Source organism: Pseudoalteromonas sp. S1650, assembly GCF_005887195.1.
Taxonomy (GTDB): domain Bacteria; phylum Pseudomonadota; class Gammaproteobacteria; order Enterobacterales; family Alteromonadaceae; genus Pseudoalteromonas; species Pseudoalteromonas simplex.
On the sequence record NZ_PNDF01000028.1, the window covers coordinates 57,672 to 115,342 of the forward strand.

At 41.3% G+C, this 57,671-nt stretch carries 51 protein-coding genes and 1 pseudogene (2 of these 52 cut by a window edge); 10 read left to right on the forward strand and 42 right to left on the reverse strand.

Annotated elements, in window-relative coordinates; all coding sequences use genetic code 11:
- Together CWB80_RS10355 and CWB80_RS10360 are read right to left on the reverse strand one after the other, a co-directional pair.
- On the reverse strand, nt 1-6,139 hold the 5' portion of the coding sequence (locus CWB80_RS10355; RefSeq protein ID WP_138599454.1) for an Ig-like domain-containing protein. It extends 3,173 nt beyond the left edge of the window; the window shows 6,139 of its 9,312 coding nt (coding positions 1-6,139); it begins with the start codon at nt 6,137-6,139; its stop codon lies beyond the left edge, outside the window.
- Between the two features lie 124 nt (nt 6,140-6,263).
- Entirely contained in the window at nt 6,264-6,938 is a 675-nt protein-coding gene (locus CWB80_RS10360; protein ID WP_171041516.1) for an outer membrane beta-barrel protein, read from the reverse strand.
- Between the two features lie 296 nt (nt 6,939-7,234).
- Here CWB80_RS10360 and CWB80_RS10365 point away from each other — a divergent pair, with 296 nt between their 5' ends.
- The 3 genes from CWB80_RS10365 (at nt 7,235) to CWB80_RS10375 (ending at nt 10,559) form a co-directional block, all read left to right on the forward strand.
- Nucleotides 7,235-8,212: a Solitary outer membrane autotransporter beta-barrel domain gene (locus CWB80_RS10365; protein ID WP_171041517.1), complete on the forward strand. Its 978-nt coding sequence runs from the start codon at nt 7,235-7,237 to the stop codon at nt 8,210-8,212.
- Nucleotides 8,213-8,284: 72 nt separating this feature from the next.
- Nucleotides 8,285-10,021: an amidohydrolase gene (locus CWB80_RS10370; protein WP_138599451.1), complete on the forward strand. Its 1,737-nt coding sequence runs from the start codon at nt 8,285-8,287 to the stop codon at nt 10,019-10,021.
- 19 nt (nt 10,022-10,040) lie between these two features.
- Nucleotides 10,041-10,559 (forward strand): protein tyrosine phosphatase family protein, encoded by a 519-nt coding sequence (locus CWB80_RS10375; RefSeq protein WP_138599450.1) that lies wholly within the window; start codon nt 10,041-10,043, stop codon nt 10,557-10,559.
- 18 nt (nt 10,560-10,577) lie between these two features.
- On the opposite strand, the gene CWB80_RS10380 is transcribed toward CWB80_RS10375, so the two are convergent.
- From CWB80_RS10380 to dapA, 25 genes are all read right to left on the reverse strand, one after another.
- The gene (locus CWB80_RS10380) at nt 10,578-11,084 is read right to left on the reverse strand and encodes an Sbal_3080 family lipoprotein (protein WP_138599449.1); all 507 of its coding nucleotides are present in this window, start codon (nt 11,082-11,084) and stop codon (nt 10,578-10,580) included.
- Between the two features lie 25 nt (nt 11,085-11,109).
- Complete coding sequence (locus CWB80_RS10385) at nt 11,110-13,356, reverse strand: carbohydrate binding family 9 domain-containing protein (RefSeq protein WP_138599448.1); 2,247 nt, start codon at nt 13,354-13,356, stop codon at nt 11,110-11,112.
- Nucleotides 13,357-13,576: 220 nt separating this feature from the next.
- Nucleotides 13,577-14,878: a DEAD/DEAH box helicase gene (locus CWB80_RS10390; RefSeq protein ID WP_138599447.1), complete on the reverse strand. Its 1,302-nt coding sequence runs from the start codon at nt 14,876-14,878 to the stop codon at nt 13,577-13,579.
- Nucleotides 14,879-14,945: 67 nt separating this feature from the next.
- The gene (locus CWB80_RS10395; protein ID WP_054554538.1) at nt 14,946-15,377 is read right to left on the reverse strand and encodes a hypothetical protein; all 432 of its coding nucleotides are present in this window, start codon (nt 15,375-15,377) and stop codon (nt 14,946-14,948) included.
- On the reverse strand, nt 15,378-16,208 hold the full coding sequence (locus CWB80_RS10400; protein WP_054554539.1) for a MipA/OmpV family protein: 831 nt from the start codon (nt 16,206-16,208) through the stop codon (nt 15,378-15,380). It lies immediately after the preceding gene.
- Nucleotides 16,205-17,431 (reverse strand): beta-ketoacyl-ACP synthase, encoded by a 1,227-nt coding sequence (locus CWB80_RS10405; RefSeq protein WP_138599446.1) that lies wholly within the window; start codon nt 17,429-17,431, stop codon nt 16,205-16,207. Before CWB80_RS10405 ends, CWB80_RS10400 begins: the two co-directional genes overlap by 4 nt.
- Nucleotides 17,431-18,156 carry a 3-oxoacyl-ACP reductase FabG gene (gene fabG / locus CWB80_RS10410; protein WP_138599445.1) on the reverse strand — a complete coding sequence of 242 codons (726 nt, stop codon included), beginning with the start codon at nt 18,154-18,156 and terminating at the stop codon, nt 17,431-17,433. The genes CWB80_RS10405 and fabG overlap by 1 nt, the downstream gene beginning before the upstream one ends.
- On the reverse strand, nt 18,153-18,608 hold the full coding sequence (locus tag CWB80_RS10415) for a hotdog family protein (protein WP_054554542.1): 456 nt from the start codon (nt 18,606-18,608) through the stop codon (nt 18,153-18,155). Before CWB80_RS10415 ends, fabG begins: the two co-directional genes overlap by 4 nt.
- Nucleotides 18,595-19,758: a beta-ketoacyl-ACP synthase gene (locus CWB80_RS10420; RefSeq protein ID WP_138599444.1), complete on the reverse strand. Its 1,164-nt coding sequence runs from the start codon at nt 19,756-19,758 to the stop codon at nt 18,595-18,597. Before CWB80_RS10420 ends, CWB80_RS10415 begins: the two co-directional genes overlap by 14 nt.
- A gap of 2 nt (nt 19,759-19,760) precedes the next feature.
- Nucleotides 19,761-20,312 (reverse strand): DUF3261 domain-containing protein, encoded by a 552-nt coding sequence (locus CWB80_RS10425; protein ID WP_138599443.1) that lies wholly within the window; start codon nt 20,310-20,312, stop codon nt 19,761-19,763.
- Nucleotides 20,300-21,541 (reverse strand): NAD(P)/FAD-dependent oxidoreductase, encoded by a 1,242-nt coding sequence (locus CWB80_RS10430; protein WP_138599442.1) that lies wholly within the window; start codon nt 21,539-21,541, stop codon nt 20,300-20,302. Before CWB80_RS10430 ends, CWB80_RS10425 begins: the two co-directional genes overlap by 13 nt.
- A gap of 3 nt (nt 21,542-21,544) precedes the next feature.
- Complete coding sequence (locus CWB80_RS10435) at nt 21,545-23,764, reverse strand: MMPL family transporter (RefSeq protein WP_138599441.1); 2,220 nt, start codon at nt 23,762-23,764, stop codon at nt 21,545-21,547.
- The gene (locus CWB80_RS10440) at nt 23,761-24,279 is read right to left on the reverse strand and encodes an outer membrane lipoprotein carrier protein LolA (RefSeq protein WP_138599440.1); all 519 of its coding nucleotides are present in this window, start codon (nt 24,277-24,279) and stop codon (nt 23,761-23,763) included. Before CWB80_RS10440 ends, CWB80_RS10435 begins: the two co-directional genes overlap by 4 nt.
- Nucleotides 24,279-24,704, reverse strand: coding sequence for an acyl-CoA thioesterase (locus tag CWB80_RS10445; protein WP_138599439.1), 426 nt, complete (start codon nt 24,702-24,704; stop codon nt 24,279-24,281). The genes CWB80_RS10440 and CWB80_RS10445 overlap by 1 nt, the downstream gene beginning before the upstream one ends.
- Nucleotides 24,697-26,241 carry an HAL/PAL/TAL family ammonia-lyase gene (locus CWB80_RS10450; protein ID WP_171041518.1) on the reverse strand — a complete coding sequence of 515 codons (1,545 nt, stop codon included), beginning with the start codon at nt 26,239-26,241 and terminating at the stop codon, nt 24,697-24,699. Before CWB80_RS10450 ends, CWB80_RS10445 begins: the two co-directional genes overlap by 8 nt.
- Before the next feature lies 1 nt (nt 26,242).
- A complete protein-coding gene (locus CWB80_RS10455) occupies nt 26,243-27,211 on the reverse strand; it encodes a lysophospholipid acyltransferase family protein (protein ID WP_138599438.1) in 969 nt (322 codons plus the stop codon).
- Nucleotides 27,211-27,948 carry a glycosyltransferase family 2 protein gene (locus CWB80_RS10460; protein ID WP_138599437.1) on the reverse strand — a complete coding sequence of 246 codons (738 nt, stop codon included), beginning with the start codon at nt 27,946-27,948 and terminating at the stop codon, nt 27,211-27,213. Before CWB80_RS10460 ends, CWB80_RS10455 begins: the two co-directional genes overlap by 1 nt.
- Nucleotides 27,949-27,951: 3 nt before the next feature.
- Nucleotides 27,952-28,305: an ApeI family dehydratase gene (locus CWB80_RS10465; protein WP_119853021.1), complete on the reverse strand. Its 354-nt coding sequence runs from the start codon at nt 28,303-28,305 to the stop codon at nt 27,952-27,954.
- Nucleotides 28,289-29,647, reverse strand: a complete 1,359-nt coding sequence (locus CWB80_RS10470; RefSeq protein WP_138599436.1) for an AMP-binding protein — start codon at nt 29,645-29,647, stop codon at nt 28,289-28,291. Before CWB80_RS10470 ends, CWB80_RS10465 begins: the two co-directional genes overlap by 17 nt.
- Nucleotides 29,634-30,089 carry a COG4648 family protein gene (locus CWB80_RS10475; RefSeq protein ID WP_240921045.1) on the reverse strand — a complete coding sequence of 152 codons (456 nt, stop codon included), beginning with the start codon at nt 30,087-30,089 and terminating at the stop codon, nt 29,634-29,636. The genes CWB80_RS10470 and CWB80_RS10475 overlap by 14 nt, the downstream gene beginning before the upstream one ends.
- Nucleotides 30,090-30,208: 119 nt before the next feature.
- Complete coding sequence (locus tag CWB80_RS10480; protein WP_054554554.1) at nt 30,209-30,454, reverse strand: acyl carrier protein; 246 nt, start codon at nt 30,452-30,454, stop codon at nt 30,209-30,211.
- A 25-nt stretch (nt 30,455-30,479) separates the two neighbouring features.
- The gene (locus tag CWB80_RS10485; protein WP_054554555.1) at nt 30,480-30,737 is read right to left on the reverse strand and encodes a phosphopantetheine-binding protein; all 258 of its coding nucleotides are present in this window, start codon (nt 30,735-30,737) and stop codon (nt 30,480-30,482) included.
- Complete coding sequence (locus tag CWB80_RS10490; RefSeq protein WP_138599434.1) at nt 30,734-31,519, reverse strand: lysophospholipid acyltransferase family protein; 786 nt, start codon at nt 31,517-31,519, stop codon at nt 30,734-30,736. The genes CWB80_RS10485 and CWB80_RS10490 overlap by 4 nt, the downstream gene beginning before the upstream one ends.
- The gene (locus CWB80_RS10495; RefSeq protein WP_054554557.1) at nt 31,509-32,219 is read right to left on the reverse strand and encodes a beta-ketoacyl synthase chain length factor; all 711 of its coding nucleotides are present in this window, start codon (nt 32,217-32,219) and stop codon (nt 31,509-31,511) included. Before CWB80_RS10495 ends, CWB80_RS10490 begins: the two co-directional genes overlap by 11 nt.
- A 105-nt stretch (nt 32,220-32,324) precedes the next feature.
- The gene (gene dapA / locus CWB80_RS10500; RefSeq protein WP_054554595.1) at nt 32,325-33,239 is read right to left on the reverse strand and encodes a 4-hydroxy-tetrahydrodipicolinate synthase; all 915 of its coding nucleotides are present in this window, start codon (nt 33,237-33,239) and stop codon (nt 32,325-32,327) included.
- A 160-nt stretch (nt 33,240-33,399) separates the two neighbouring features.
- Between dapA and CWB80_RS10505 the strand changes: the two genes are divergently transcribed.
- Together CWB80_RS10505 and CWB80_RS10510 are read left to right on the forward strand one after the other, a co-directional pair.
- Entirely contained in the window at nt 33,400-34,053 is a 654-nt protein-coding gene (locus tag CWB80_RS10505) for a DUF6058 family natural product biosynthesis protein (RefSeq protein ID WP_054554558.1), read from the forward strand.
- A 236-nt stretch (nt 34,054-34,289) separates the two neighbouring features.
- On the forward strand, nt 34,290-38,069 hold the full coding sequence (locus tag CWB80_RS10510; protein ID WP_138599433.1) for a S8 family serine peptidase: 3,780 nt from the start codon (nt 34,290-34,292) through the stop codon (nt 38,067-38,069).
- 69 nt (nt 38,070-38,138) lie between these two features.
- On the opposite strand, the gene CWB80_RS10515 is transcribed toward CWB80_RS10510, so the two are convergent.
- Nucleotides 38,139-38,366: a hypothetical protein gene (locus tag CWB80_RS10515; RefSeq protein WP_220095044.1), complete on the reverse strand. Its 228-nt coding sequence runs from the start codon at nt 38,364-38,366 to the stop codon at nt 38,139-38,141.
- 249 nt (nt 38,367-38,615) lie between these two features.
- Here CWB80_RS10515 and CWB80_RS10520 point away from each other — a divergent pair, with 249 nt between their 5' ends.
- Together CWB80_RS10520 and ykgO are read left to right on the forward strand one after the other, a co-directional pair.
- Complete coding sequence (locus CWB80_RS10520; protein WP_138599432.1) at nt 38,616-38,867, forward strand: type B 50S ribosomal protein L31; 252 nt, start codon at nt 38,616-38,618, stop codon at nt 38,865-38,867.
- A gap of 18 nt (nt 38,868-38,885) precedes the next feature.
- On the forward strand, nt 38,886-39,023 hold the full coding sequence (ykgO, locus tag CWB80_RS10525; RefSeq protein WP_054554561.1) for a type B 50S ribosomal protein L36: 138 nt from the start codon (nt 38,886-38,888) through the stop codon (nt 39,021-39,023).
- 51 nt (nt 39,024-39,074) lie between these two features.
- Here the strand turns inward: ykgO and CWB80_RS10530 are convergent, their stop codons facing one another.
- On the reverse strand, nt 39,075-39,461 hold the full coding sequence (locus tag CWB80_RS10530) for a cytochrome b562 (RefSeq protein ID WP_138599431.1): 387 nt from the start codon (nt 39,459-39,461) through the stop codon (nt 39,075-39,077).
- 120 nt (nt 39,462-39,581) lie between these two features.
- Here CWB80_RS10530 and CWB80_RS10535 point away from each other — a divergent pair, with 120 nt between their 5' ends.
- Complete coding sequence (locus CWB80_RS10535; protein WP_138599430.1) at nt 39,582-40,625, forward strand: ABC transporter substrate-binding protein; 1,044 nt, start codon at nt 39,582-39,584, stop codon at nt 40,623-40,625.
- Between the two features lie 12 nt (nt 40,626-40,637).
- Here CWB80_RS10535 and CWB80_RS10540 read toward each other — a convergent pair whose 3' ends face one another.
- The 12 genes and pseudogenes from CWB80_RS10540 to CWB80_RS10595 form a co-directional block, all read right to left on the reverse strand.
- On the reverse strand, nt 40,638-42,407 hold the full coding sequence (locus CWB80_RS10540) for a sugar phosphorylase (RefSeq protein WP_138599429.1): 1,770 nt from the start codon (nt 42,405-42,407) through the stop codon (nt 40,638-40,640).
- Nucleotides 42,408-42,419: 12 nt separating this feature from the next.
- Nucleotides 42,420-43,640: a glycosyltransferase family protein gene (locus CWB80_RS10545; protein ID WP_054562434.1), complete on the reverse strand. Its 1,221-nt coding sequence runs from the start codon at nt 43,638-43,640 to the stop codon at nt 42,420-42,422.
- Nucleotides 43,633-45,375, reverse strand: coding sequence for an HAD-IIB family hydrolase (locus tag CWB80_RS10550; RefSeq protein ID WP_138599428.1), 1,743 nt, complete (start codon nt 45,373-45,375; stop codon nt 43,633-43,635). The genes CWB80_RS10545 and CWB80_RS10550 overlap by 8 nt, the downstream gene beginning before the upstream one ends.
- A 138-nt stretch (nt 45,376-45,513) precedes the next feature.
- A complete protein-coding gene (locus CWB80_RS10555; RefSeq protein ID WP_138599427.1) occupies nt 45,514-46,752 on the reverse strand; it encodes a uracil-xanthine permease family protein in 1,239 nt (412 codons plus the stop codon).
- 9 nt (nt 46,753-46,761) lie between these two features.
- A complete protein-coding gene (upp, locus tag CWB80_RS10560; protein WP_054554568.1) occupies nt 46,762-47,391 on the reverse strand; it encodes a uracil phosphoribosyltransferase in 630 nt (209 codons plus the stop codon).
- A gap of 143 nt (nt 47,392-47,534) precedes the next feature.
- Nucleotides 47,535-48,506, reverse strand: a complete 972-nt coding sequence (locus CWB80_RS10565) for a Gfo/Idh/MocA family protein (protein ID WP_138599426.1) — start codon at nt 48,504-48,506, stop codon at nt 47,535-47,537.
- A 2-nt stretch (nt 48,507-48,508) separates the two neighbouring features.
- Nucleotides 48,509-49,456: an aminoglycoside phosphotransferase family protein gene (locus CWB80_RS10570; protein WP_138599425.1), complete on the reverse strand. Its 948-nt coding sequence runs from the start codon at nt 49,454-49,456 to the stop codon at nt 48,509-48,511.
- A 145-nt stretch (nt 49,457-49,601) separates the two neighbouring features.
- On the reverse strand, nt 49,602-51,857 hold the full coding sequence (locus CWB80_RS10575; RefSeq protein ID WP_138599424.1) for an acyl-CoA dehydrogenase: 2,256 nt from the start codon (nt 51,855-51,857) through the stop codon (nt 49,602-49,604).
- 253 nt (nt 51,858-52,110) lie between these two features.
- Complete coding sequence (locus tag CWB80_RS10580) at nt 52,111-53,643, reverse strand: phospholipase D family protein (protein WP_138599423.1); 1,533 nt, start codon at nt 53,641-53,643, stop codon at nt 52,111-52,113.
- Between the two features lie 158 nt (nt 53,644-53,801).
- Nucleotides 53,802-53,996, reverse strand: coding sequence for a (2Fe-2S)-binding protein (locus tag CWB80_RS10585; protein WP_054554573.1), 195 nt, complete (start codon nt 53,994-53,996; stop codon nt 53,802-53,804).
- Between the two features lie 311 nt (nt 53,997-54,307).
- Nucleotides 54,308-54,763 (reverse strand): annotated as a pseudogene (locus CWB80_RS10590) (type II toxin-antitoxin system YhaV family toxin).
- 20 nt (nt 54,764-54,783) lie between these two features.
- Nucleotides 54,784-55,113 (reverse strand): type II toxin-antitoxin system PrlF family antitoxin, encoded by a 330-nt coding sequence (locus tag CWB80_RS10595; protein ID WP_138599422.1) that lies wholly within the window; start codon nt 55,111-55,113, stop codon nt 54,784-54,786.
- 432 nt (nt 55,114-55,545) lie between these two features.
- On the opposite strand from CWB80_RS10595, the gene CWB80_RS10600 reads away from it, so the two are divergent.
- Nucleotides 55,546-56,244, forward strand: a complete 699-nt coding sequence (locus tag CWB80_RS10600) for a hypothetical protein (protein WP_054554583.1) — start codon at nt 55,546-55,548, stop codon at nt 56,242-56,244.
- A gap of 82 nt (nt 56,245-56,326) precedes the next feature.
- On the opposite strand, the gene CWB80_RS10605 is transcribed toward CWB80_RS10600, so the two are convergent.
- Nucleotides 56,327-56,743, reverse strand: a complete 417-nt coding sequence (locus CWB80_RS10605; protein WP_138599421.1) for a hypothetical protein — start codon at nt 56,741-56,743, stop codon at nt 56,327-56,329.
- A 299-nt stretch (nt 56,744-57,042) separates the two neighbouring features.
- On the opposite strand from CWB80_RS10605, the gene CWB80_RS10610 reads away from it, so the two are divergent.
- Nucleotides 57,043-57,671: part of a CHRD domain-containing protein coding region (locus CWB80_RS10610; protein ID WP_138686280.1), annotated on the forward strand (this coding region is incomplete at its 3' end). Its footprint extends 862 nt past the window's final position; the window shows 629 of its 1,491 annotated nt.

A 57,671-nucleotide genomic window follows, 5' to 3' on the forward strand; every position in this document is an offset into this window, starting at 1 on the left:
CTATATCTTTAACAGTAACAACATAGCTATACGCTTCATCTTGTGTAGCCGACGTGACTGGGTGAGATTCAATAACAGGCGCATCATTGACTGCTAACACGGTGATAGTCACTGAGGCTGTGTTTGACTGTGCACCTTCATTATCAAGTACAGAGTAAGTAAATGAATCAAAGCCCACATAATTGCTAATAGGCGTATAAGTAACTGTACCATCTACATTATTGGTAATATGACCAAATGCAGGGTTTGTTACAATATTCACTGAATCCTCATCAAGGTGACCATCAATGTCTGAATCATTCTGCGTCACATCAATAATCACGCTCTCATCTTCATTGGTCTGGATCACATCATTATTTGCCAATGGTGCATCGTTAACAGCTGTCACCGTAATGAACACCTCTGCATGGTTTGACCAAAGGCCTAAATCGTCTTTAACACGATAAGTAAATGTGTCTGCTCCATAACTATTACTATCTGGTGTGTAACTGAGCACGCCATTGTTCACTTGTACATTACCGTGTTCAGGCTGTGTAACAACTTCTAGACTCGTCTTATCAAGGGTGCCATCAACATCGCTATCGTTACCTAACACATTGATATTATGAGATGTGTCTTCAAGTAATACGGCGGTGTCATTTTGTGCAACTGGCGCATCATTCACACTATTTACCGTTAAAGTGACTGTCGCAATATTTGACATTAAAGACTGATCATCTTTGACACTATATTCAAAGCTATCAGTACCAAAGAAATCTGAATGTGGTGTAAAGCGGATTGTGCTTAACTCTTTATTGACAGTTAGCTCGCCATGCTTAGGGGCTTTCGTGATCGTTACATTCCCTATAAGCAACTCACTATCAACATCAATATCGTTGTCAAGAATAGACAACTCAATTGATGTATCTTCATCAAGTACACCTAAATCATTGGTCGCCACTGGTGCATCATTAACTTCACCGATAGTCACTAAAACACGTGCAATATTTGACACTGCACCTGCTTTATCTGCAATACGATACGTAAATGTATCGCTACCATTAAAGTTAGACGCAGGCGTGTAAACAATGCGCTCGTTTTGGACATTTGCTTGACCATTTTCAGGTGCAGAAACGACTACTAAGCTTGATAAGTCGAGTGAGTCTCCTTCGTCAATATCAGCATCGTTTAGTGCAACATCAATTTCAATGGCCATGTCTTCTTCGGTCATCGCGCTATCGCTATTTGCAAGAGGCGCGTCATTAACAGGATTAATAGTAATGGTCACCGTCGCCACATCTGAACGGCCATGCTCTATGTCATCGACTGTATAGCTAAATGTATCGGTCCCGTGAATATTCTCATTTGGCGTATAAGTGATCACACCATTTGCCGTATTCAAGCTAGTTTGACCTTGTGTTGGCGTTGTAACAATCATCACGCTTGCTGGGTTTAGCTTACTATCGACATCACTGTCATTGGCAAGAATATCAATCGCAACACTGTTATCTTCATCGACACTGGCGATGTCATTTTGCACATCAGGTACGTCATTCACGTTCTCAACCGTAATAGTGAAAGTTTGCTCAACCGTTGCATTGGCACTGTCAGTGACGGTTAGCGTCACAGAGTGCACACCGACATCATCATTGCGAGGCGTACCAGTAAGCACACCTGTTGAACGGTTAAACACCAACCAGTCAGGGTAGTTTGTTGCTCCATACTTCAAGGTATCATCTTTATCGATATCGCTTGCGTTCAAGGTATAGATATAACGATTATCCTCCGTTGCCACTGTAATTGGCGTTGAAGAAATCACCGGCTCGTCATTCACGTTTACAACCGAGATAGTGAATGATTGATTATCAAGTGCATTAGCACCGTCTTTGACGCTCAAAGTAACAGCATGCTCACCCACATCATCATTGCTTGGTGTTCCAGAAAGTACGCCCGTTGATGGGTTGATCGTCAACCAATTAGGGAGCTTCGTTGCCGCATACGTTAGGGTATCACCTTTGTCAGCATCCTTTGCTGTTAACGTGTAACTATAAAAACTGTCTTCGGTTGCCGATGTGATTGGCACAGAAGAAATTTCCGGCGCGTCATTCACATTTTCAACCGTAATAGAGAATGATTGCGAAACAGATGCGCCAGTACTGTCAGTAACAGTTAAAGTAATGGCATACGTACCAATGGTATGCTTATTTGGGGTACCATACAGTTCGCCCGTAGACCTTGTAAAGCCTAACCATCCAGGGATCTTCGTTGCTGTATAAGTCAACGTATCGCCTTTATCGATATCGCTCGCAACAAGGGTGTAGCTGTATGGCTGGTCTTGTGTTGCTGCTCTAATCGGCGTGGAAGAAATCACAGGCTTGTCATTCACGTTTTCAACCGAAATCGTGAATGATTGAATGTCACTTGCATTTGCCTGATCGGTCACTGATATAGTCACCGTATGATCACCTACATCATCATTAGTCGGTGTACCCGCCAGCAGACCGGATGGGTTTAGTGATAACCAGCTTGGTAATTGGGTCGCTCTGTATGTAAGTGTATCGTCCTTATCAGCATCAGATACTGTCAGTTGATACGAATAAAGCGTATCTTCTGTTGCTTGAGTCACCGCAATTGATGAAATACTCGGCGCGTCATTTACACCAGTCACCGTAATCGTGCCATTCACTGGCGTTATACTATTGCTGCCATCAGTTAAGTTAAATGTAATACCCAGTGAGCCAGAAAAATTAGCCGCTGGTTTAAATGATAAACTTGCAAGTGTAGCGGTGACATCCGCGAGCGACCCACTGACTGTTAGTGTCGCATTGTCATTATTATAATTAACGACGGCACTACCACTCGCCGCGCCTGCTAGTAAGCCAGATGTGTTATTAGCAAGTGTAATTGTCAGGGTAACATCATCACCCTCTTCATCGGTGATTTGATAATTATCGAATAGTAAGCTTGCGTCACTGTCTTCTGCAACAGAAAGCGCATAACTATCAAATACTGCTCGGCTGGATTTCAAAACCGAAGCCTTATAATCATCAGCAGAATCATTAAAAGAAATGTACAAGCTGTCGTCACTCGCAATCGCGAATCCATACTGATAAGCTTTACCTGATCTTACACCTAGGGGAGATACCGTATGCCAGCTTGTGCCATCAAAACTCGTCACCCTCACCTCAAAGCCCTCAGTTCCATTCTTATAAGTCCTATTCGTATAAGCGACATGAGGTCTATTGTTACTATCAAACTCAATATCGGGTGTATATTTATTTTCTGCAGAAAAACCTCGTTCTCCTACTAAAACCCAATCTGTGCCATCGAATTTTCTTACAAAAATTTCAGACGAATTAGCATTTACAAAGTAAGGCGTATTATTATTTAAAGCAAAGTTAGAGCTATAAACATTTCCAAGGGAATCGACAGGACCAACAGGCACCCAACTATCATTCACAAATTTTTTAACATTGCCAAACCACTTGTCGTTTCTTTTATCAACATATGCAAGGAAAGGTGTGTCATTGTCATCAAATGCAAGTGAGATAAACCTTGCATCTCTAGGCGTAACATTCATCCCACCGACAGTCTGCCAATTTGTACCATCCCACTTTTTAACAATTGCTTTGTTAAAATAACGACTATCTTGATAAGCAACATATAGGTTGTCTGCACTATCAATTGCGATTGATAAATAATTAGTTTCGTCTAAATTGACTGGTCCCCCACCTATGGTTTGCCAACTTCCGTTAATAAACTTTTGAACGACGGCTTTACCACCAAGTGATATATCACTATAGATAATATGCGGGACATTGTGACTATCTATCGCCATTTTTAATCCACTAGTAATTCCAGTATGGAAACGTTCAGGCCCTACATATTGCCAAGAATCACCCTCTAATTTCATTCCTGATAATACATTACGGTCATTGAACCTGTCTGTAAAAGCCACATAGGGAATATCATGACTATCTAACTCAAGGCTAACAGAAAAGGCAGCCGCTATAGAAAAACCTGTATTACCCGCAAAATCCCATTTTGGTTTAGTGACCATCACTGGCGCATCATTTGTTAATGAAACAGAAATAGTAAAGTTTTGATTGGTAACTGGCTCAACACCATCTTCCAAGCCATCGGCTAGGTCAAATGTAAAGTTATCAGAGGTAGTCTCCGAGCCATTGTGTTTGTAATAAAGGTTTGAATCATCCAGCGTTTGTTGAGTAAACGTGTCATTTACAGCAAGCGCTTCGCCTGAGTCTAAGCTGCCGTTATCATTGGTATCAACAAACAAACTACCATTACTTGGCACAGATTTAAGCGTAAATATAAGTCCTGTACCTGAGTCATCGGCATCTGTAGCGGATAAGTCAAGCGCAGAAATTACTTTTACAGCACCTTCAGCGATTGAAAGGCCTTTATTAGTGCTAATAGACGGCGCTTTGTTAGGTGTAACAACGTTAAAGGTTAAAGTGACAGGCGTGGCGCTCTCTGTGCCATCAGTCAGTTCGTTAGTGAATGTGAATTCACCAGTATAGTTACTATCAAGAGTAAAGGTTAAATTTTTGATTGTTGCTTTTACATCACTAACACTTCCAGAGACTGTTAATACACCGCTGCTTGGCTCGTAGTTATAATCAGCCCCACCGCTTGCATTACCTGAAAAGCTCCCTGCGTTGGTATCCGAAAGTGTAATCGTTAATACCACGTCGTCGCCGTCTTCATCAGAAACTCTCATATCCTCAAACGGGTCTCCGATTGAATCTCCTTGATTGATCGTTAAAGATGAATCTGAAAAAGATTTTGTTGCATATTTCATTACGCTACTAACAGATGTAGAGCTACCCTCAGAATAAATAACATAGGGTGTATTTTGGCTGTCAAGGACAATTTGGTTTTTATCTGTATCTCCTGCAGCGAAACCTCTTTCTCCAACAAACTGCCAAGTGTCATTTTGATAACTTACTACGCTGCCACCACGAGGTTCCACCCCTCCATCATCAAAAAATATAATTGGTGTGTCGTTTTTTCCTAATACAAGATCAGAGTGTCCAACTTCACTTTCGATAATATTTTCACTAAGCGTAGCCCAAGTTGTGCCATCAAATTTATAAACGCCAAGCCCAACAGTTCTATTGCTTGAGTTTCGGGCGCTCAAAAAAATATTATCATCACTATCAAATACAATAGACGGCGAAATTACTGGATAAATTGTTAAACTAGTATTATCAATATACTGCCAGAATGAGCCATTAAACTTCATCACACTAGCTTCTGAGGAAGCTTGAGAGGGATCTATAAATGAAATGTGAGGAGTATTTAAACTATCAAAAACAAGTTCAATATTGGTCGCAAGTGATGGAGTAAACCCCTGAATACCAACATTTACCCAGTTAGTGCCATTATATTTTTTTACAACAGCTTTACCTTCAAAATTATAATCGCTATATGCAATATGTAAAACTCCATTATTATCAAACGCTAAACTATTATATGACATATAGCCAGCGGAAACAGAAGAGCCTACATCATTCCATTTAGTTCCATCAAAGCTAAGCACTCTTAAAAACCGTTCAGAACCGACTTTATCAGTGAAACAAATGAACGGGGTATTATTGCTATCAAAAGTTATATCTGTGTAAGAAATATTAATTCCATCTGCAATACCCCCAGCTCCAACCTGTTCCCAATCGATACCATTGAATTTCAAAACGCTAACTATTGATGTTTCTACAAAAATTACCCATGGTATGTCATAAGCATCCACTTTAATTTTTGCATAATTCTTAGCGAATTGGCTTTTTGCGAACTTTGCACTACCTACAAACTCCCACTCACTGCCTGAAAAGCTAGGCACAGCATTCGATTTTGAAACTGTTAATGTATCATCCTTTTTGACGTTTCTATCTGACAAAGAAGGATTATCATCATCCAACACAGCGGTACCGCCTTCAACACTTTGAGTAATGACCACTCTGTCATACGGGATACTCGTTTCATCGCTTATTAATTGTCGTAAAGTACCAATACTGTCACTGGGCTCTACATCAAGCGTAAAGGTTTTACTAGGAGCGATAATTGTAATTGGCATAGCCAATATCGACATGGGCGCAATAAGTGCGACTAAGTATAAATATTTAATAATTGTTGATAACATGGCATTTTAATCCTGTAGAAACTTCAAGCTGTTTGCTAATTCACGATGAGTGGTTTAGTAAGTAGACTCAGCTATTCCTTGAGATAATTAAAAATGTACGCCCCCTGCATACATATGGAGTTGATTAGTTAAACTGATACTTAGCGCCAATTGAAAACATTGACGTTGAGTAATCATCTAACCTAGCTTGGTCGTAACTTAAGAAAAGTAGAGTATTTTCAAATATTGAATAGCTGATTTCACCGCCAAAAGTCACACTATTGCCGCTGCGTTTCGCTTTAAAAACATCTGATGTATTGATTTGATATTGGTAATCTTGTTGCCAATCAAGGTACCCAAGTTTACCTGTTAGTGATAGCTCATTTGTTAGAGGCAATGATGCTAAAACAACTAGGTGTGGCCCCTTTGCAGATTCAGGGTAAGTTGCTTGCATTACATCATGAAAATTGTCTAAATCAGTCACCTCTCCTGTTAAACGAAAATTTCTATCGCCAAAATCTAAATAACCCAGTTGGACTGAAAATATAGAATCTAGCTGATATCCGAATCCTAGTTGATAACCTACGTCAGCATCTTTCACTGATAAGTTTTCATAATTGACACTCTGTGCAACAAGCTCATTTTTAACAGCGTCTGCCTTAAAATCAGTCGAAGCGTGGCCTATTTGGCCATACAAATACCAATTATTTTCTTTAGCTTGCCCATCTGTACTGAATAGTGAGCCACTAGAAAAAAGAATCAGTATAAAAGCCCATGAAAAACAACTTGAACTTTTAGTTAAAAAGTATTTATGGTTCAAAATAAAGCACTCTCTTAATCTAATTAAACGGGCACAGAATTGATTTAAATACAATAATATGTAGATTTAAAAGTCAGAATATCAACTCTGCATTTATGTTTTACATTAGATGAAAAGATGAGTGATCCGAATCAGAATCTTCCTAAATTTATGAGCTTATGAAATTTCCGACAGACATTGTTATTAGTTATTTGGTGATTTTGAATAATTGACAAAAAATCAATTCTAAATAACTAGTCATAGTTTGAACTAAATGGGCTATTATTATTCATAAAATAATGATTCCCGCTTTATTAATGAAAAATAGCTATAGATTTAAATTTATTTTTTATACCCCTATTATTTTCTGCATCTGCTCAGCGGTTTTTGCAAACCCGACTAAGCAGCTCGAATCGGCCTTTGCCACGTCGTTGGTTTTAACCGATGGTGATAGTATTACCTTGGGTTTTGGTGATTTTGATCCACAAACACTGTTTGACTCGCAACATGCCAACAAAGATGAAGACAGTATTGCGCTTAGAAAAGAACTCAAACTCTACAGTATTCCTTACACTTGGCAGCTTGATGAGCCTGTTTATCAACACAAATTAAGCCTGACCAGCAAAGTAAGCTATTTAAATCAATCAGATTTCATTTCGCTTTTTGATAATGTGGCTGACGACTATATTTCAGAAACAGTGTATAACGGGATGATCGGTTTTAATGCCGAAAAAGCACTTGGCTCTAAATGGTCATATCAATTTGGTTTTAATACTCACTACTTACATTACAACAATGATTATGAGTACAACTCTCCCGAGTCTAGACGTAATCTTAAACCTTTAGCTGAGAATCTTTACACCAACCTCAATAGTAATGCACTCGTGATAAACCCAAATGCCACCATGATCTATCGCTTACCTAGGCATTGGGGCTATTACGAGTACAAACTTAACTTTAATTATTACTATGGCTGGGCACTCTCTCACCCTGATGGAATAAATAATGCGGCGCCTGAAACATGGCGCACACTCAATGGTATTAAAGCTAAATTTAACATGTTCAAAATCGGGGTTTTTGAGCAAGCTTTTTACATCAAAGGCCAACGTATCGATTTAGGCGGCGATAGTCGGGTAGCATTTGGGACCGATCACTTTTATGAATACGGTATTGGCTTTTTATGGGATAGCAGAAAATGGACGTCATGGTTCGATAACTTTGGTATTGGTATCAACATTCATAATGGCAGTAGCCTAGATGGCGCTGCTATTGTCTTGTACTTTAATGAAATTTAAGTCCAATATAAAAACACAAACTGAGCAAACCGACTATATTATTAGACATACTTAGAATTCAAGGAAGATTATATGAAACATCACCTCGCAATTGCATGTTCATTGCTTGCCTTAACGGCTTGCGATAAAACCTCTGAACAAACAGCTAAAACGCTTCCACTGCAAGTGAGTGCAGCAGATACCATTTATTATGGTGGTGATATTCTTACAATGACTGGCGATGCACCAGAGTATGCGCAAGCAATCGCAACACAAGGCGACAAAATTATCTTTGTGGGTGATAAAACTAAAGCCCTTGAGCATAAGTTTGGTAAAACGAAGCTGATTGATTTACAAGGCAAGACCCTAATGCCTGGCTTTGTAGATGGCCACAGTCATGTGTACGCGGTAGGCTTACAAGCCATGGTAGCCAATGTATTACCTAGTCCAGATGGTGATGCTAACAGCGTTGAGCAAATCGTTAATATTCTCACAGCTGCACAGAACAACCCTGATTACACCACTTTTATTGAAAAAACCGGCGCTATCTTAGGATTTGGATACGATGATGCTGAGCTTGATAGATACCCTACAAAAATGGACTTAGACCGAGTTAGCACCGAAAAGCCTGTGATCATCATTCATACCTCAGGGCACTTAAGTGTGGCAAACACTAAAGCGTTAGCCATGGCTGGCATCGATGAAAACACAGAAAATCCTGACGGCGGGATAATTCGTCGCATGACAAACTCACAAGAGCCCAATGGGGTGCTCGAAGAAAACGCGCACTTTGGATTACTGTTCAAACTGATGAAATCTGTTGATCCTGATTTACAAGATTTAATGCTGCAAGAAGGGCAAAAACTCTATACAAAATACGGCTACACAACGGCCCAAGAAGGACGTGCTACCCAAGAAGCTTATGACTCGATGGTAAGAGCATCAAAGGCAGATAAATTCGTGATTGATATAGTTGCCTATGCCGATATGGCCACCAGCAGCGGATTTATGGACTCAGCCTATAACAGTAAAAACTACACAAATCATTTTCGCATTGGGGGTGTAAAACTTAACTTTGATGGCTCACCGCAAGGTAAAACCGCTTGGTTATCTCAGCCATACTTAAAAGCCCCCGAAGGCCAAGAGCAAGGTTATGCAGGCTACCCTACTTTTAATAATGAGCAAGCTTATCAGTATATTGAAACGGCCTTTGCCAATGACTGGCAGGTAATGACGCATGCAAATGGTGATGCCGCCATTGAGCAGTTTTTAAATGCCGTTGAAAGTGCCAATAACAAGCTCGGCAAAAAAGATCGCCGCCCTGTACTCATTCATGGTCAAACAATTCGACAAGATCAGGTAAATCGTCTTAAAGAATTAGGCATATTTCCATCGCTCTTCCCAATGCATACGTTTTATTGGGGCGACTGGCATGTAAATTCAGTGCTAGGTCACCCCCGTGCCGATTTTATTTCACCCACTCAAGCTGTTCGCAAACAAGGATTAATGTTTAGCACCCATCATGATGCACCAGTCGCCCTACCTGATGCACTACGTGTATTAGATGCAACGGTTAACCGCACAACCCGTACAGATCAAGTATTAGGGCCAGAGCAACGTGTTTCTGTGTATACTGCACTACAAGCAATGACCACATGGCCTGCGTATCAACATTTTGAAGAAAGTTCAAAAGGGCAATTAAAACAAGGGATGCAAGCAGACTTGATAATTCTTGATAAGAATCCGCTAAAGATAAAGCCTGTAGAGCTACATAACTTACAAGTGTTAGAAACCATTAGTCGTGGTGAAACCGTCTACAGCAAAAATTAAACACACTTTAAGGAGTAAAATGAATAAGTTCATACAATTAGCCTGTGCTGCGCTGCTGTCTTTTTCTGCATTTGCAGCACAAACCGTTACTACAAAACTGGATATTTTAAATCTTAAGGCGCAGTCTGAGAATGTGCTAACTTCTGGGCAGCCAAGTCAAACGGATTTTGCCAAGTTAAAACAACTTGGTGTTCAGAACGTCATAAACCTTCGTGGTGATAACGAAACGAATTGGTCTGAGCAAGAGTTAGTCACTGAGCTTGGTATGAACTATTACCATATTCCTGTGCAATCTAAAGCTGATATTACCATTGAAAACGCTACGAAACTTCAGGCCTTACTCAATAAACAGCAACAGCAAACTACCTTACTTCACTGCGCGAGCAGCAACCGTGTCGGTGCTCTCGTTGCGCTATACAATGCGGTAACCTTGAAAAAGCCAATTGATGAAGCTGTTGAGATTGGTAAACAATGGGGCTTAAAAAGCCTTGAAGGGGTGGTAAGAAGCAAAGTTAACGAAGAGGTTGGTCAGCCATAAGCTGACCAACATATTAGTTTATATTGCTTTTTTCTGACTCTCTTGTTGTTTCTTGGCTTCAACTTGCTGGAACATTGAATCCACTAATTCGATAATTTTATCGTTTGCATCAATAAATTTATCCAAACCACCACCCGTTCGATAGCTTGCTTGCGCAATTGTTTTAGATTGGTCAACATTAGTGACCCAGATATTGGCATAGGCCATATAAAGAGCTAAATCCCAATGCCAGTTCGCAACATAAAATGCAATTGCATCACAACCGTCTGTGTTAGCAGTTGAGATGTCTGTTTGATACGCTTGGTGTTTCATAACATAGTTAGCCGGTATCACGCGTGTTTGCACGTTATGTTTTGCAAAACCTGTTTGCAATGATGTTACAACACCTTCTTTAACTGCTTGATGCTCTGCAATACACACAGTTTTTGGTTTTTCCGCTTCAAAACGACTTACATCCTGTTTCGCCGCACATCCAGCAAGGATAGTTACCGCAGCAGCAACAGCTGACATTTTTAAATATTTCATTATGATTTTCCTTTTTTATAATTACTTAGAGCTGCCATGCATAGCTTAGTTTAGTGAAAAAGGTACGCTCGTCACGCTCAAGACTTTTCAAAGAGTCGTCTTGATATCCTTTGTCTGAATAACCTAAGTAAAACAGCGTCTGAGAGTTAATTTTGTATGAATACACCAGCTGACTGCCATAATCGCGGTTAGTTTGACTGACATCAAATCGATAAGCTTCGTTGTTTCGATCGACATCTTCAAACTGCAAAACGAGTTTTAGCATTGAGCGCATATTAAATTTATAATAAACACGTAAATCAGTTAAATTTGCAGTATAAACACGATCATTTTGTTCGTTATCTAGATAGCTGTAACTGTGCTCTAGTTGAACCTGCCAATGATCGTTAATATCCCATGTCATCTCAGGTTCAATACGAACCATGGTACCTAAAGCTGCATTACTGTAATCAATTTTGCTGCCATATTGAGCATACAATAAGAATCGCACATCACGAATAGGTCTAAAACCACCGTAGATATAGCCTATATTTTGATTAAAGAACTCGCCGGCATAAAACTCATTACGATGAATAAAGCCAATTTCTGTTTGCGACTGCATCTTACCTTTAAAAGTAATAAAGCCATCGTATTCTTCTTCGAGTAAGTCGCCATTTTGTGCCCACGTTTTATCCCACTCAACATTGTAGCTGTACTCTGTGATTGCATCATCAGCATCACGATACCAAGTTTGCCCACCACCTAATTGTACTTGTTCGTAATCAACTTTAGCTTGGTAGCCTAAATCAGAGCGGTATTCTTTACCTATATTTTCGTAATTAGCGTAGACTTCGTAATCACGCTTAGTTCTAGTAAATTCAATAGCATAAGCTTGATCGGATTGATTCTTATCAACGCCATAATAATCAACTAAAAATTCTGAGTTAGTGGTATCTGTGCTTGCAACTTGATACTGCAAACTATCTGATTGGTTAAACCAATAACTACCATCAATCGATAACACGGTATTATGGTAATCATCATTTTCACGGTGAGTGCTCATCACACCAATTGTGCCTTTTTGGCCAATATCAAATTGATAACGCCCCGCTACTGCTTGCGTTTTATCTGCCAGATTAGCAAAGCCCGATCCTTGATTTGTCGGAAGTAAAACACTGGTATTCTGATCATCAGCGTACATAAAGCCATAGCTGTGCGCGCCGGTTTTACCTGTTAATTTTAAACCTACATCAGGTTCAGCAATCATTCGCGTATATAAAAGCTCTAGTTGGCTGGTATTAAAATAAGACGCACCATCTAAAAAGAATGGACGCTTTTCAGCATAATAAATTGAATAAGTGGTGTTTACATCAAGTTCGAGTGAGTCTGCCTCGACTTGCGAAAAATCAGGATTAATAGTGGCATTGATAACCGCATCTTGCGTCACACCCCAACGTAAGTCCAAGCCTGCTTCAGTATCAATATCGCCATTTTGCCAATCACCCGGCACTGTGTCTTTGCTATCATGACGAAGCGCAGTTAAATTGGGTGTAAGCTGAATATTTTGGCTTTCTGTCATGTTGGCAAAACCTGTGAGTTTATCAAACTGACAAAAGCTACATTTTACATCTCGGTCAAAACCAACGTTCGACATTTGATAATACACATCACGCGGGTAATTTCGCCATACTGCAAAACTCCACGTTAATTCGGCCTGGTCTTTTGGAAAGCGAAGTGCAGTGAATGGAATACGCATTTCAACAACATAGCCGTCCTCTGTTATTTGCCCTGCGCTATCCCAAATAGCATCCCATGATGGGTCTTCCACCCAATCATCAATATCTGTCATGCGCATATCACCTTGCGCACCCAATGGGTTTACATAAAACTCATAGCCAGTTCGCTCATCATTAAAAGTATCAATCATCAAGGCAACATTGTCGTCTTGCCAAAGTGTGTCGCGATCTCGAAGAGCGGCACGAATTTGCGAAGGATCATTATCTTTTGCAATAAAACCCACATACAAGTACTTGCCATCTTCGTACATGTAAGCATCGGTTTGCACGAGCGGTGTGCCTTTTTCGGTTGGTTCGTTCTGATATTTTAATGGCACTTTAGTGGCGTATTGCCAGTGTGGCTCATCCATCACACCATCAACGCTAATAGACTCTTTAATATGGGCAAGGGAGAACTCAGCCTTATCAAATGCATTAGCAGAAAAAGGCACACTAGCAACACTGAGTAAAAAAGTAGGGGCGATTATTTTATTTATTATTCTTTTTATGTACTGCATAAACATCCATTTAGACACTAACGCGTTAGAAACGCTACTTGACTGATTTCAAAGCGATTGTAATTCATCAAGGTACATTTGTTAATCTAATTTTGCATTTAACTGTATAAAAATTAACAAAACACTCCATTTGTACGATTAGCAGAGCCAAAAAAGCCCCATTGCCAAACAGCAATGGGGCTTTTTTATAGAAGCTCTTATCGTTTGTTATCGAAATTCATTACTTTTTAAGGCTTAATTTATTGCCTTTCAAAGATTTGCGAACATTTGCGATACGTGAACGATTCTTCGCACGCGCTTCACCCGTTGCCTGACCTGAAGCCTTATTTGTACGGCTACGGCGTAAATGCGACGGCTTTTTACCAATTTTATCAATCAGTACTTCACGGCTGCTTACTTCATAACCTGGTAAAACAACACGCTTGATGCGCTGTCCAATTAACTTTTCGATATCGAATAAAGTGTTTTCTTCCTCACGGCTCACAAACGAAATAGCTTGACCCGGCTTACCAGCACGACCTGTACGGCCGATACGATGCACGTAGTCTTCTGCAAGCCAAGGTAAGTCGATGTTAATTACACGTGGTAACCCTTCAATATCAATACCACGGGCAGCCACTTCGGTTGCGACTAATACGCGAACTTTACCTTCTTTAAATTCGCGTAAAGCGCGGCGGCGGTTACCTTGGGTTTTATCACCATGACAAACAACAGCTGGAATACCGTCAAGGTTAAGCTCCTTTACAAGCTCATCGGCAGTTTCTTTCATGTTTACGAAAACAAGTACTTGCTGCCAGTTTTTCTTTCCTATCAATTCAGATAAAAGCTCTTGCTTACGGCGCTCTTCTACAGGATACACAACGTGTTGCACTGTTTCTGCGGTACTGTTTGTTTGATCGACACGAATGATTTCAGGCTGCTTTAGTACTTTACTCGCAAATTGTTTAATTGCCGCAGGGAAAGTTGCTGAGAACAACAAGATTTGACGCGCTTCATCACAGCCATTAATAACCGTTTGCATATCGCTGATAAAGCCCATGTCTAGCATACGGTCAGCTTCATCAAGCACTAAATGCTTAACATTAGCTAAGCTGATGTTACCTAAACGAATATGATCAAGTAAGCGCCCTGGCGTTGCAACAACAATATCGACACCTGCTTTCAAATCGTTAGCTTGACCCGCTAGATTAATACCACCAAACAAGCACACTGTTTTGAGTTCAGTGTATTTTGCAAACGCTTTAAAGTTATTAGCAATTTGCTCTGCTAACTCGCGAGTAGGTGCAAGCACTAGTGCACTTGGTGCATTATTTTCGCTAACAGCTGATTCTGATAATTTTTGGATAAGTGGTAAAGCAAATGCAGCGGTTTTACCCGTGCCGGTTTGCGCACTAACAAGTACGTCTTTGCCTTTTCTTACTGCAGGAATTGCACTACGTTGAACGGGAGTAAGCGTTTCGAAATTAAGCTCTTCTAATGCCTGTAAAAGCTCAGAAGAAAAACTAAATGATTTAAAATTCATGCTGTATAACCTGCGGCCATCATATCAAGGGTCGCAAATTATACAGAAAAAAAATGACTTTAGTTAGTTATAACTTAACTAAAGTGCCTTTTAATGCCACACCAGCGATAAACGTACCCGCACCACATTGATATTCTGTTTGGCTAACAAACTCACGCTTCTTGTAATACGACTGAATATTTACAACTGCATTCATGCCTTCACGAACAGCACGCTCTTGTAATGCTTTTAAAGCACTGAGCATTACCCATTCACACGCCTCTCGGTCAGTTTTATTAAATGCATTGGTTTTCTTGTTGGTGATCACTTCACCATAAGTTGTTTTAATCGTGTTATGACTTTGATCAGCAAAATACAGCGGAATATCTAACAATGCTTGTTTCGCTTTGGTGGTTTCAAGTAATGCTTGTACAGGTAGTGTTTGTAAATCATCACGTGCAAAACTGTTTGCTGAAAACAAACAAGCTACTAAAACACATGCAAGGGTCAATAACTTCATTTAAAAATTCCTTCTATAAAATTTCCATGCAACGCCAAAACCGACCGAAACATTATAATCTTGCTTCACGAGTGGGCTTGCATCTTGTTGACTGTTAGCAAGATGGTGATATTTAACAAAACCACCTAACCAATACTTTGGTGTGTCAAAATGTACCCCAATTGATACATCAGCACCAGAAAAACCTGAACGACTTGAGTATGCTTGGCGAGTTTCATTGCTATGTAAGTCACTCACTCCATAGTAGTAATCAAGGTATTTATCGCTAGCAAAGTTGATATTGCCACGAAACGCTAATGAAAATTGTGAATCCGCTTTTTCGATGATCGGCACTCGATAATACACACTTGGCCCATAACGCCAGCCAATATCATCAATACCTGAGAAATCTGTCGCAATGGCTTTGCGTGCAAACAGGCTTAAATACAAGTGCTGTCTAGAATTTGGTTCACCTATTAAGTAGTAATTAAGCGAAGGCCCTAATTCAAACACCCAATCTAGATCATCCATACCTTCTCGGGCTTTGTTGTCTTCACTGTCAACTGCAAGACCTACGCTTGCAGATAAATCTAAATGGAGATTTTCTTGCTGCCACAAAAAGCCAGTGAAACTATTACGGTCTATGGCCATTGTGTCACTTTGATAACGAAAATAAGGCACAGGCAATAGGTATTGCTCACTTTCATCTGAACCTAAATAATGCGGGATATCTGCATAAAAAAGGCCTGCACCGAACTCCATTTTTGCAGTGCCCTTTTCTCCACTATCTTCTGCAGCATAAGCATTAAAAGTTAGAATAAATAAAATACTTATGATGCAGCGCTTGATCATGCTTGCCACTTTTTAAAAATTAACGAGGTATTGATACCACCAAACGCAAAGTTATTACTCATAATGTAATCTGTTTGCATTTCACGGCCATTGCCCTTGATATAATCTAGGTCAGCACACTCAGCATCGACATCTGTTAAATTAATAGTAGGTGCAAACCAACCATCATTCATCATATTGATACTCGCCCATGCTTCAATGGCGCCACACGCACCTAAGGTATGACCTAAATAACTCTTTAATGAGCTAATAGGTTTCTTGCCAAGGGCATTGAAAGTCGCTAGAGACTCCGCAATATCACCTCGATCTGTTGACGTACCATGAGCATTCACATAGCCAATTTGATCCGCTGTAAGCTGTGCATCATGAAGGGCCATTTCGATAGCCACTTGCATTGTTTCTGCGGTAGGTTGCGTAACATGTTGACCATCTGAGTTACAACCAAAACCGACGAGCTCCGCATAAATGGTTGCTCCACGGGCTAGGGCATGCTCATACTCTTCTAAAATGAGTGTGCCTGCACCTTCACCAATAACCAGACCATCACGATTTTGATCAAATGGTCGTGGCGTGCTTTTCGCAGCATCATTTTTTGTGCTGGTCGCGTACAAGGTGTCAAATACTGCGGCTTCTGTAATGCATAACTCTTCTGCACCACCAGCGACCATGGCTTTTTGGCGGCCATACTTAATCGCTTCGTAGGCATAACCAATACCTTGCGACCCCGATGTACAGGCAGAGCTGGTAGTGATCACGCGGCCTTTTAAACCAAAAAAGACACCCACATTCACAGGCGCCGTATGTGCCATCATCTGGATGTAACTGGTGGCCGTTACGCCCGTCATTTCACCGGTTTCCATCATTTTTGCAAAAGCCAGTAATGGTGGCGTTGACCCCGTTGACGAGCCAAAAGCAATCCCTGTAGAACCGTCGGTTAGACTTGGGTGGTCTAATAGCCCAGCTTCTTCTAAAGCAAGCTCTGTAGTTCGCGTCGACATCAAAGCAACACGCCCCATTGAGCGAACTTGTTTACGCTTATAATGGCTTGGTTTAGTAAAATGAGTAACAGGTGCCGCTAGTCGAGTGTTTAATTCTGGCGCCACATCCCAATCAGTCATGTACTGAACAGCATTTTCACCTTTTTGCAAAGCGGTTTTAAACTCGCCCCAGGTATCACCTAATGCTGTGATAGCAGACATGCCTGTAACAACAACGCGCTTCATTACACCATACCGCCATTCACAGAAATAACTTGGCGGGTGATATACGCAGCGTCATCGGAACACAAGAACGACACAGTGCCAGCTACTTCATTAACTGAACCCATACGTTTTAATGGAATCATTTTTAGCATTTCATCAACCGGTAAATCGTCTGTCATTTCGGTTTCGATTAACCCTGGTGCCACGCAGTTAACGGTGATCTTACGCTTTGCAAGTTCAAGCGAAAGCGCTTTGGTTGCACCAATAATGCCTGCTTTAGCGGCACTGTAGTTAACTTGCCCGCGATTACCAGCAATCCCTGACACTGACGCCATAGTGACAATCCGGCCACCTTTGCGAGCTTGCACCATTGGCATCACCGTTGGATGCACTACATTATAAAAACCGTCAAGGCCAGTACGGATCACTTTATCCCAGTCATCACCTTGCATCGCAGGGAACGCCATATCATTTGTGATACCAGCATTACAGATCACCCCATAATACGCTCCGTGCTCGGCAATATCAGCTTCAATTTGTTGTTTCGCACGCTCTCTATCGCAAACATCAAATTGCAATAGGCTTGCATGACGACCAAGCGCACTAATTTCTTCACAGGTTTGCTCTGCTTCAGCCACACCACTGCGACAATGAACAGCAATATCAAAGCCATCGTTAGCTAATCTAAGTGCGATTGCTTTGCCAATACCACGGCTTGAGCCGGTGACTAAAATACGTTTTGTCATTGATTTTCTCTTATAAACTGCATGGGGTCTTGTGGTTGAAACACATTGATTTTTGCTTCTGCTAAGCATGTTTCATCGCTGTGTATTTGACACTCAAATACACTTAACCCTGATTCTTCTTGATATAATTTTGTCACCGAGACTTTAAGCGTTTGCTCGTTTTTAAATACCGGTGCATAGGTTTTATATTTGCGCGTACCAATTAAAAAACCGATTTGTACTTCATTTCCTTTGTCTTTTGCCAGCGCACCCGCATAAGCTGCGATAGTTTGCGCCATATATTCACAGCCAATATAACTGGCAACCCCATTTAAGCTCTCGTCATAAAACGGGCTTTGTGAACTTATATCCACTTCACAGCAGCCTGACTCTTCGCTGTAACTAGATAGGCGATTGAGCAATATCATTGGTTCGCTATGAGGGACGACTTGCTCAATTTTATAGTGATTCATTTAGATGTCCTAGTACTACACTGACATTATTGCCACCAAAGGCAAACGAATTTGATAAACAGGTGTTAATTTCTGCCGTTTCTGGTTGTGTTAATAAACCAATTTCAGCCAATGATTCGTCTTTTATAACCTGATTGCATACTAATTGATTAAACTCTGGGTAAGCCAAATAAAGCCAACATAATCCAGCTTCTAAAGCACCTGCAGCGCCTAAGGTGTGGCCGGTCAAATGTTTAGAAGAGCTCACTTTAGTATTTTTGCCAAATACCTCACTGATTGCCAGAGATTCCATGGCATCATTTTGCGGTGTAGCTGTTCCATGGGCATTAATGTAGTCAATATCTGAAGGTGTTAAATTCGCGTCTTGCAATGCCATTGTCATAGCTGCGATTGCACCAGAACCGTCTGCAATCGGTGCTGAAATATGGTGAGCGTCAGAGCTTTCACCACCACCTAAAAAGGCAATGCTTTGTTTTGTATGCTGCTCTTTACTCATAACAAATAACGCTGCGGCTTCACCAATATTGATGCCTGACCTGTCGTCACTAAACGGCTTACAAATTTCATCGCTGATAGACGATAACGAATCAAACCCATTAATAGTGAGTTGGCACAAGCTATCTACCCCACCACAAATTACTACATCGGCTAAATCAGCACTGAGTAAGGCGCGCGCACTAATAAGCGCCTTGGCACTTGAACTACACGCAGTTGAAATGCTGTAACTTGGCCCCTTCGCAGCGAGTTTTTTGGCAATATAATTGGCGGGTGCAACGAGTGCTTGGTCGTAATAATCAAATTCCTCTGGCCACTTTCCCTTCGCTGCATGGGCAATTCGGCCTCTTTCACCTTCTTGAATTGCAGCAGTACTGGTACCAATAACCACAGCAATACGGCTACTCGGAATGTTTATGCCTGTCAATGTGTCAGTAATTTGCGCCAGCGCTAAATCGATTAGCTGATAAAACCGCATTGATGCGGTTAATGGCAGTTCATTAACCAAACCCACAAACGTTGGGCGCAGCTCAAATGCAAGCGACGTCACCTCTGTGAGTGTTTGTTTAGGTTGCAAGCTGATACTTTGCATTGTTTGTTGATGACCAACCCCCAATGCACTAACAATACCTAAGTCGTTAAGCCAAAATGGCATAATCAATTAACCCTTTGAAATTTAATTTTGTAATCTCGCTGAAAGTTTACAAGTTCTGTTGTACCGTCTAAATAGCGAATTTCACTAATTAACTGTTCACCTTGATATAAGCGTCGCGTTGAGCCTTGTTCAACCAAGTTCAAATCATAAAGCTGCGAGTTAAGCACAGTAACTGGCCAGTGTACAAGCATGATATCAGCAAGAATATAGCGAGGATCAACCGCGTTGATAGGGAGCATTTTTTCGCTTTTAATCGGCCCTTGGGGCGCTTTTTCTAACTGAAAGATTGGCATACCTTGAGCCGTCATAACAGCCAAGTTAATACCCGTTTCACTGTTTAAACTCAGCTGCGCTAGTAATGTATGCTGCTCATCGCCATGGTGTACTTCAAGTACTTGCTGCCAATTATCGGCAACTAATGACGGCGGTGGATCAAGCAAATAAATCCCTGCATTTGGCGCTAAATCAACGCCCGTTTTTACTGCAAATTCACTGGCACAACTTGCCACTAATATGCTCAAGGTTAAAAGCAAAGAGCGTGTTAATCGCGACATAATTCAACCAACGTATTTAAGCGTTTGTTGCTTTGTTTTACAAATGGGTTTTGTAAATCCCATGCATAACCCGCAAGAATAGCACTGATCATCTCACGCACTTGTTGATTTTTCTCACTGTAAAAAATCACGTCTTGAAATGAGCCATCATACCAAGCACTGACGTAGGTTCTAAAGCAATTAACCCCTTGTTGCAAAGGTTCACTGTAATCGTTTTTGAAATCAACTTGCTCACCACGTAAGTAGCTATCAACTAAAGGAGCAACCAATGAAGCTGATTTTAATGCAATCGTCACCCCAGATGAAAACACCGGATCTAAAAACTCACCAGCATTACCAAGTAGTGCAAAATGCTCACCATACAAGCTCGACACATTAGCCGAGTAGCCTTTGATAGCGCGCGCTTCACCAATTGCTTCACGATTGGCTAATAACTCACTTAAATAGCTATCTTGTTCGATAAATTCATTTAAACCAGCGAGTGGTTGTTTATCATTAAGTTGCTCTGGTTTACCGACCACACCAATGCTTGCCGTACCATCACTAAATGGGATCAGCCAATACCAAATATCTTTATGCTCTGGATGAACATTAATTAAGATTTTTTCGCGGTCGAACTGGGGATCGCTAATATTATCTTTAAAATGGCTGAAAAAAGCCCAACGTACAGGGAAATTTGATGCTGACTCTAAATCAAGTAAGCGAGGTAATACTCTGCCAAAACCACTGGCATCAAGTACAAAGCGCCCTTTAATTTGATAGCCTTGTTGGTTTTCATCCGTAACGTCAAGTAAAGCGCCATCCTCACAATCGGTGAACGCTAACACGCTATGTTGGTAACGTATTTCAGCCCCCTGTTGCATGGCACCATCGGCTAAGCACTTATCAAAGTCAGCGCGTTTTACCTGAAAAGTCGTGCCAGGGCCTTCGCTAAATTTCTCGGTAAAATCGATTGTTGTGTGGTCGCCCCGACGCTGAAACGCCGCCCCATTTTTAAACTGAAAACTAAGCGATTGTGCCTGTGCTTGCACCGCTTGCTCAAGGCCTGCTTCTGCTAAAAAGCTCATGCACTGGGGTAATAAACTTTCACCAATCGAAAAACGCGGAAAGGTTTGCTGCTCTAACACCACCACATGCCAACCTTTTTTCACCAGTAAACTAGCAGCCACGGCACCTGAAGGGCCCGCACCAATAATAACAACATCAGCCTGTTGAACTTGATTATTCACCTATTATTTTTCCTTATTTTTAGGTAATGCAATACTGAGCGGCGCAAATATATAGATACATATTAGCCCCACTAATACCGTTAATCCGAAACTGAAAATGGCCGGCGTTTTCGAAACAGCCAACATGCCAAATACCCACATCGATGATGCCGCTGACAAACTAATTGCGAGTACATTGCTAGGGCTTAAATTATTGACTTGATAAAACACCAAGTAATCGATTGCCAACGCTAATATCAATAAACAGCCTAATAAATTAAAAATCGACAGCTGAGATTGCAGCGCACTGCATAGTAGCAGTACAGCCGCGGTTGTTAGTACAAGCACTAACGTTTGTTTACACGCCGTTTTAAAACCAAATTTGACGCTAAAAAGTAGTAACGCAAAGGTCATCGCAATGGCCAGTGTTACCAGTAACGAATTTGAGTAATGACTTAAACCTTCGCTTATCATCGCGACTTTATCGTAAACAATTAAATCTGGGTCAGCGTTGGCTAAATCCATCAGCTCGGATTTATTTACACCGGTTACCATAAACCAGCTTGCGGTTAGTGTATTGTTTGAGATCACTTGGTTAGCGATTAACGGCGCTAACGGTGAATTAAGTGCCGCGTTTAAATCAAGCATTGATGTTGAAAGCTCAACGGGCATCTCTGTCATTTGGCTAACCACACTCATCGCTTGCTGGGCCAAATGCAGTTGCTCGTAGTTTTGCTGTTGTAATTGTTTACTAGGCACTAAGTCACTAAGCATTACAGCAGTGCCATTAAGGCCGCGAATAGTTGCTTTTAATGCTTCTTGTTGTACTAATAGCTGCTGCGCATTATCGGCAAATAAAATCATGATTTGGCCATTATCTTTACCTAATAAAGACATATGCAGCGCTTCGTTTTGCATTAAATCAGCAGGACTTGCATTTAACAGCTTTACATCATCATTAATCACAGGGGGTTTTAGTAAAGCAAAAGCACTCAGAAACACTAGCATCAGCATGCTGAGTGAGACGCGATAATGCGTTAATCGTTCTAAATAACCACTTAACCTGTTTGCTAATCGATGCGCAGCAGTGTTAATGGTTAAACCAGCTTGCCAATAAGGCAATAAAATACGGGTGCAAAGCCAAGCTGTAACTAGCCCTGCAACAACGAACACGCCCACTTGACTGAGTAACTGCACCGGTGAGAAAAACAAACTCGCGTAACCGAGTGTGGTGGTTAGTAACGACAACAACAGTGCCAGCTTAAGCCCTTGACTAAAACCTTGCGGCTGCTCGGTTAAATCAAGCATGCCATGAAATGCATAATCAATGGCAATACCAATCAGTGTCACGGCAAACACCATGGTTAATACATGCACCTGACTAAAAATACTGATCAGCGCAATGGTGCCGCCAATAGCGGCGCTTATCACGGTTACAGAAGCCAGCCACAATGCGTTTATCGAGCGGAACACCCAGACCACCATCACAATAAGCGCCAGCAAGCTCACCGAACCAAACAAGGTCATTTCAAATTTGGCTTGCTGTGCATTTGCTGCGGTGTGAAATAAAGCACCGGCATAGCGAATTTGTGTATCTGGATAGCGGCCTTCAAGCTCAGCGATATAGCCAACTATCTCATTGCTCAAAGCTATTGATTGATTTATTGAAAAGGCATTGTCAGCACTTTGCACGAATAACATTAAATACTCATCACCTTGATAGTTAATGTTAATTCGGCCATCTTGCAGCTCAAATTGCTGCATGTGAGCCATAGCCTCAGATAAGAACCCCGCTGTGGCAAGTGTTGGGTCTTGGTTGATAGTACTTGAAACAAAAGGATCAGCGACTTTACTCAACTGGCTAAAGTAATACTGTTGAAAGCGATTAGCATCGCCAATTGCTTGTTTATATTCCTCGGAAACTAAATGCCCGGCGTACTGACCATAAAATTCTGCTAACTGGGATATTTCTGGTAACTTAAAACGAGGCTCAATATGTTTGCTAGAAAGCCACTGATGTAAATCATCATAAGCTTTTACTGCATTCTCACCACGAAAAGAAAAACTCAACTGCTGTTTGTTAGCCGCAAAAAAGTGTTCTTCAACTTGCTGTAAACGCGGTTCTGACTTTGGCAACAAAGCCAAAATATCATTATTTAACGTTGGCTGTTTTAGAATAAAAACAACCACTAAGGCGCTAACTAATAGGCTCAGCCAAGCGAGCGTTAGGCCCCATGCTTTCACTGTTTATGCTCTTTATGAGGATAAGCAAAGCGTAATACAGTAAAGTTACCATTTACTTCTTGAAGACGCACACGGCTCACTTGCTCTGCTGCTACACATAATTCGAACTGACTAAATAGCTGTTTTAGCAAGTCATCTTTAGGTAATAAAGTCTGACAACCGGGCTCTGCATGCTCTGCCATCGTAAATTGTTCAGCAAGTGCCACTTCATCATGCTTTAATATTGCTTGCAGTAAATTAACGTAAGGCTCAGCGCCTTTTTGTAGCTGCGGCTCACCTTGAGCGTTAAGGGTATATACCTGCCCTTGCTTGATTAATAGCGTGCTTTTAACCGGAGATTCAACCTGCCAAGTAAGGCCATCTTCAGCAAGTTCAAACGAACCTGTTGATATAAAAGGTTTACTAAACCCTTTAAAATGCTTTTCTTGGCTAAATGTGCCTTGCTCTGTCACTACACTCGATGCAAACACAGGAAAAAAAACTAGCACACTCAGTAACAACACGCTTAATCGCATTAAATCACCTTTTGAAGTTTTTCATGTAGTACAGGCGGCGAAACAAACTGCATTTCTTTTTTCTCTATATCAACCGCAACTTGGATAGTCGTTGCTTTGGTTAACTTTTTACCTGTAGCGAAATCAGTGATGACGTAATCAATACGTAATCGTGTTTCATATTCTTTTAAGTAGGCATCAACGCGGATTTTTTGCGTAAACAGTGCTGAGCCGACGTACTTAATATGCATGTCAATAATCGGCCAAGCATACCCAGACTCTTGCATTTGCACATAATCATAATCAAACAAACGCAGTAATTCGCAGCGCGCGACTTCTAAATAGCGCGGGTAATTACCATGCCATACCACATTCATTGGATCGCAATCATGAAAAGGAATTTCAATCTCAACATGAGTGCTCAGCAACGAGCCACGACTATGCATATAAACTCCAACGTTTTGTTTGAATAGCGTCAACTGTAAAACGAAGAACAGCCTCTAGAGGACGGTCTTCATCAAGCAGCGGGAAAAACTCGCTAATGTCTTGATACATACTTTGTACATCAGGGGTTAAACTAGCAAACTCAAGCTCGCCACTATTAATACGTAAACGCAAACCTTGAATACTCGCAAGCAAGGTACTAGCAACCACTTGCTCGGTAAGTTGCAATATACGCAAACAATCTCGCGCAGCGATGGTTCCCATGCTCACTTTATCTTGGTTGTGACACTCGGTTGAACGAGAAAACACACTTGCTGGCATGGATAGTTTTAATGCTTCAGCCGTGTATGCACTGGCACCAATTTGGACCGCTTTAAAACCATGGTTAATGTAACGACGTTCATCATTACTCGCCGATAAATTAGAAGGCAAACCATTGTTATAGCGCGTATCAACTAAGGATGCGATTTGTCTGTCTGCTAAGTCGGCTAAATTAGCAACAGCGGTTTTCATGCTATCCATAACCATTGCAATATGACCGCCATAGAAGTGACCACCATGCAATACGTGCTCACCTTCACCATCGATAATTGGATTATCATTTGCCGAATTTAGTTCATTTTCAATCATTTGCCTAAACCACGGCAAACTATCTTGCAGCACACCAATAACATGTGGAGCACAGCGAATTGAATACCTATCTTGTAAGCGGTCAGCATTACGCGGGTGTTCTACATGGTTTAAGTCTCCACGGATCCATGCAGCTACTTGCTGTTGCCCTGGATGTGGCTTCACCGAAAACAAAATATCATCAAAGTGATGACTGTTACCCTTTAGTGCAAGGCTTGCAAGGGCTGTTATACGGCTGGTTAATTTAGCTAGATAATCTGCTCTATCATAAGCAAGGCATGCCAAAGCTGTCATTACGGCCGTGCCATTCATAACTGCCAGCCCTTCTTTCGGGCGCAGCTTTAATGGCTTTAAACCAAGTTCTTGCATCACCTCTAGACTGTTTTTAATTTCGCCTTTGTAATACACATCACGCTCGCCAACCATAGCACCGGCTACATATGAAAGTGGCGTTAAATCACCACTGGCTCCCACTGACCCTTCTTGCGGGATCACCGGTACGATATTGTGATTTAAAAAGTCACGTAATAAATTCAACATCTCCCAGCTAACGCCGGAATAACCTTGTGAAAGCGAAGTTAAACGGCTCGCTAAAATAGCGCGCCCTTGGGCTTGATTAAACACATCACCAAGGCCACAACCATGAAATCGAGTAAGATGTAGTGGTAACTCATTAACTAAATCAAGCGGCACTTTTACGGTTACCGAGTCGCCATAACCTGTGGTAACACCATATATCACGCCATCATCTTCAAGCAACTTATCTAAAAACGCGACGGCGCTGTCTATTTTATTCGCAAATTGACGGTCTGATGTTAACGCTACAGCACCTTGCTCTAATGCAATATGAACAATATCTTCGATTGATAAACGCTGTTGGCCAAATACGGTAGTCGAGTGCTCTGACACCTTAGTTCTCCTTGTTTTGACTACGAGACACTTGCTCGTCATTTTGCCAAAAATCATAAAAATTAAACCATTGATACGGATAGGCCGCAGCATAAAAACTGAGCCTTTGCGCATAATCGCTAACAATTTGTTGTAATGTTTGTTGCCTCGTTTTACGCGGTAAAACGAGCTTGTCGGCGTATTTTTCAAAAATCACGCGGTAACATGTTTCGCCATTTGGCTTTTTATCTTTTAAACAAAACAGATGAAACACCGGGCAATCTAACAGCGCAGCTAAAATAAATGGCCCTTGTGAAAAAGGGGCTGGCTTACCTAAAAAGTCCGCTTCAATAACTCTTCCTGCGGTGGTGGTGCTGGTTCTATCACCGACAATCACCACAATTTCACCCTGCTCGACTTTTTCTTTGAGCATAATTGCCATATCTGGGCCAAGATCGGTTACTTGAATGAGGTTTACTGCAACATCCGGATTGATACTTTTCAGTAATTTATTAAATTCAACAGCATGATGCGTAAACACCAATACATTGATCGTTTTACTGTTTCGGTGTTGGCTAAGTGCTCTACACACCTCTAAATTGCCAAGGTGTGAGCCAATAAAAATAGCCCCTTGCTGTTGCTCATCGAGTTGTTTAAACAGCGCTTCGTTGGTGTAAAGAATATTATGTTGCTGAATTCGTCCAAGCCATGCATCTATTTTGTCAAAGGCGCTGTCAGCAAAGCAGCGAAAATGACGGAAGCTATCGCGCCAAGTAACCGCCTTGTTATTGCCATTCACTTTACGCGCTTGGGTTAAGAATGCATGTGACGCTTGACGGGCAGTTTTGCCTGTTAAAAACAAATAAAACACCACCGGAAACAACACCAACCACAAGCCTTTACGACCAAATACGCGATAGCACACGAGCAATATTTGCATGCCAAAGCGATTGCCACGTTCTTGCATTTTTGACCAGTGCTTTACAGCCATTAGCCAGCCACCTTACGCCAAAGTAGCTTGGGAGAGCGTAGCAACATACCAAAGAATAAACGCGTATGCAGCCACGAAATTCCCACGTTATCGTGTAAAGCTCGAAAATGAGATACGCCATTTTCAGGGTAAATAACCTGGGTTGGCAAAAACGTGACTTTAACACCTTGCCAATAAAGCCTGACTAAAATTTCAATATCAAAGTCCATGCGCTTGCCAAGCGCTTGCTTAGCCATTAATTGCTCAACGGCTGCTAATGGGTAAACCCGAAAACCACACATTGAATCAACAATATCAAAGCTGAGTGTTTCTACCCAAACCCAAAAATGGGTGATGTAACGACTCAAATAACGGTGCTTTGGCACGGAGCTATCATAAATAGGACAACCACTGATCACCTTGTTAGGTGATGCATTACTTAGTTCAATCAACTTACTAATATCTGCTAACGAATGCTGGCCGTCAGCATCAACCTGAATGGCATGGCTAAACCCTTGCTGATAGGCAGCCAGCAAGCCAGTTTGAACTGCCCCACCCTTACCTTGATTTTGAGCATGGCTTATCAAGGTCAAAAAATCGTACTGTGCGTCAAGCTCTGCAAATACTTGCTTGGCATCAGCGTCACTGCCATCATCAACCATGATTATCGGCAGCTGTAGCTCTTTTAGCTCATCGAGTACAGCAGCAATAGCATGGGTGTGATTGTAATTAGGAATAACAATACAAAACTGGTTCATGGCTTAATCACAAAATACTATTCGACCGGATGCATGTTGGCCTTTGTCTGAGTGATAGCTAAACAGGCACTTGCCTTTTGCATTGCGCTCAAGGGTGAGATTTACCGTCATATCGGGGGTTGTTACCACCTGAAACTTTAACACTTCTAAATCTTGTACTAGTTTGCCAAAACCCAAATATTGCTGAGCATATTTTACTGCCCAATCCAGCTGTACTACGCCTGCTAAAATTGGAGCATCAGGAAAGTGGCCGCGAAAATAATCTAAATCAGCCGCAATGGTTAACGCTAAACTCACGCTAGTTTCTGTTTGTGATAAAACGGCCACCTCTGGGGTCACGTTATTCAGGCTTGGCAAAATACTGCTCCAATGTTTTTAAACTTAATTTAGCTTGGCTGTTAAAAGGAAGTGCATCGATATAGCGCCATTTACGCGGTAAGCAAATACGTTCAAAGCGGTTTGAGAGGTGCGCTTGTAATGTGCGGTTAATTGCCAATTTACCCTGCTGTTCAAGCTCTTTATTAGCTTCATCACTGAGCACAACCACCGCACCAATTTGCACGCGCTTAGCTGGAATAACCACCACTTTAACTTCTTTTACCCAGTCATGGCTTTGCAGATAACTCTCAAGCTCATCTAGATTTAAACGTTTTTCTTCAATTTTTATCGTTCTGTCTATACGGCCCAACAGTTTAAATTGACCATTTTTATGAACGAGTGCTCTATCATCTAAAGGAAAATTCGATTGCTCTAAAATCGCAGAGTCTAGCATCAAGCGTCCTTCATGATTCAGCGATAAAAAATTACCATTAAACGGCTGCCATGGTACATCAACCGCGGCTTGTGTAACTTGTCGATAAGCAATACCGCCGGTTTCGGTACTACCAAATACTTGGGTAGCAGGGCGAGCTAACTGGTTAAATAAAGTTTCGGCATGCTCATTATTGAGCGGTCCGCCAGAGGAAAATAACCATTTAATTTTGTCACGCTCAGGAATTAACACATTATCAGCACATAAGCGACCAAGTTGCGCAGGGCTTGAAACGAGCGCTGCATAACGAATATTTTTTAGCCTTTGCGCAATATGCTCAGGGTACTGAATTTGTTCACTATCAATTATATGGCCTTTCGCCAACGGCCAAAGTAAACGAAATAATAAGCCGTAAATATGTTGATGCGAAACGGTTGCTAAAAACGTAAATTGGCTGGGTAAGTCAAATGACATTGAAAGTACTGCAAGCTCTCGATTTAATACCCGCCACGGTTTTACTATCGGTTTAGATTGTCCTGATGAGCCTGACGTATAAAATATAACCGCTGTGTTTGTTGGCCATTGTAAACGGTTAGTTTGCAAAGGCGTGTGACCCAGACTGAGTTCAAGGTTGGTAAATAGCACATCATCATCGATATTGGTCGCATCGCCTGCAAAAAAAGCAGACTGAGCAAGCAATAAACTTAAGGTTTCGTGCTGACCATTAGGCGGCAGAATAACATTATGACCACTACAGGCTAAGGCAAATAAGCGAACTGCAAATTGGTAGGTATCGGGGTGGAATAATACCACATGACTGCCAGCTTTAAGCGCCGTAAGCTTACTTTGATAAGCGGCAATATCAGCAAAAAACTGTGTGTGTGTTATTGGCTGCCCTGCAATAATAAATGCAGCATCTGGGTGAAATTTCAGGTTACTCGATACCATTATTTTTAACCTTTTGTCTAACAAGCCATTCCACAAGGCCCAAGAGAGCTATCAAAATATAGGCTACTAGTCCGTTGTACAGTGTCCATGTCTGTAACGAAGTAAATAGGCTAGTGTATAACGCAATACTGCCATTAATAATAAAAAACGCGCACCATACTTTAGTAACTTGGCGCGTGTAATTAACCCCTTTTTCATCAAGCTCAGGCTCTTTAATTCGAGCAAAACTCTCAATGACTGTTGGGCCACTTTTCAGCGAATAAGCAAAGGTTATGGCCATTACTGTATTTATAATGACCGGGTAAAGTTTCAAGCCCAGATCATTGTTAAAAAACTGCGTTGTTGCTAAAGCGATAATAGCCAAAATAGAGGCTGGCTTTATCCATGGCATAGATGTGAGCAGCTTTTTGCTCAGCAAAAGCCTTAGACCTAACAATACCATCAGTACCAAGCTCACTTGCCTTATTGAGATATGCTGTAATCCAAAATACACAATAAATGGGTATAAAGATAAGCACACTAAAAGCAGTGTTGTGGTTATCGCTTTGAGCATAGTAATGTTTATGAAACGAGTTTTTCTACTTCATTTACAACATCTTGCACAGTACGCACTTGTTTAAATGCATCTGGCTCAATTTTCTTGCCAGTGATTTCGCGTAGTTTTACAACTAAATCAACAGCATCAATGCTATCAAGATCTAGGTCTTGATACAGGTGCGCATCTAGGCTGATATCATCAGCATCAATCTCAAATTCATCTACTAAAATGCCCTGTAAAACGTTGTAAATGTCAGCAGCGGTTTTCATGCTTATTCCTACTTCTAAGTCTGTATTATGATTGGTGTTGGTTAATAAATTCTGCCAGTGCATCTACTGATGCAAAATGGGCTTTTGTTTGTTCTGAGTTTGCGTCAATTTTAACGTTAAACTCTTTTTTAATGGCTAAGCCAAGCTCTAACGCATCGATGCTATCTAGGCCTAAACCATCAACAAACAAAGGTTGGTCATTTTCAATATCATCCACGGTAATATCTTCAAGATCTAAGCTGCTAATGATTAATTGTTTTATTTTGTTCTTTAGTTCAGTCATAGGTGCCTGAGTTCCTCTGAAAAGTAATGTTGCAAATCACGGGTTAATTGTCGTGCTTGCATGGCGGGTTGTTCATTATTAAATGTGTCGTTAAACGTAAATGGATCAGTGGCAAAGCGCATCTCAAAATGCGCTTTTGTTGCGGCAACGCAATACCATGGTGTGCCTTTGGTCAAAGTACTGGGTTTCATACTAATCAGCACTGAAGTAATTGGGGCTTTACAACGCGCAGCAATATTTGCCGCACCACGCTTAAATTTTAACTGTTCACCAGGGGTTGTGCGGGTGCCTTCAGGAAAGATAATCAGATTATTTCCAGCAGCGAGTGACGCTTCACATTCATTCAGTAACTCTTGCGGGTCTTCATTACTAATATAACCTGTGCCTTTAATTACACCGCGCATAAATGGATTTTTAAATAGGTGTGCTTTGACCACGCAGTCAGCATTTTTAATCACAGATATCAGCACTACAACATCAATTAATGAGGGGTGATTGGCAAGCACTAGCTGCCCCTTAAGATCATGAAATTTCTGTTTATCTTGCACAGAAAAATGGATAGCACCGGTGTAATGCATTAAAGCAACAAAGAATTTAAAACTATAGTGAACAGTTAAACGGGCTTTCTGCTTACGTTTAAATTCACAAGGTTCCAAAAATCGTTGAATAGGTAAAATCAACAAGGTAAGTAAAATACCGCCAAACCCAAAAACAGCAAAGCAAAACCCGGTTGCCAGTATCCGCCAAATTTTGTTCAGCTTTTTATATAAATTAGCCACCATGGTACTGTAGCATCCAAGCTGATTGTTGATGTGTCAGCAGCGATTGTGATCCTTTGCTTGCTAAAGCAGCTGCTAACTGTAGACTCAAGGGTAAGCACGAGTCACTTTGAGAGTGTTCAGATTCAGGAAGTTTTGTTAATTCAAAATACGGTTTGTCTACCTGAACTTTGGATAATATGAACGACACACTATGAGCGATTTGTTGCTCATCGCTAAATGGTAAGTATTCATCAGGTAATACACTTTCGGCATGGGCAACCAAAATTTGCTGCTCAACACCACTCTGGACACGTGCAAAACCATCAATCATGGCTGAAATAATGCTGTCTTGATCACCTGCTATGGCATTCATCGGGGCTTTGTTTTTTGCAATAATCGAGAACAAGCCTGTTGCAGCATTATGTACACTCAAACCAAATGCGGTCGGAGAAAGCGGTTCTTGTTCAACAAGTGAATGCAATAGCTGCGCTGTTTTAGGTAAGTCACCATGACGAGATGAAAAATTAACGGCTAACTGCTGATGCTCACCTTGCGCTTGATGCATAGTATGAAGTGCCATTTTCATAAACGGGCTTAGACGGCGGCGCTGCATTGGTGCAACCCAGCTTAAATCAAGGTCAGGGTGATCAAGATGGCTTAATTCTGCAATTTGTTGCTCGGGCGCAACCCATACACACAAATTATTAACAACAAATTTCACAAATATTATTCTTTTAGCGCCAAACGATTGCTAATTTTACCCATAAGGCATAAAAAAGTAAAATAATGGTGCTTAATTGTAGTGAAATTAAGCACCCATTCATCTTTATCGTAAAATAACGTCTTTTTCGTCTAAAAGTTGAGCTTTTTCGCCTACTATATCAGCAATATTAAGTTCGTTAATGTAGTCTAAACCGATTTCTTGCTGCGCACATGTAAGTGGCACATAAGGAAGACGGAACACAGGGTTCACGGCGCCTGTCATCATCAGCGCCGTATTAATAGCGATTGGGTTAGGTTCGCAGAATAGCCAGCCCATAAGTGGCTGCAGTTTTGCATTAAGTGCATCATTTTGCTCATCCATTAACTGACGGAACAAGCCCGGAATAATGTTAGATGTAACCGAAATAACACCGTGAGCATTATGAATGTGCCGTGCATCATGTGCTTCATCGTCATTACCAGACCAACAAGCAATACCTTGCTGTTCATAATGAGCAATACGCTCATTGCCACCGCACTCTTTTACACCGATAAAGTTTTCGTGCTTAGCGAGTGGCTCAATGATATCTGGTGTTAAATCTTGGCCTGTACGCCCTGCTACGTTGTAGATAAACGCAGGACCAATATCAAGTAAACGGTTAAAGTGCTCTTTCACACCCGCCAGTGACGTGCGCCCGTAATAAGGGTTGATTTGTAGCGCGGCATCCATACCGGTGGCAAAACCATACTGGGTTGCTTTAATCGCTTCACGCGTGTTGTTGCTACCTGTATTACCAACAATTAATAAACGATCAGAGAATTTGCTAACACTGTGTGCAATTAGCATTAAGTGTTCTTCCCAATTCATTAATTGGCCTTCACCTGTGGTACCACCGACGATGATGCCATCAACACCAGCTGCAATTTGCTGCTCAACAAGGTCGTCATAACATGCAAGATCAATGTCACCATTGGTTAAATACGGTGTTTTTATAGCGGTGATCAAACTTGCTTGTTTAATTGTTTCTAGGTTGCGCATAACTTTTTTAATGTTTGGAAAATTTGCGCTAGTTGTATCATAAACACAGGCATTTTCCGAGTAATGAGCTGCAATAAATAAAAATACTTGAGAAAAAATCAAAGTTAAGCCAAAATCAAATACTGTATAAATTAACAGTGTTTATTGTGAGTATTTGATAATGCAACTTTCTAAATTTTTGGCAACCTACTTTTATACTACCGAAGAGCTGTGCCATACCCTCTCAATTGATGAGGAAACGCTATCGGCATGGCAACAAAGTAGTTTATTTCCAAAACCGAGTTACTGTTTGCAGAGTCAATTAGAATGCAGTTCGTATTCGGGCATTTATCAATGCGAAGAATATCAAGATTATTACCCTCGTGGCGCCGCTAGTTGGGGGCAATTAATTATCAAACATGACATAACCTCATCCTGCCAAGCGTTTAATTATTTTGCTCAGCAATATTCGAATCAACTTAGTAAGCTTGCCGAGCAAGGCTTTGCTATCAATGAAGAATTATTTGGCAGTGAAATTGACGAGCACTTACAGCAAGTTTGGCAACAGTTTTTATGCAGTAAATACGGTGTGCTCACACAAAATGGCTTAGTTGAAGAAGCCGTTCAGCTAGATGTGGCCAAGCTATTGATTGATGATATTACTGAAATGCGCACTAAAACAGGTTTAAACATGGATGAACGTCAAAGCTTGCATAAGGCACTAAAACTAATAAATCGCGCGTTAAGCCATGGTACGGGCAACGAAGGTAAAAATACCTTACGCCATCGTTATATTGATGACGTAGTGGCAAAGTACGATCTATCGATAAAATAACCTCTCATTTTTGCGCTTAAAATGAAGCGAAACTGAATGACCGCACAAAGTTACAACTGTGTTTATTTTGTTGTAAATAGGTTAATACAATTTGCTACTTTTGTTTTGTAGGTTTTCATCTGCTTGATCGATAGATTGGTCTGGTCGAGTTATTGCTCTTGTCATATTTGTTATTTTGACACCTAGCAATAACTTCTTTCTTCCAAACTAATTACATCAAAATACAGGATGAAAAAATGAAACCTTTTCCAAGGCTTGGTCGCTTAAAGGCGACCTACTTAGCCATGCTCGGCTTATCGATTGCCCAGCCAGCAACCGCAGAAGAATCATTTGTTACACAACAAAGTAAAGCAGATGCCCTTACATTCACTTTGATCACTGGGGACAAAGTATCGGCTGTTGTCAATAAAGACGGCAAACTAGGCGGCATTCGATTAGTGAATGCAGATGGTTCAGATACATTCACCAGTATCTTTAAACGTGGTAACAACACCTATGTTGTTCCAAACCATGCTCAAGCCTTAGTTGATTCAAATGCGATTGATTTAGAGTTATTTAACATTAATAAGTTATATGAATCTGGTTACGATGATGCATCAACAGACGCCCTCCCAGTCATTGTTGAATACCGCGACGGTACCCTTGCAGGACCGGCAGCCCCAGCAACGCTTGCTGGTATGTCATTAACCGGTGAAATTGAGCTTATCGATAGCGCCGCATTTTCAATCAGCAAAGACAAAGCAGCGCAAACTTGGCAAACTCTAGTTGAACAAGCTGACGTTGAAGGTCTTTGGCTTGATGCTGTCGTTCATGCTCACAAGGTTACCCAGTCAGAAACACTGACTCCAACAGTCCCGCTTACCGGCGCATATGGTGAGTCAGCGATTAACTATAATGGCGCAGGTATTAAAGTTGCCGTACTCGATTCAGGATACGACATTGAGCACCCTGATTTACAAGGGCGAGTAATAGCATCACGAGACTTTACTTACTCAAGCAACGGTGTAGATGATTTAAATGGTCATGGTACTCATACAGCCTCAACCGTTGCAGGCAATGGTCATGAATCAGAAGGTAAATGGGTCGGTGTGGCGCCTGCTGCCGATTTAATAATCGGTAAAGTACTTGGCAATACAGGAGGAGGATCAACTTACGGTATTTTAAATGGCATGCAATGGGCGGTGCTTTCAGAGCAAGCTGATATTGTAAATATGTCGCTAGGTGGAACGGCAACAACCTGTAGTGGCCCACTGGTCGAGATGGTTGAAGCACTGAGCGATAAAGCTTTATTTGTTATCTCTGCAGGTAATAGCTTTACCCGTGAAACGATTGGTTCACCGGGCTGCGCGCCAAGTGCATTAACCGTGGGTGCCATTGATCGTGATGGCAATACGGCGTCGTTCTCTTCACGCGGTCCATCGCCAGATGGCCATTCAGCAAAACCGGATATTGCCTCGCAAGGTGTATCTGTTGTTGCTGCGGCTTCTGGTGGCTTAGGTGATACGGCTTACCGCGTCTATTCAGGTACTTCGATGGCAGCCCCTCATGTTGCCGGTGGTGCTGCAATTGTTATGCAAGCTCGCCAAGACCTTACGCCAAAAGAAATTAAAGACGTGCTTACATCATCTGTATTTAGTGGTGATTCTCACGTACTTGAGCAAGGTGCCGGTGCCATGAATATCGACCGTGCCATTGATCAAGCTATTGTAGCCCCTGCAAACCGTGAACTTGGCTACTTTGATAGCGCTACTAATAATGAATTTACCGAAACACAGATCACGCTGACAAATACGTCTGATGAGAGTATTAAATTAAAATTGAAATTAGACTTAATTGGCGAAGATGGCAAAACACAATTGCCAGCAACTCTAGCAGGATTAGATATTAAATCTGTGACAATCCCAGCCAAAGGTGTTGCTCAAGTTCCTATGTGGATTGACCCAAGTGTGGCACTTAATAATAGTGCTTATGGTGCAATTACAGGTCGTATTACAGGCACAACCGTTGGCAATACAGATCAGCAAGTGACTGTACCAGTGTCATTTTGGATTGACCAGCCTCACGTTAATTTAACGGTAAACCTGACTGATCGCTGGGGTAATCAAGCAGGCTCTCCATCTAAGCTTTACTTAATTAATGAAGAAGATGATTGGGGCAGTCTTGTTAGGCTCACTGGCGGTAAAGCCAATATCGATGTACCTGCTGGTTACTATACGTTGATTGCTAACATTATGACTTACGATAACCCGCAAACCAGCTCTGGTTTAGTTGAATCAGCGGCACAAATGGCTGTATTAAATCGTAAGATTGATGGTAAAACAGAGATTAACTTTGATGCACGTAACGCTCAAGCTGTCACCTTTAAAGCTAACCAGCCTCTTGATCCACAAGGTTATTCATTTGGCTTTACTTACGCGATTGACGATCAAGAAGTTGCGAAGCTTGCAGCTATCGAAATGGCTCCTGATTACGTAAATGATATGTATGCATGGTCACAAGGTCATGACGACCGTTTTCGCTCATTTATCACCACCCGCGCTGTGGCTCCAGAAACAACCGTCACTATGCAAAACGGCGTTGAACTTGATTACATCAAACAAGGTTTAACACTGTCTTTTCATGGTGAAGGCTCTGCAGAAGTCGTGCCTGTAGGTGATGCTGGCTACAGCACTGATTGGAGCCAATTTGAGTTAGACGGAAAAATTGCGCTTATTGCTAACCCTAATTACCTCACGTCGTACATGGTCGGTAACGCGATGAAACATGGCGCCAGTGGCGTGATTTTTTATCGCCCTGGTCGTGGTGGCCGATATAAAGGCGCGATCACAGGCACACCAAAAATACCCGTGATTGGTATCAGTACCGAACAAGGTGAAGCATTAATGGCAGAAATAGAGGCTGGCAACAATATCGTTAGCTGGTCTGGTATTGCGGCTGAACGCTCACCTTATGCTTATTCAATAAACCATATTGTTGATGGCCGAATTCAATCTGGGCAAATCAATATTGCTGAACATAAAATGCATAAAATAAGTGCGTCTTATCACTCGCAAAATGATGAGCGCCCGGCATGGACTGATGTTATGGCAATGACCAACAGTACAGGGGAGTTCTACTCAACAGGTAGCTCACAGTTAATTATGTTACCTCATCAGCGTGATGAATATTACACAGCAAGTACAAAAAATGCATGGACGAATGTCGTTATGCCAAACTATCAAATTCAAAGTGCAGGCGCTTATTTTGATGGTCCACGCGCTATGACTGAAGGTGCTGAGCAAAGTACCACTTGGTTTAAAGGTCCACGTGCTGGTAGCTTAGGCAGCAGTGGCTCGGCGATTATTAGCCGCGATACCAATGTCCTTTACTTTAACCTTGCTTCGTTTGGCGATGCCGCAAACCATGATGGTATTTTTGGCTTTATGGGTAGCTCAGCCTTTGGTTTAAAAGTAAATGGTGAGCCAGCATCTCCGTATCAAGGTACGTTAACACTTGAGCCGGGCTCTCATCAAATTACCTTAGAAATGCGTTCTTATGCCCGTGGTGTTGGTGAGCGCTCTCCAATAAATGATAAGCTAGGTTCTCTTTACCAAGGTTTCTATACATTTACCGCTGACGAGCAGCAACAAGGTGTTCAGCCAATTTTAGTGCCTATGGTTGATTTACCGGTTGATATTAACAACAGCATGAAAGCAGGTGAAGCCGCTCAAGTTAAGTTAACGGGTTTACTAGACGGTGTAGGTGAAGTGGCGCTGGCAGATGTACAGTTACAATATGCATACGGCCAAGAATGTACGATTGCTAACGTGCCTGCTTATATCTATTGCCCTGTATCAACGAAGTTCTCAAGCGAAAACTGGTTAGATGCACAAGTTGAACACATTGACGGTGAATGGGTAGCTACGATCCCTAATACTGGAAACGTTGGTGACTTTGTCCATATTCGTACGATTGTTTCTGATTATGGTTCAAGCCAAGCTGAGCAAATTACCATGCGAGCTTACATGTTAGATTAATTAGTTAGCGCTAATCAGCAAAGCCGCCTTCGGGTGGCTTTTTTCACGTAAAAACAACATGATCAAGTATTAAGAATCTAAATGCTCGTACTGACCTCGATACACTTCAAAAGTTTTTACGACAGTGTGTTGCTCTTTACTTAGATTATCAAACCAGGTATCGAAACGCTCATCATCATCTTGTTCACTTAACGCTAAATACTGGGCCAATAATTCAATAATATCGTTGTGAGTACACGACAAGGTGTCTACATGATTAGCTAAAACAGAATGGTCTTTATCGCGAAGCGTGTTCATTACATTTTGATCAAGTTCTTCACGGCTAGTTTTATCATTCACTTCCATATCCCTCTTAAAAATAAGCACGCATTCCTAGTTATAACAGCCTTATCGACAATATCCAGCTTTTTAAATCTAACTGCTTATTGATTGTTCAGCTTGTACAAATTTAAGACAACGCGATATAAATAAGAATCATTTTTATCTTGATCTAAATAGTCAACCACCCTATAACCGCTACATTATCACATAACAAACAGGTGCATTATGAAGCCAAATATCCACCCTGATTACCAGCAAGTCGCTTTTCATGATACAGCGGCAGACAGCTACTTTATTATTGGTTCGACAATCAAAACTACACGTACGATCGAACTTAAAGGCAAAACTTATCCTTATGTAGCAATTGACGTATCAAGCGATTCGCACCCGTTCTATACCGGTAAACAAAAAGCCGTTGCGAGCGATGGCCGTGTTGCAGCGTTTAATCGTCGTTTCAAAAACTTGGCGAGCAAATAGTTGCTTTAAGGAAAGAACATGAAAGTATTAAGTTCATTAAAAAGCGCTAAGAACCGCCCGGGCTGCCAAATCGTAAAACGTAAAGGTCGTGTCTATGTTATTAATAAAGACAACCCGCGTTTTAAAGCAGTTCAAGGTAAAAAGAAAAAGCGTTAAAAAAGGTGCCTCGGCACCTTTTTTTAATTAAAGTAAATCTAACTCAATAGCTTAGTTGCCAAATAACAACTCCCAAAAGCCTGGCGGCTCATGGAGCTCATGGTATTTTTTACGTAACTCATCAATAGATTTAAGCGGCGCTTTTGCAGCTTCAAGGCCACGAGTTGTTGCAAGTTGCTTCGCTTGCTTTGCTTGATTTATGACTTTATCAAGCCCTTCTAGAGACGCTGTTTTATGCTGTTTAAAATCAGCTGTTTTAGCTGTCTCTAACAACACAATAAACTCATCAATAGCGGCATTAAAGGTAGCTAAATCAGTAGCCCGTACGGAGTTTTTATAAGCAAGCCCCATATTTTTCATATTGGCCTCAAGATCAATATCAGAGGCTACACTCACACTCGAAAAAATGATTAAAATACTAATAATAATGGCTTTCATACACCCTCAACCAAATGCTATTTATGGACCATTATAAAGCGAAACAAATAATAAACCCAATCTCAAACCTACCAATTCGCGCTATACTTCACCATACCAACCTTTTAACCTAATCAGATTATGCTAAGAACAGTATTTTTCATTATCTTGCTATTTTACTTACCAAGTGTTTTTGCCAAACAAAGTATTATTTTTATAAACCCTGGCTATGAAAATACGAATGTCACAGGCCCATTTTGGTTTGAAGTGTCTCAGTTGATGCGTGATGCTGCCAAAGACTTTGATCTCGATTTAACGATTCATTATGCCAATCGAAATCATATTGAAATGAAGTCATTAGTAGCTAAGGCGATTAAAGCAAAGCCTGATATGCTGATTTTAGTTGACGAAAAAAGCGTGCTCACCCAACAACTTTTAAGCTTAAATAGCACCTCTACACCTATTTATTTTCTACTTAACCGCCCATCAGAATTAGAACTAAAACGTTTGATTGATCATGGCATTAAAATCGCAGGTAGTGTGGAACCCGACAACAAACAAGCAGGGCAATTACTCGCAGATAAACTGATTGAAAAAGCTCAGTACGCGGCCAATTTTCTCGCTATAAATGGCGATTACACCACCCATGCAGCACTTGATAGAGAAGAAGGTTTAGAGCAAAGTGTTCAAACGCATGAGAATGCTAATATCACCGCAAAAACGGTTGCCAACTGGTCAGCAACACAAGCGTATCGCCATAGTCTTGGCTACTTTAGCCATCAATCAAACATGAATATTGTCTGGGCTGCCAACGATGCTATGGCATTAGGAGCAATTACTGCGCTTGATGAGTTAAACAAACGCAAAGATGTATTAGTTGGCGCAATAAATTGGCCGCTCAGAGCCGTAGCAGAGAAGATAGACGTCACTATCGGCGGCCATGTTACGTTGGGGGCGTTTGCTTTGGTAAATATTTATGATTTATTGAATAAACACGAAACCGCACCTATGCATCATGAAGTGGCTATTTTCAGCCAACATAACGAACAAACACTCAAGCTTGTTGAACAAATTCACAGTGATAACTTAGCAATTAACTTTCGCGTTTTCAGTAAATCAAATGAAAACCCCCTTCCCTTCAGTGTTGAATCACTTCTGTTAGAAGCAACCAAAAGCGCACTGTAAAGGGCGTTTACATTACTTATTACTGAGCCATACAGCTTGATATGGCGTTAGCGACATTGTTTTTGTCTGCTCGGTAATTTGCTCACCGCTAATTAAATCTCGCCATTGCTCGGTACCAATCAAATTTAAGTCGGCAAGCGTAAGCGTTTGCGGCTCGTCACTAATGTTATAAACACAAAACATACTTTGCGAACGATTGATGCTTTGTCGCCAAAAACCAAAGAGCCCTTCGCTTAAATGTAACGTATATTGCGTCGCATTGGGGTGAAATGCACTTTGCGCCTTTCGAATAGCCATTAGGCTTTTCATCGCTTTAAACACATTACGATGATGGGCATTTTCGTTACTTAACTTGGCCAGTAAATCTGACTCTTGCCAGCGGTGACGATTAATCGCTCGGTTATGTTGGCTATTTTCAAAGCGTTCATAATCATTGGTAGTACCGAGTAGGCTATGAATATACAAACCTGGAATACCTTCAAGCGCAAACATAATGGCATGCGCACATAAAAATCGTGTAACACCCCATTTATCTGGGCCTTTATGGGTACCTTGCAATGCATCAAATAAGGCAATATTTAACTCATAAGGGGTATTAGTGCCATCTGGGGCGGTACGTAATGAGACTTTACCGCCATATTTCGCAGTCGTATTTACCATTTCGGCAATTTCACTTTGCTCCAACAAGCCTTCAACGGGGCGCAAGCCAATACCATCGTGTGAAGCTATAAAGTTAAAGTATGCCGTCCCTTCTTGAGGAGGTGGCATACTCATCATCCAGTGCTTTAATGCGGTGCTGTCACCACTAAGTAAAGTGTGTAATAACAGCGGTGGCAATGAAAAGTTGTAAATACAGTGCGCTTCGTTGGCATTACCAAAGTACGATAGGTTTTCGCGGTTCGGGATATTAGTTTCTGTAATAATAATCACATTAGGCTCAAAGTGCTCAATAAGGGTGCGAAGCAGCCTAATCACTTCGTGAGTTTCAGGTAAGTTAATGCAGCGGGTATTGAGTTTTTTCCATAAAAAAGCCACCGCATCAAGGCGAAATATACGCACACCATTATCTAAATAATGACGAATAATGCTGACAAATTCATTGAGCACATCTGGGTTAGCAAAATCAAAGTCAACTTGGTCGTGACTAAAGGTACACCACACATGCTGCAAACCATCTTTTGTTTCAACCGCTTGTAAAAGGGGCGATGTTCGCGGGCGAACAACTTGTACAAGGTCGTCACTTGGGCTTGCCGTTTTAAAATACCCTTTTCCCGGCACTTTACCCTGAATAAAGTTTTCAAACCAAACGCTGCGGCTAGAGCAATGGTTGATCACCAAATCTGCCATCAACCTAACATCCGCTGAAATATCACGGATATGTTGCCAACTACCTAACGCTTCATTCACTTGCACATAATTCATTACCGCGAAGCCTTCATCTGAGCTATATGGGTAAAACGGCAAGATGTGCAGCGCATTAAGTTCAGGTAAGCATTGGTTTTTTACAAAGCGATGTAACGATTGCAAAGGTGGTTCTTCGGGCTTGGCAACGGCTTCATCCGTATTAGCATGACGAATAATCGAATCACCATAGGCGATTAAAATCATATCTTGCTCATCCCAACGGTTTTTATGCGGCGTTGGGTCTCGAACAGGATCATCACCTAACATGGTACTAATTAGTCTGTCTGCGAGTTGTTCAAGCGTTGTTGATAGCTCAACCTCGCTGTAGATGCAGGTTAAATGCTGAATAACCCTTTGTTGCAAAAGCTCTAAAGTCACGTGCCTTCCCCGTTAAATATATTCTTTGTTATCAAGCTCTACGGCTTCTTCTAAGCGAGCAAACACCTCCGGCATTGCCGAAGCTACTCGGTTCCAACTCGGCACAAAGGGTGCTTCCATTGGATTTTCTAAAAAGTGCTGACCCGCATTCATAATATTTTGAGCAAACATTTCAACGGCTTTTTCTTCGTGGTGAATATCAAGTGTTAAGCCATTCATTAACGCATCGTTGTGATAGGTTTCAATAAAATCGAGTGCAATTCGGTAATAGGTTGCCTTTAATGAACGAATCGTTTCTGTCGTAAAGGTAACGCCTTGGGTAGCGAGCTTTCTGAATAAAGCTTTGGTGATATCAATCGACATTTTCGACAAGCCCGCCGCTTGGTTTTCTAGCGATAAGTCTTGGTGTTTGTGATCATAGTTATCAGCAATATCGACCTGACATAAACGGTTATGCGAGTAATTGCGATACATCTCTGATAACACGCCAATTTCTAAGCCCCAGTCACTTGGAATACGAATATCGTTAAGTACATCGCGACGGAATGAAAACTCACCCGCTAACGGGTAACGAAAAGAATCCATATATTCTAAGTAATCGTTGCTGCCTAAAATGGTTTTAAATGAACGCAATAACGGCGTTACCAGCAATCGTGACACGCGACCATTAATTTTGCCCTCAGCGGTGCGCGGATAAAACCCTTTACAAAATTCATAGTTAAAGCGAGGATGAGCAACGGGGTAAATTAAACGTGCTAATAGCGCTCTGTCGTAAGTCAAAATATCGCAGTCATGCAGTGCAATTGACTCTACTTTTGAGGTTGCCAACTTATAGCCCATGCAATACCAAACATTGCGACCTTTACCTAGCTCTCGTGGCGCAACGCCCAATTTTTGTAGTTCTTTATCAAGAGCTTGTAAACGCGGGCCATCATTCCAAAGTACCTTATGAGGCTGATCAAGCTCCGCAAAAAACTGCAGTGCATGGCGATATTGGCTTTCATCAGCGCGATCTAGACCAATGGTAATTTGCGATAAGTATGGCACATGTTTCAGCTCAGCAATAATATTTTGCAGAGCGGGTCCTTCTAACTCACTGTAAAGCGAAGGCAAAATCAGGCCCATTGGGCGTTGTTTTGAAAAGCCCAACAACTCTTTTTCTAGTTCTTCTACTGGGCGGTCAGCAATATTGTGTAAGGTCGTGATAATGCCATTTTGATAAAAATCAGCCATGAGATTGCTCCTGTTTTGCTGCAAAACGCGCTTTGATGATAGTTAACGCAGAAACTTCTTGAACCCAACCTGCAGGGGCGGGCTTTTCGCTGAGCTGCCATGCTTTTTGTAATATTTGTGATTGTACTTGGCTGCCAGGGTTATTGATTAAAATAGCGGTGTCAGCCGCTTTTAGCATGGCTACATCATTTTGACTGTCGCCAAGCGCTATCACAGTAAATGGATTGCGATAGGCTTTTTTGAACTGATTTAACAGCCACTTTTGTGCAAGTCCTTTATTGTTACCTTTGGTTAAATGGATAAAACGCCCGCCAACAAGCACTTCGTAGCCTGCTTGGCTCATTGCATCTATAAAACTTTGCTTTTCTTCATCGCTGCCCGAAAAACAAACCGGATCTGAGTACTGTCTTTGTAAAGCCAATTCACTTTTATCGACGGGGAGTCCTGTTAACTCGGCTATTTCTTGCGCACTAAATTGGCTAAACAAACGTACACAATGACTAAATTGGCAGGCATATTGTTTAAGATCGTCATGCAATTTATCGGTACTTTGCGTCATGGCAAAGCGCCAATAACCTTTATATTCATCACAGCCAATCGGCTTTACTTTGAAATAGTCTTTCGGGATATAAACAGCCGCACCATTTTCCACAATAAAGGGCTGGTGATGATCCAAACCTTTTTGAATATCAGTGACTTCAGCAAAGGTTTTGCTGGTGTTAAAAATCACATTGACACCGGTATCATTCAACTTTGCCAAAAATGGTTTGATCACCTCACATTCGTAACTATCGTGGTCGAGCAATGTGCCGTCTAAGTCAGTAAAAATAAGTGGTTGAGCAATCTGGTCTGCGAGAAGTTCCATCTTGGTGATATCACGCTCAGTATCGAGCAATAGTAACGCATCAACGCTGTGCGCAAGCGTGGCTAAGTTTTCCCGCGTAATACGTTCAAAATGAGAGATAAAACGCTTTAAACTCACTTCGTCAAACGTGCCCTGCCCTTGGCCTTTCTTGGCAATTAGTTTATGCTCTTGCTCTAAGCGCCACGCATACACATCTTCAAATGAAGGCGCTTTTAACATAATGGTGTAATCGGCCATTGCGAATACATTTTGATATTCATTCGCTAAGCAACTATTTACGCAGCGACGCCAAATGCCGTCGGCATCTTCTAGTTGCTCTAATTCATTTACCGGAGTTTGCAGTTGATAAGGCTGCTGAGGTGTACTGGCTACACACCAGCCTTCAAAAAACACGATATCAATCGGCTTTTGATTACTAGACCACTGCTCTTTTGGTACCGGATCATCAGTTAGTTTATCAAATTGAGGTAATGGCACATCCACTTTACCTGCCAACAAAGCTGATAAGGTTTGTTCCATTAATTGGGTATTATGCGTACCCGGTACACCACGACTCGCAAACAAAGGATGAACATCTTTAGCAAGCTCATTGCGTGCAGTACGACTTAAATAAAAGTCATCGATTGATAATGACACGCTATTAAATTCGGTATTGCTATTAACCCAGGTCACTAAGAAATCAGCGAGGGTCGTTTTACCTGAGCCTTGGCAGCCGTTAATCACCACCAGCATAGGTTGGCCGGTCATTTTTGCGCTTAAGATATCGTGCGCGAGGGGTATAAAAAACTGCTCACTTAAGTATTGATACTTGAGTGGTAACTGATGCTTCGCTAAAAACGGGGTAATATCCACAACATTTGCCTCTTGCATAATCGCTCCTACCAGTATGACATAGAGATAAATGCAGTTAGTAGACCAGTTTTATAATTCCTTAAATTTTAGTTAGTTACAAAAAAAGCGCATATTTAATGCGCTTTTTTGGTGCAATATTAAAGCAGTTTTTAAGTTCTAATCAGCTTGTTGCACTGCTTTGGGGAGAACAGCATTTAAGATAATCCCCAAAATTGCGCATAAGCTCACACCTTGCAAACTAAACTCATCACCACCGATATGCATGCCACCAATACCAAACACTAAAATCAGTGCGATGATAGTCAAGTTGCGAGGCGCGGTAAGATCTTCACCTGATTTAACTAAGGTATTTAAACCAACAACGGCGATAGAGCCAAATAGTAAAATCATGATGCCGCCCATCACAGGTACCGGAATCGTTTGTAAACCCGCGCCCATTTTTGCCACAAACGCGAGCACAATAGCGATGATAGCGGTCCAAAGCATCACGCGAGGGTTGAAGTTACGCGTAAGCATTACCGCCCCCGTTACTTCAGAGTACGTTGTATTCGGTGGACCACCAAAAATTGATGCCGCAGAGGTTGCTAAGCCATCACCTAGTAAAGTGCGGTGTAAACCTGGTTTCTTTAAATAGTCTTTACCTGTTACTTGGCTAATAGCCATCATGTCGCCAATATGTTCAATTGCTGGTGCAATGGCTACTGGCACCATAAACAAAATAGCTTGCCACTTAAACTCAGGGTAAGTAAATGCAGGCACTGCTAGCCAGTTTGCTTCAGTGACCGCATTAAATTCAACAATACCTATAAATAACGAAGCAAGGTAACCTGCTACCACACCAGCAAGAATAGGAATAAGTTTAAATACACCTTTGCCCCATACCGCAAAAATCAGCGTAACCAGTAATGATAAACCAGACACCCAAATTGCTTGATCATAAGGAACTAATTGTGCACTGCCATCCCCTGTTTTACCCATTGCCATATTCACAGCGACGGGGGCTAATGCTAAACCAATCACCATGATCACAGGGCCAACAACCACAGGCGGTAACACCTTGTGCAGTGCATTCACGCCTTTAAATTTTACAATTAAGCTAAGCGCAACATAACAAAAGCCTGCCACCATCAAACCGCCCATAGTTGCGGGAATGCCCCACATTTGTACCGAGGCGATAATAGGTGCGATGAAAGCAAAAGACGATGCTAAAAAGATAGGAACTTGGCCTTTGGTAACCACATGAAACAACAAGGTTCCTAAACCTGCGGTAAATAAAGCCACATTAGGATCAAGGCCTGTCAGTAGCGGCACAAGTACCAAGGCGCCAAATGCAACAAACAGCATTTGCGCGCCAGTTAGAATGGTTTTTAACGAAAATGTTTGATGATTTTCCACGTGAGCGCCTTACACTGTGCCAAAAATCTTGTCACCGGCATCTCCTAAGCCTGGAATGATGTATCCTTTTTCGTTTAAGTGGCTATCTAATGATGCTGTGAAAATTTCAACATCAGGGTGCGCTGCAAGGGTTTTTTCTACGCCTTCTGGCGCTGCTACTAATACAATCACTTTAATATCTTTACAGCCAGCTTTTTTAAGCATATCGATAGTTGCGATCATTGAACCACCAGTTGCCAGCATTGGGTCAATAACGAGGCTTAAGCGCTCATCAATTTTACCCACTAGTTTTTCAAAGTAAGGTACTGGCTCAAGTGTTTCTTCGTTACGCTGAAGACCAACAACACTTACTTTTGCCGCAGGTAATAACTGCATTACACCATCCATCATACCAAGGCCGGCACGAAGAATAGGCACAACAGTAATTTTTTTACCTTTGATATGCTCTACATCTAATGTTGAACCATCCCATCCAGTGATTTGTACGCTTTCTAATGGTAGGTTTTTTGTTGCTTCGTAAGTAAGCAAGGTACCTACTTCAGACGCTAGCTCACGGAAACTTTTAGTACTAATACCTTCTGCGCGCATAAGGCCAAGTTTGTGTTGAACTAACGGATGAGTAATTACATGGATAGACATAAGTAGAACCTAAATGAAATAAATTACGCCTATTTTAGCGTAAATTAATGAGCTCTACTGCAAAAAATGCACAACATTTGCATTAATTCTTTTAAATGACTTAATTTTATTCAATAAAAAGCAAACATACCTGTATAACTTCTTCAACCCGATAGTATTTTCTCCATAACCCAACTTGTATGAAGTGCGCTTTCACCAGTTGATGGGTGTGGTTGCTGAGCATGAAAATAGTTCGCCATGTTTTCAACATGATATTGTTGAATATGTGTAGGGTTATCAATTACGAACTCTTGTTTGCCCTGCGCGTTGTTAAGCAAAATCGGTTTTTCGTCAAAAACACTAAAGCTAAGCTCGCCTTCACTGCCAAAAATCATCACATCATCAAAACGATTAGATGAAGCAAAGTTCCAGCTCCCAGTGCCTGTAACACCCGATTGATGCTGCCAGTGCGCGGTAATAGCATCGAATGCTGAATATAAGCCTTGTTGATTAGCACATAAACCATGCACCTTATTAAAATCACCTAAAAGGTAAGCAAGTAAATCAAGACCATGGCTGGCTAAATCGTCAAAGTAACCTCCTCGAGCCACGTTTTGATCTGTGCGCCAGTTGTATTCACCCGATAAATCAAGGGCGTTAGGTGCTTTACTTAAATGCCAACTTACATGACGAGGCTTACCAATGGCACCTTGCTCAAGTAATTGTTTAACGTGATTAAAGCGTGGTAATGAACGGCGATAATAAGCGACAAATAGCGGCTGTTTAGCCTCTTTAAATGCTGTAACAATGTCAAGGCTATCTTGATAACTTGGCGCCAGTGGCTTTTCGATACAACACGGTTTACCTGCCGCAGCAACATCAAGAGCAAACGCTTTATGGCTATCTGGCGGCGTGGCAATATACACGGCATCAACACTGTTATCGTTAATGAGTTCGCTCGGCGATGCGAACACCTTTGCAACATTGTGGCGTTTAGCATAATCATGGGCTTTTTCTAAGTCGCGGCGTGTTATCCCAATAAGCGCAATACCTTCTGCGTGTTGATAAGCAGGGCCGCTTTTCACTTCGGTTACAGCACCACAGCCGATAATGGCAAATCGCATTGGCTTATTCATTGCTAATCCTTTATTTTTAAGTACGTTACAAATTGCTGCTGCATGTAGCCGTTTATTTTTGCATGTTCTGGGCTCCAACCGGCTAAAAAACGATAAAAATCGCTCCATGCGTAACACCAAAGCGCTCGCCAACTGCTAACGACATGCGCTGGATTGACACTCGGCTGATAACGTTTTAGTCCCTGTGTGAGGGTGTCAAAATAGCGATTTAAATAGTCATCTGCAACTGATTTTAATGCAGTATCATCTAAGCAACTGCCTAAAAAATACATGACATCAATCACCCCAACACCTTTGCCAACATATTGAAAATCATAGCCAAGAACATGCTGGTTTTGTGGCACAATAGCAAAATTGGCAAGCTTAGCATCACCATGAATTAATGTTTGGTAAGGTGACTCATTCAACGCAGTATCAATAGCGTGTGCCTGCGCTTTTAAGCTTAAATCGCTCATACGCTTTAGCTCATCGGGCCGTGTTGCTAAATGCCAATAACTACCTCGCGGCCAAAGGCCATCGGCAGAGCTTGCTAAATGAAAAGCATGAAAGTGTGCAAGCCAGTTTATAATTGCTTCAATGTCGCGGTGTGTAGCACTTGCTTGCTGGTAGCCAAGTGCACTGAAATCACTAAATAACAGCGCTTGCTTACTGCCCTCTTGGATTGCCTCAATACAATGAATAGCCGCAGCTTCATGTGGCAATTGCTTAGCGTAATGCCGATACCAATTAAATTCGACTAAGTAAGATTGCCGCTTTCTGGCAAGCGCAAAATCACTTTGTTTTATACGACTATGATTGATCTGACTTGGCACTTCAATCGCTTTAATTACCCTAGCCGCACCATCTATTTGGCAACGAATAATCTCACCGCATTCACTCCATACTGATGCCGCTTGCTGTAGCTCTGTAATGTTTGAAAAGTGAGAAGTAACAAATTGCCTAAGATCCATAACGCTCTGTAATTTATATAAACCGATGGCAATGGTAGGTGATATTGGCTATTGGTACAACGACCTATAAGCAATAAAAAACCCGTGCTAAGCACGGGTTTTCGAAGATAAAGTCCTAATACTGCTCAGGACTTGCATTGTTGAATTACTCGTTTACCACACTTTTAAGTGGGTTTACTGGCTTTGCATTGTCATCCAGTAAGTTCATGTCAAAGTCGAACTCATCAACACGAATCGCTTTTTCACGTTTCTTGTTGTAATCAATCAGTTTTGCATACTCTTCTTCGTTGATAACACTTGCAACAAGTGCATTATCAAGCGTTTCTGCAAAACGAACACCCGGCTTAATAGTTTTAGCACGCAGTGCTTTTTTAACTTTTGCAAGTAAATCAAGGCACGCCATTTTCGCTTTGTACGCTTGCTCATTGATGTAATGACCATCACCTTCAATTGGATTAACCAAGTGAGTGATTTGCGCTTTAAATGCCGTATCCATTTGCGCTTGAGTGGCAAGTTCACGGATTAAATCATCGCTGATCTTAGGCATTTTCAATGAGTAGTTCATCGTAATGAAACGCATAAACTTACGAGTACCACTTGCAGGGAAGTTATCTAAGAACTTATGCAATGCTTCTTCAGCGCTTTGTAGTGCAAAGCGAGTCGCATAGTGGAAGTAAGGCGCAGCTTGCTCACGTTCACTGCTTGCTACTTTTTGCTCGTAATATTTAATTGATGCCATCGCCGCATACAAGAAGCTCATTACGTCGCCTAAACGTGCAGATAGCATTTCTGCTTGCTTAAGTTTGCCGCCCAGTACCAATAACGAGAAGTCAGCGTAAACTGCTAGTTTTGCAGATAATTTATGCGCTGCTTTTTCGTATTCACGTACTTCGGGTAGTGACGATTTAGCACCGGCAGTAAACGGTAATACACCTAAACGGAAAGCACGTAAGCTGTTAGCTACGCTGTAACCTACTGTTTTACGTAAGATGCTGTTGAATTCTTTATCTGCATTTTTGTCTTCGCTATGGATAGACTCAACCATAGATTGAAGGTAAGGGTGACAACGCATTACACCTTGGCCAAAAATCATTAGGTTACGAGTAAGAATGTTTGCACCTTCAACCGTGATTGCGATTGGTTGTGCAACATATCCACTTGCTAATGTATTTTGCGGGCCATTTTGAATTGCTTTACCTGCTTGAATATCCATTGCTGAATCAAGCACGTTACGACCAATTTCTGTCATGTGGTATTTCGCAATCGCAGTGACGACAGATGGTTTTAAGCCCATGCCTAAACCTTCTGTTGTTAATACACGCATTGCTTCTTGAAGATAAGTTTTACCTGCAATATCAGCAAGCTTCTCTTGAATACCTTCGAATTGACCAATCGCCAGACCAAACTGCTCACGTACTGCTGCGTACTCAGAAGCACCTTTGAATGCCACTTGTGATGAGCTAACACCTAGTGCTGGTAACGAGATACCACGGCCTGCACCTAAACAGCTAACCAGCATTTGCCAGCCACGGCCGATGTTCTTTTGACCACCAATGATGAAGTCCATTGGTACAAATACTTTTTCACCGCGAGTCGTACCGTTGTAAAAACGGATACCCATAGGATCATGACGATTACCAAGTTCAACACCAGGGTGATCTTTAGGAATTAGCGCACAGGTAATACCGAGGTTTTCTTTGCCACCGAGTAAACCATCAGGGTCAACTACTTTAAATGCTAAACCTAATACTGTCGCAATTGGCGCAAGTGTGATGTAACGTTTGTCCCAGGTAATTTCTAAACCTAGCACTTCTTCGCCATTAAACTGACCACGTTTAACAACACCGATATCTGGAATACCACCCGCATCTGAACCCGCTTCTGGGCTAGTTAGTGCGAAACAAGGAATGTCGCGACCATTTGCAAGACGTGGTAAGTAGTGATCTTGTTGCTCTTTAGTACCAAAGTGGAGTAATAGCTCACCTGGGCCTAATGAATTAGGAACCATCACGGTTACCGCAACCGCAGAACTCTTAGTCGCGATAGTCGCAACGATTGTTGAGTTTGCATAAGGGCTGAATTCTAAACCGCCGAATGATTTAGGAATGATAAGCGAGAAAAAGCGCTCTTTTTTCAAGAAATCAAGAATGTAGTCAGGAAGATGAACACCATTTTGAATTTCAGAATCATCAATCATTGATAATAATTCTTTCACTGGGCCATCTAAGAATGCTTGCTCTTCAGCGCTCAGCTTAGCTGCTGGCACGTCACGAAGTGCATCGAAATCAGGTTTACCTTGGTAGATTGAACCTTCTAACCAAACATCACCCGCATCTAACGCTTCTTGTTCTGTAATTGAAATACTAGGTAATACTTTTTTTAATTTTGTACGTAAGCTCATAATAAACTCATCCGACCAGATAGTAATACCTACATTACGTCATAAAATAAGCAATAGATCAATTGGTCCAACCAGTTTTTTTAACATTTTTTTATATTTATTTTTTCTTTGCATGCTAAGCACTTGAATACAATGGGTTTACACGTGTAAGCTCAAACGCTATTTTTTATCCCAAAATGGTTTACAACTAAAGGCTGACAATAAAAAGCCCAACTAAAAAGTTGGGCTTAGATGTAAATGCTGAAGGAATGCTTTATAGCTCATCCTCGATAGGGAATAACGAAATAAACCACACTTGAAAGCGTCGCCAAGAAGACGTTTGTGGCTCTTCATCAAATTGCTCATTACTCACTGTGTCGAGCCAAACTAAATCATCATCCTTTAAATCAACTTTCCAAGCATACTCAGCCATATCAGTATCAACCCACTTTGATAGTGATCGGCTTAATTTAGAGCTGTTGATCAATACACCCATTTCAGTATTTAAATCAAGTGAGCGAGGGTCAAGGTTCATGGTACCGACAAAGATCTTTTCATCATCAAAGGTCATGGTTTTTGCGTGTAGGCTTGCTTGTGATGACCCAGTAACCTTACGCCCTGCTTTGCGCTTAACGGCCATCAAGTCACTTGGCTTTAATTCCCAAAGTTTTACCCCTCCAGAAATTAAATCTTTGCGGTACTTTTTATATCCTGCATGCACAGCTGAGACATCCGTGGCGGCTAGTGAATTTGTTAGCACAGTAACGTTAACGCCCTGCCGCACCCAGTATGTTAGCAACTTAACGCCTTGCTCTTTGGGAATAAAGTAAGGCGAAATAATAATAACTCTTTGCTCTGGTTGCCCCAGCCTTTGAAGTAAACGTGGCGACATATTTGACGACTTTTCACGCACTTCATTTAAAACCTTATCAGGATGGTCAAAAAACAGCTCTGAGGTTTGCCAGTCAAATGTAATTTCGTCATCAAGCAAGCGTTTAACAAACTCGCTTTCATGCAGCTGCTGAACATAATTGCTCTGTCGGTTTTGTTCAACATAGCTCGACAATGTTTTAGTGATATCTATGAGTGACTGTTCATCACGTTTACCGTGTAAATCTTCAACTGGGTAAGACAATTGATGATTCCAATATAAATCAAATGCTTTAGATGCATTTGGAACAATTTCACCAACACTCATAACATCTAAATCAATAAACTCAGAATGATCTTCAGCCGAGAAGTACGCATTACCAATGTTTCGCCCACCAGTAATAAAAATACGATTATCGACTATAAAGCTCTTATTATGCATGCGCCTAGAAAGCTGTCTAAAGTTGGTAATAAAGCCGAGCGCCCTAAAACGACGGTTAGGAAATGGATTAAATAATCGAACTTCAATATTTGGATGTACAGCCAGTGCCGCTAAATCAAGCTCACTGTCGGCTTGCGATAAGTCATCAAGCAACAAGCGAATTCTTACCCCTCTATCTGCGGCTTTTAATAAAAAGGCTGTAAATAAAATGGTAGTTTGTTGCCTGTGATATAAATAGTACTGCACATCAATGGTGTGCTCGGCAGAATCAATAAGTGCCAACCTAGCTACAAAGGCATCGACCCCATCTGCTAAAGGATAAAACCCTGATAACCCAGGATGATTATTACCCACTGCATCTCCTATGGTACTGGGTGTATCTGCTGCAATGGCATAGCTTGGTTGAATGGACTCTCGTGAAGGTAATTGCGCGCAGCCCGCGGTGATTAAAATGAGTACTGCACAAAAAAGTGATTTTGAAGAGTCTATTATCATGGCTTCCTACCAATGACCGTGTGATACACGTATCTGCTTTGTTATAACCCTAATAAATGAAGGGGTTAAAAGCAAATAAAAACTCGTAAGTATGGGGATTAATTAGAACAATTGAACGAAGAAAAAATAGTTAAGCACGCATGCTTAAGAGCAAGTAACTACGCTACTTGCTCAGTGATATCTGCAATTTCGATCAGTTTGCGATTAAGAATTTTTTTACAACAACCGCAACACTTGCCGCACTGGCTACCCACTTGCAGCTCTTTTGATAAATCGCGCATCGTCATAGCGCCATCATCAATTGTTTGTTCGATTTTTTTATCAGTCACACCATGACATAAACAGATATACATGAATGCAAACCACTCTCATTTCTCTTGATGGTCAGCATATTAATCTAAACGGTAATAGTTCGCAATAGTGTTATAGGCAATATTTGCATAACTTTTATACTGAAATTTCATAAGTGGCACACAGCTAAAAATTTTCCCTTATGATTTGGGCAGTTAGTTAAAGGCGAATAAAGAAAAAATTTCTAACTTTTTTGAGGGGTGGTTAGTGTTGCAGTTGAAAGAAAAAGAGAGGATGGCTCAGATACAGAGCATTAGGCGATGAAAAAACAAAGAACCCAACACTTCAACAACTGGAAAAACACGCGCCTTGATTATGGGAAGAGCAACTCGTCCTTAGCTGCTTTTAAAAGTTCATCCCATCCCTCAGGTGGATGACCAGAATTTAACATCTTTTCGAATACTTTGTAGGCATCGGTTTTACTACCGTATGCACGTTTATTATTTTCATCATTGACCCATGCATAAACGATGATTTTTGACCCTAAATGATATCGAAAAAACAAACGGTATTGTTGGAAGAACTTTGCTCGAAACCAGTGCTTGTTATCATCACCTAATGTGCTTCCTTGGCGAAACTCAGGGCTGGTAGGATCATGCGGTATGAGTTCAAAGATTAACCGTTGAATAGCGGCTAATCGTTTCGTGGCATTTTTTTTAAGGTAGCCCTTTGGATCTTTATTCCGAAGAGCCTCAACTTGTGTTTTAAGGCTTATGTATTGCTCTTTAAACAATGGATGAGTGTAAAGTGTCTAACCATATACGACCATTGGTATCGTTTTTTGCAAACTTACTCGTCCTCATCCAATAACGGAGCATCTAAATCGATTTCTACACCTTCAATCAACACATCAACGTTTTCTCGCATAATTGCTGATAACGGTTCTATTCTTTCAGGATGAGCCTGCATATCACGCGCTATGAATGATAAAAACTCGCCAAGTACAGGATCGCTTTCTTGCACTGCTGCACGCGAAATAACAACGCTGCCATCAGATTGAATCGTGTATTTAATTTTATCTTTTTTACCTAAGTGCAACGCCTTACGAACAGGGCTAGGCACCGTAGTTTGAAAACGGTCTGTCAATGTTGATTCAGTTTCTAAAACAACTTGTGCCATAACAACCTCTGTCTTTTATTTGCTTCATCAGCTTTGATTTTAGTACGAACGAACAGGCAATGAAAATGCATTACCTTTTTAAAATGAGCTAGAAAATACACAAGTTGCTTAATGCTGAAAGGGGGGACTTGTCTAGACACTCAGCTAGCTGAGTGTGCGCTCATTCCCTCACGACGTAACATGATACAAAGCACCTGCAAACTCTAATCGTAGTGGCCTAGCCATCCTTGCACGTATCAATCTTGGTTAGTTAATAACTAAAAATTAGGCTTCAATATGCTAAAGGGCAAAAAGAAAGACCTGAGCCTGTTGGCTACTCGTTATGATAAATAAACCATTTTTAAATAACACAACAAAGCCAACCCTTTAGTTGGTAATAAAGCACTGCGTTTGCTATTTTACCCCTAATACTAAATATGTAATCGAGGACACATGGAAGCGCCTACTTTTGAATTAACCCGTGATAACTTTAACTCAATCTTTTTTCAGACTTTCATAAAAACGAAAGTGCAACCTGAAATACCTATCATAAGATGCGCAGTGCCTTTACCGAAAGCACAGAAATTCAAGGCAAAATTAATTACTGCCGTTATTTTCATTATTGCATGTCACCTTGTTTGGAAAACACAATCTGGTGCAGGTGCAATTGCCGCTGTGGTCATTACTTATCTCAGTTATTTTTTAATTCAGATGTTTATTGCCAATAAGCGTTATTTCATCCATGAATCTCCCTTGTGCGAAATTAAAATAAACAAAGAAGAGGTTTACCTGCCTGCACTTTTATTCGATGACAGAAAAGCACGAACACTTAAAAGAGAAGATTTACTTAATGTTGAGGCCGTATGGAATTTTACACGCACCAAAAGCGGCTACGATATTAACGATCCACAACCTAGGCGTGCCTATCTATTTTCTGTTATTTTTAAAACTCGCTATGGTGATTCAATTCCTTTAAATGACTGGAGCTTAGAACATCCTGAGCTTTTCAAGACACTTGTTGAGTATGATTACCCAGTAACTATGATCAGAACAGCCAAACGCGGGTCACCAATAACAGTTCACATAAAATGGTTCTTCCTATTTACCTTTATATGTACTCTCATCTACTCACTTATAAAGTATGTAATTTAGCGGACTTATAAAGTATGTAATTTAGCGGACTTATAAATATGCAATTGGCAAAGTAACTGCGAACAAGCGCTTTGCCTTAAACTTACGCTTTATTGTTAAACAGCATACCAGAGTGATTACTAGAAGTAGGAGCAAACAATGAGTTTATCATCGTAGAAACATTACTTTTTACGGCAAGCTGGACTGCATTTATTTCTTCATCAAGTTGTTTATTAAGCTCTAGTAACTCACTTTCTCGTTGTTCTGGAGCTAGGTCTTTATTGCTTTTTAAACTATTAATCTTATTTTGTAACTCCTTTATTTTTACTACTAGCTCTTGTTGTGTTTGTGATGTCTTTGATTGAGCTTCTGCTTGTGGATCAGAATCAACGCCCGCTTCTTGTTGTTTAGAGCCTTGAAGGGTTGTTGCTCTTTCACTTGCTGGGTTTAGCTCATTTTTATTTTGCTGATCTAATAATGGCTCTTTTAGGAATGAAGATGTGTACGAAGTTAGCTGCATAGTTTTCCTATCGTTAATTTTTTGGCGTTTAGCTATAAACTTTTTAAGATCAAACTAGATGCACGATCCGTACCCATTTGGAACCCAAAAGCCATTATACGGCTAAATATGTCAAATCCTCTAAAGTTAGCGTTATTAAACTTTAACTTTTGAATCCTCACTTCAAATAAACCAACACTAAAGAACTACTTTTTAACTTTTAAACAACCTTTTTTGATCTTTTTTTAAACACCGCCCGTACGCCTTATTGAAGTGGACACGTCGTAACGTCCGAACATACAAAGATATAAGGAACAACGATGAAATACATACTCCTGGCTAGCAGCTTACTTTTTCTCACCGCGTGTAGCGATGATGATGACGATAACACCGAAGTTGTTACCCCACCCCCAGTTCAAGAATTCACTCCAAGTAAAACCTATTCTGTAACTTTAAGTGGCAAACAAGAAGTACCAATGAATGACTCAATGCAAACAGCGACTGCAACGGTAGAGCTTGACGAAAGTTTAATGCAATTTCGTGCAACACTTGATGCAAGCTCAGTCGAAGGTTTTAGCGCAGCACATATACACGACGGCGATTTGGGCGCTAATGGTGATGTTGCTTTTGCATTTGAAGCCACTACCGATGGTATGTATGAAGTCGCAATTACCGACCTTGATGAAAGTCTAATTGCTGATTTAATGGATGGCGATTGGTATATAAACCTTCATACTGAACAGTACGCAAACGGCGAGCTTCGTGCGCAAATTGTGCCAGACACAACCAGCATCATCACGTTTGTTTTAAATGGCGATCAGCAAGTGCCTATGAACGACAGTGACGCAATGGGTTATGGCTATGCATCTTATGATAGCGCCACGACAGAATTACGGCTTCGCGCGGTGACTATGGGTGTTGATGACGCTACAGCAGCTCATATCCACAC

Coding starts and splice junctions, on each gene's coding strand:
- CWB80_RS10365 (WP_171041517.1), top strand. CDS start 7,235: ATGAAAAATAGCTATAGATTTAAATTTATTTTTTATACCCCTATTATT.
- CWB80_RS10370 (WP_138599451.1), top strand. CDS start 8,285: ATGAAACATCACCTCGCAATTGCATGTTCATTGCTTGCCTTAACGGCT.
- CWB80_RS10375 (WP_138599450.1), top strand. CDS start 10,041: ATGAATAAGTTCATACAATTAGCCTGTGCTGCGCTGCTGTCTTTTTCT.
- CWB80_RS10380 (WP_138599449.1), bottom strand. CDS start 11,084: ATGAAATATTTAAAAATGTCAGCTGTTGCTGCTGCGGTAACTATCCTT.
- CWB80_RS10385 (WP_138599448.1), bottom strand. CDS start 13,356: ATGCAGTACATAAAAAGAATAATAAATAAAATAATCGCCCCTACTTTT.
- CWB80_RS10390 (WP_138599447.1), bottom strand. CDS start 14,878: ATGAATTTTAAATCATTTAGTTTTTCTTCTGAGCTTTTACAGGCATTA.
- CWB80_RS10395 (WP_054554538.1), bottom strand. CDS start 15,377: ATGAAGTTATTGACCCTTGCATGTGTTTTAGTAGCTTGTTTGTTTTCA.
- CWB80_RS10400 (WP_054554539.1), bottom strand. CDS start 16,208: ATGATCAAGCGCTGCATCATAAGTATTTTATTTATTCTAACTTTTAAT.
- CWB80_RS10405 (WP_138599446.1), bottom strand. CDS start 17,431: ATGAAGCGCGTTGTTGTTACAGGCATGTCTGCTATCACAGCATTAGGT.
- fabG (WP_138599445.1), bottom strand. CDS start 18,156: ATGACAAAACGTATTTTAGTCACCGGCTCAAGCCGTGGTATTGGCAAA.
- CWB80_RS10415 (WP_054554542.1), bottom strand. CDS start 18,608: ATGAATCACTATAAAATTGAGCAAGTCGTCCCTCATAGCGAACCAATG.
- CWB80_RS10420 (WP_138599444.1), bottom strand. CDS start 19,758: ATGCCATTTTGGCTTAACGACTTAGGTATTGTTAGTGCATTGGGGGTT.
- CWB80_RS10425 (WP_138599443.1), bottom strand. CDS start 20,312: ATGTCGCGATTAACACGCTCTTTGCTTTTAACCTTGAGCATATTAGTG.
- CWB80_RS10440 (WP_138599440.1), bottom strand. CDS start 24,279: ATGCGATTAAGCGTGTTGTTACTGAGTGTGCTAGTTTTTTTTCCTGTG.
- CWB80_RS10445 (WP_138599439.1), bottom strand. CDS start 24,704: ATGCATAGTCGTGGCTCGTTGCTGAGCACTCATGTTGAGATTGAAATT.
- CWB80_RS10455 (WP_138599438.1), bottom strand. CDS start 27,211: ATGGCTGTAAAGCACTGGTCAAAAATGCAAGAACGTGGCAATCGCTTT.
- CWB80_RS10460 (WP_138599437.1), bottom strand. CDS start 27,948: ATGAACCAGTTTTGTATTGTTATTCCTAATTACAATCACACCCATGCT.
- CWB80_RS10470 (WP_138599436.1), bottom strand. CDS start 29,647: ATGGTATCGAGTAACCTGAAATTTCACCCAGATGCTGCATTTATTATT.
- CWB80_RS10475 (WP_240921045.1), bottom strand. CDS start 30,089: ATGGTATTGTTAGGTCTAAGGCTTTTGCTGAGCAAAAAGCTGCTCACA.
- CWB80_RS10480 (WP_054554554.1), bottom strand. CDS start 30,454: ATGAAAACCGCTGCTGACATTTACAACGTTTTACAGGGCATTTTAGTA.
- CWB80_RS10485 (WP_054554555.1), bottom strand. CDS start 30,737: ATGACTGAACTAAAGAACAAAATAAAACAATTAATCATTAGCAGCTTA.
- CWB80_RS10490 (WP_138599434.1), bottom strand. CDS start 31,519: ATGGTGGCTAATTTATATAAAAAGCTGAACAAAATTTGGCGGATACTG.
- dapA (WP_054554595.1), bottom strand. CDS start 33,239: ATGCGCAACCTAGAAACAATTAAACAAGCAAGTTTGATCACCGCTATA.
- CWB80_RS10505 (WP_054554558.1), top strand. CDS start 33,400: ATGCAACTTTCTAAATTTTTGGCAACCTACTTTTATACTACCGAAGAG.
- CWB80_RS10510 (WP_138599433.1), top strand. CDS start 34,290: ATGAAACCTTTTCCAAGGCTTGGTCGCTTAAAGGCGACCTACTTAGCC.
- CWB80_RS10515 (WP_220095044.1), bottom strand. CDS start 38,366: ATGAACACGCTTCGCGATAAAGACCATTCTGTTTTAGCTAATCATGTA.
- CWB80_RS10520 (WP_138599432.1), top strand. CDS start 38,616: ATGAAGCCAAATATCCACCCTGATTACCAGCAAGTCGCTTTTCATGAT.
- ykgO (WP_054554561.1), top strand. CDS start 38,886: ATGAAAGTATTAAGTTCATTAAAAAGCGCTAAGAACCGCCCGGGCTGC.
- CWB80_RS10530 (WP_138599431.1), bottom strand. CDS start 39,461: ATGAAAGCCATTATTATTAGTATTTTAATCATTTTTTCGAGTGTGAGT.
- CWB80_RS10535 (WP_138599430.1), top strand. CDS start 39,582: ATGCTAAGAACAGTATTTTTCATTATCTTGCTATTTTACTTACCAAGT.
- CWB80_RS10545 (WP_054562434.1), bottom strand. CDS start 43,640: ATGGCTGATTTTTATCAAAATGGCATTATCACGACCTTACACAATATT.
- CWB80_RS10550 (WP_138599428.1), bottom strand. CDS start 45,375: ATGCAAGAGGCAAATGTTGTGGATATTACCCCGTTTTTAGCGAAGCAT.
- upp (WP_054554568.1), bottom strand. CDS start 47,391: ATGTCTATCCATGTAATTACTCATCCGTTAGTTCAACACAAACTTGGC.
- CWB80_RS10565 (WP_138599426.1), bottom strand. CDS start 48,506: ATGAATAAGCCAATGCGATTTGCCATTATCGGCTGTGGTGCTGTAACC.
- CWB80_RS10570 (WP_138599425.1), bottom strand. CDS start 49,456: ATGGATCTTAGGCAATTTGTTACTTCTCACTTTTCAAACATTACAGAG.
- CWB80_RS10575 (WP_138599424.1), bottom strand. CDS start 51,857: ATGAGCTTACGTACAAAATTAAAAAAAGTATTACCTAGTATTTCAATT.
- CWB80_RS10580 (WP_138599423.1), bottom strand. CDS start 53,643: ATGATAATAGACTCTTCAAAATCACTTTTTTGTGCAGTACTCATTTTA.
- CWB80_RS10585 (WP_054554573.1), bottom strand. CDS start 53,996: ATGTATATCTGTTTATGTCATGGTGTGACTGATAAAAAAATCGAACAA.
- CWB80_RS10595 (WP_138599422.1), bottom strand. CDS start 55,113: ATGGCACAAGTTGTTTTAGAAACTGAATCAACATTGACAGACCGTTTT.
- CWB80_RS10600 (WP_054554583.1), top strand. CDS start 55,546: ATGGAAGCGCCTACTTTTGAATTAACCCGTGATAACTTTAACTCAATC.
- CWB80_RS10605 (WP_138599421.1), bottom strand. CDS start 56,743: ATGCAGCTAACTTCGTACACATCTTCATTCCTAAAAGAGCCATTATTA.